The sequence below is a fragment of the Vibrio sp. WZ-1 genome, assembly GCF_052037695.1.
Classification (GTDB): Bacteria; Pseudomonadota; Gammaproteobacteria; order Enterobacterales; family Vibrionaceae; genus Vibrio.
In genome coordinates this window covers 115,343-173,013 of sequence record NZ_JBQEQR010000075.1, presented here as the reverse complement: position 1 = coordinate 173,013, position 57,671 = coordinate 115,343, and the positions used below count along the sequence as shown (strand labels likewise).

Annotated in this window: 46 protein-coding genes, 2 tRNA genes and 1 riboswitch (1 of these 49 cut by a window edge); of the genes, 28 read left to right on the top strand and 20 right to left on the bottom strand. The window is 43.4% G+C overall.

Going from position 1 to position 57,671, the window contains the following annotated elements:
• From hrpA to tsgA, 5 genes are all read left to right on the top strand, one after another.
• A protein-coding gene (hrpA, locus tag ACTS60_RS11910) for an ATP-dependent RNA helicase HrpA (protein WP_440888409.1) crosses the window boundary here: on the top strand, positions 1-3,786 show its 3' portion. 252 nt of this gene lie to the left of the window's left edge; the window shows 3,786 of its 4,038 coding nt (coding positions 253-4,038); the start codon falls outside the window, past its left edge; it ends in the stop codon at positions 3,784-3,786.
• A 214-nt stretch (positions 3,787-4,000) separates the two neighbouring features.
• A complete protein-coding gene (locus ACTS60_RS11905; protein ID WP_010447800.1) occupies positions 4,001-4,480 on the top strand; it encodes a porin family protein in 480 nt (159 codons plus the stop codon).
• Between the two features lie 215 nt (positions 4,481-4,695).
• Positions 4,696-5,211, top strand: a complete 516-nt coding sequence (locus ACTS60_RS11900) for a porin family protein (RefSeq protein WP_440888408.1) — start codon at positions 4,696-4,698, stop codon at positions 5,209-5,211.
• A gap of 162 nt (positions 5,212-5,373) precedes the next feature.
• On the top strand, positions 5,374-6,084 hold the full coding sequence (gene deoD / locus ACTS60_RS11895; protein ID WP_440888515.1) for a purine-nucleoside phosphorylase: 711 nt from the start codon (positions 5,374-5,376) through the stop codon (positions 6,082-6,084).
• A gap of 87 nt (positions 6,085-6,171) precedes the next feature.
• Positions 6,172-7,338 (top strand): MFS transporter TsgA, encoded by a 1,167-nt coding sequence (gene tsgA, locus ACTS60_RS11890; protein ID WP_071235470.1) that lies wholly within the window; start codon positions 6,172-6,174, stop codon positions 7,336-7,338.
• A gap of 74 nt (positions 7,339-7,412) precedes the next feature.
• On the opposite strand, the gene ACTS60_RS11885 is transcribed toward tsgA, so the two are convergent.
• From ACTS60_RS11885 to ACTS60_RS11870, 4 genes are all read right to left on the bottom strand, one after another.
• Positions 7,413-8,087 (bottom strand): Crp/Fnr family transcriptional regulator, encoded by a 675-nt coding sequence (locus ACTS60_RS11885; RefSeq protein ID WP_440888407.1) that lies wholly within the window; start codon positions 8,085-8,087, stop codon positions 7,413-7,415.
• 9 nt (positions 8,088-8,096) lie between these two features.
• A complete protein-coding gene (locus tag ACTS60_RS11880; RefSeq protein ID WP_440888406.1) occupies positions 8,097-8,525 on the bottom strand; it encodes a hypothetical protein in 429 nt (142 codons plus the stop codon).
• A gap of 151 nt (positions 8,526-8,676) precedes the next feature.
• Positions 8,677-12,387 carry a M66 family metalloprotease gene (locus tag ACTS60_RS11875; RefSeq protein ID WP_440888405.1) on the bottom strand — a complete coding sequence of 1,237 codons (3,711 nt, stop codon included), beginning with the start codon at positions 12,385-12,387 and terminating at the stop codon, positions 8,677-8,679.
• A gap of 553 nt (positions 12,388-12,940) precedes the next feature.
• Positions 12,941-14,047 (bottom strand): M20/M25/M40 family metallo-hydrolase, encoded by a 1,107-nt coding sequence (locus ACTS60_RS11870; RefSeq protein WP_440888404.1) that lies wholly within the window; start codon positions 14,045-14,047, stop codon positions 12,941-12,943.
• Between the two features lie 722 nt (positions 14,048-14,769).
• Between ACTS60_RS11870 and ACTS60_RS11865 the strand changes: the two genes are divergently transcribed.
• Complete coding sequence (locus ACTS60_RS11865; RefSeq protein WP_440888403.1) at positions 14,770-16,506, top strand: amidohydrolase; 1,737 nt, start codon at positions 14,770-14,772, stop codon at positions 16,504-16,506.
• 765 nt (positions 16,507-17,271) lie between these two features.
• Here ACTS60_RS11865 and ACTS60_RS11860 read toward each other — a convergent pair.
• The 4 genes from ACTS60_RS11860 to ACTS60_RS11845 form a co-directional block, all read right to left on the bottom strand.
• Entirely contained in the window at positions 17,272-18,936 is a 1,665-nt protein-coding gene (locus tag ACTS60_RS11860; RefSeq protein ID WP_440888402.1) for an MFS transporter, read from the bottom strand.
• A gap of 68 nt (positions 18,937-19,004) precedes the next feature.
• On the bottom strand, positions 19,005-20,624 hold the full coding sequence (locus ACTS60_RS11855) for an MFS transporter (protein ID WP_440888401.1): 1,620 nt from the start codon (positions 20,622-20,624) through the stop codon (positions 19,005-19,007).
• 171 nt (positions 20,625-20,795) lie between these two features.
• Positions 20,796-21,278, bottom strand: coding sequence for a hypothetical protein (locus ACTS60_RS11850; protein WP_440888400.1), 483 nt, complete (start codon positions 21,276-21,278; stop codon positions 20,796-20,798).
• On the bottom strand, positions 21,257-21,943 hold the full coding sequence (locus ACTS60_RS11845) for a winged helix-turn-helix domain-containing protein (protein WP_440888399.1): 687 nt from the start codon (positions 21,941-21,943) through the stop codon (positions 21,257-21,259). Before ACTS60_RS11845 ends, ACTS60_RS11850 begins: the two co-directional genes overlap by 22 nt.
• A 405-nt stretch (positions 21,944-22,348) precedes the next feature.
• On the opposite strand from ACTS60_RS11845, the gene ACTS60_RS11840 reads away from it, so the two are divergent.
• The 4 genes from ACTS60_RS11840 to ACTS60_RS11825 all read left to right on the top strand — a co-directional run bounded on the left by ACTS60_RS11840 (position 22,349) and on the right by ACTS60_RS11825 (position 28,304).
• The gene (locus ACTS60_RS11840; RefSeq protein WP_038887145.1) at positions 22,349-23,167 is read left to right on the top strand and encodes a hypothetical protein; all 819 of its coding nucleotides are present in this window, start codon (positions 22,349-22,351) and stop codon (positions 23,165-23,167) included.
• A 270-nt stretch (positions 23,168-23,437) separates the two neighbouring features.
• Positions 23,438-24,208, top strand: a complete 771-nt coding sequence (locus ACTS60_RS11835; RefSeq protein ID WP_440888398.1) for an efflux RND transporter periplasmic adaptor subunit — start codon at positions 23,438-23,440, stop codon at positions 24,206-24,208.
• A complete protein-coding gene (locus tag ACTS60_RS11830) occupies positions 24,205-27,252 on the top strand; it encodes an efflux RND transporter permease subunit (protein ID WP_440888397.1) in 3,048 nt (1,015 codons plus the stop codon). Before ACTS60_RS11835 ends, ACTS60_RS11830 begins: the two co-directional genes overlap by 4 nt.
• A gap of 230 nt (positions 27,253-27,482) precedes the next feature.
• The gene (locus tag ACTS60_RS11825; protein WP_440888396.1) at positions 27,483-28,304 is read left to right on the top strand and encodes a hypothetical protein; all 822 of its coding nucleotides are present in this window, start codon (positions 27,483-27,485) and stop codon (positions 28,302-28,304) included.
• 90 nt (positions 28,305-28,394) lie between these two features.
• Here ACTS60_RS11825 and ACTS60_RS11820 read toward each other — a convergent pair whose 3' ends face one another.
• Entirely contained in the window at positions 28,395-29,825 is a 1,431-nt protein-coding gene (locus ACTS60_RS11820) for a hypothetical protein (RefSeq protein ID WP_440888395.1), read from the bottom strand.
• A 462-nt stretch (positions 29,826-30,287) separates the two neighbouring features.
• Between ACTS60_RS11820 and ACTS60_RS11815 the strand changes: the two genes are divergently transcribed.
• The 5 genes from ACTS60_RS11815 (at position 30,288) to ACTS60_RS11795 (ending at position 36,005) form a co-directional block, all read left to right on the top strand.
• Complete coding sequence (locus ACTS60_RS11815; protein WP_440888394.1) at positions 30,288-30,590, top strand: hypothetical protein; 303 nt, start codon at positions 30,288-30,290, stop codon at positions 30,588-30,590.
• Positions 30,591-31,134: 544 nt separating this feature from the next.
• Positions 31,135-32,073, top strand: coding sequence for a hypothetical protein (locus tag ACTS60_RS11810; RefSeq protein ID WP_440888393.1), 939 nt, complete (start codon positions 31,135-31,137; stop codon positions 32,071-32,073).
• Positions 32,067-32,897, top strand: coding sequence for a histidinol-phosphatase (locus ACTS60_RS11805; RefSeq protein ID WP_440888392.1), 831 nt, complete (start codon positions 32,067-32,069; stop codon positions 32,895-32,897). The genes ACTS60_RS11810 and ACTS60_RS11805 overlap by 7 nt, the downstream gene beginning before the upstream one ends.
• A gap of 14 nt (positions 32,898-32,911) precedes the next feature.
• Positions 32,912-33,946: a phosphoribosyltransferase family protein gene (locus tag ACTS60_RS11800; RefSeq protein ID WP_440888391.1), complete on the top strand. Its 1,035-nt coding sequence runs from the start codon at positions 32,912-32,914 to the stop codon at positions 33,944-33,946.
• The gene (locus ACTS60_RS11795; protein WP_440888514.1) at positions 33,936-36,005 is read left to right on the top strand and encodes a capsular polysaccharide synthesis protein; all 2,070 of its coding nucleotides are present in this window, start codon (positions 33,936-33,938) and stop codon (positions 36,003-36,005) included. Before ACTS60_RS11800 ends, ACTS60_RS11795 begins: the two co-directional genes overlap by 11 nt.
• Before the next feature lie 201 nt (positions 36,006-36,206).
• Here ACTS60_RS11795 and ACTS60_RS11790 read toward each other — a convergent pair whose 3' ends face one another.
• The 8 genes from ACTS60_RS11790 to ACTS60_RS11755 all read right to left on the bottom strand — a co-directional run bounded on the left by ACTS60_RS11790 (position 36,207) and on the right by ACTS60_RS11755 (position 44,583).
• Positions 36,207-37,679 (bottom strand): carboxypeptidase M32, encoded by a 1,473-nt coding sequence (locus ACTS60_RS11790; protein WP_440888390.1) that lies wholly within the window; start codon positions 37,677-37,679, stop codon positions 36,207-36,209.
• 246 nt (positions 37,680-37,925) lie between these two features.
• Positions 37,926-38,591 carry a LuxR C-terminal-related transcriptional regulator gene (locus ACTS60_RS11785; protein ID WP_440888389.1) on the bottom strand — a complete coding sequence of 222 codons (666 nt, stop codon included), beginning with the start codon at positions 38,589-38,591 and terminating at the stop codon, positions 37,926-37,928.
• Positions 38,592-38,699: 108 nt separating this feature from the next.
• Complete coding sequence (locus ACTS60_RS11780) at positions 38,700-39,578, bottom strand: hypothetical protein (RefSeq protein WP_440888388.1); 879 nt, start codon at positions 39,576-39,578, stop codon at positions 38,700-38,702.
• Positions 39,568-41,952, bottom strand: a complete 2,385-nt coding sequence (locus ACTS60_RS11775) for a fimbria/pilus outer membrane usher protein (RefSeq protein WP_440888513.1) — start codon at positions 41,950-41,952, stop codon at positions 39,568-39,570. The genes ACTS60_RS11780 and ACTS60_RS11775 overlap by 11 nt, the downstream gene beginning before the upstream one ends.
• A 79-nt stretch (positions 41,953-42,031) precedes the next feature.
• Positions 42,032-42,715, bottom strand: coding sequence for a fimbria/pilus periplasmic chaperone (locus ACTS60_RS11770; protein ID WP_440888387.1), 684 nt, complete (start codon positions 42,713-42,715; stop codon positions 42,032-42,034).
• A 2-nt stretch (positions 42,716-42,717) separates the two neighbouring features.
• Positions 42,718-43,422, bottom strand: a complete 705-nt coding sequence (locus ACTS60_RS11765) for a molecular chaperone (RefSeq protein WP_440888386.1) — start codon at positions 43,420-43,422, stop codon at positions 42,718-42,720.
• Between the two features lie 87 nt (positions 43,423-43,509).
• Positions 43,510-44,004, bottom strand: a complete 495-nt coding sequence (locus tag ACTS60_RS11760) for a hypothetical protein (RefSeq protein ID WP_440888385.1) — start codon at positions 44,002-44,004, stop codon at positions 43,510-43,512.
• An 84-nt stretch (positions 44,005-44,088) separates the two neighbouring features.
• Positions 44,089-44,583, bottom strand: coding sequence for a hypothetical protein (locus tag ACTS60_RS11755; protein WP_440888384.1), 495 nt, complete (start codon positions 44,581-44,583; stop codon positions 44,089-44,091).
• A gap of 309 nt (positions 44,584-44,892) precedes the next feature.
• On the opposite strand from ACTS60_RS11755, the gene ACTS60_RS11750 reads away from it, so the two are divergent.
• Both ACTS60_RS11750 and ACTS60_RS11745 read left to right on the top strand, forming a co-directional pair.
• Positions 44,893-45,528 carry a LysE family translocator gene (locus ACTS60_RS11750; protein WP_440888383.1) on the top strand — a complete coding sequence of 212 codons (636 nt, stop codon included), beginning with the start codon at positions 44,893-44,895 and terminating at the stop codon, positions 45,526-45,528.
• Complete coding sequence (locus tag ACTS60_RS11745) at positions 45,528-46,094, top strand: threonine transporter RhtB (RefSeq protein WP_440888382.1); 567 nt, start codon at positions 45,528-45,530, stop codon at positions 46,092-46,094. Before ACTS60_RS11750 ends, ACTS60_RS11745 begins: the two co-directional genes overlap by 1 nt.
• Before the next feature lie 51 nt (positions 46,095-46,145).
• Here ACTS60_RS11745 and ACTS60_RS11740 read toward each other — a convergent pair whose 3' ends face one another.
• Positions 46,146-47,522 (bottom strand): alanine/glycine:cation symporter family protein, encoded by a 1,377-nt coding sequence (locus ACTS60_RS11740; protein WP_010447826.1) that lies wholly within the window; start codon positions 47,520-47,522, stop codon positions 46,146-46,148.
• A gap of 117 nt (positions 47,523-47,639) precedes the next feature.
• A riboswitch (glycine riboswitch) is annotated at positions 47,640-47,741 on the bottom strand.
• A gap of 529 nt (positions 47,742-48,270) precedes the next feature.
• On the opposite strand from ACTS60_RS11740, the gene ACTS60_RS11735 reads away from it, so the two are divergent.
• Together ACTS60_RS11735 and ACTS60_RS11730 are read left to right on the top strand one after the other, a co-directional pair.
• Positions 48,271-48,429, top strand: coding sequence for a hypothetical protein (locus ACTS60_RS11735; protein WP_010447828.1), 159 nt, complete (start codon positions 48,271-48,273; stop codon positions 48,427-48,429).
• A gap of 31 nt (positions 48,430-48,460) precedes the next feature.
• A complete protein-coding gene (locus tag ACTS60_RS11730) occupies positions 48,461-49,195 on the top strand; it encodes a chromosome partitioning protein ParA (protein WP_440888381.1) in 735 nt (244 codons plus the stop codon).
• Between the two features lie 168 nt (positions 49,196-49,363).
• Here ACTS60_RS11730 and ACTS60_RS11725 read toward each other — a convergent pair whose 3' ends face one another.
• Positions 49,364-49,825 carry a TetR family transcriptional regulator gene (locus ACTS60_RS11725; RefSeq protein WP_138941110.1) on the bottom strand — a complete coding sequence of 154 codons (462 nt, stop codon included), beginning with the start codon at positions 49,823-49,825 and terminating at the stop codon, positions 49,364-49,366.
• Positions 49,826-50,213: 388 nt separating this feature from the next.
• On the opposite strand from ACTS60_RS11725, the gene hppD reads away from it, so the two are divergent.
• The 9 genes from hppD (at position 50,214) to ACTS60_RS11680 (ending at position 56,764) form a co-directional block, all read left to right on the top strand.
• Positions 50,214-51,287, top strand: coding sequence for a 4-hydroxyphenylpyruvate dioxygenase (gene hppD / locus ACTS60_RS11720; RefSeq protein WP_440888380.1), 1,074 nt, complete (start codon positions 50,214-50,216; stop codon positions 51,285-51,287).
• Positions 51,280-52,410, top strand: a complete 1,131-nt coding sequence (locus ACTS60_RS11715; protein ID WP_088880889.1) for a homogentisate 1,2-dioxygenase — start codon at positions 51,280-51,282, stop codon at positions 52,408-52,410. Before hppD ends, ACTS60_RS11715 begins: the two co-directional genes overlap by 8 nt.
• 9 nt (positions 52,411-52,419) lie before the next feature.
• Positions 52,420-53,457 (top strand): fumarylacetoacetate hydrolase family protein, encoded by a 1,038-nt coding sequence (locus tag ACTS60_RS11710; RefSeq protein ID WP_440888379.1) that lies wholly within the window; start codon positions 52,420-52,422, stop codon positions 53,455-53,457.
• Between the two features lie 21 nt (positions 53,458-53,478).
• Complete coding sequence (maiA, locus tag ACTS60_RS11705; protein ID WP_440888378.1) at positions 53,479-54,147, top strand: maleylacetoacetate isomerase; 669 nt, start codon at positions 53,479-53,481, stop codon at positions 54,145-54,147.
• A gap of 152 nt (positions 54,148-54,299) precedes the next feature.
• Complete coding sequence (locus ACTS60_RS11700; RefSeq protein WP_440888377.1) at positions 54,300-55,001, top strand: SDR family NAD(P)-dependent oxidoreductase; 702 nt, start codon at positions 54,300-54,302, stop codon at positions 54,999-55,001.
• Between the two features lie 231 nt (positions 55,002-55,232).
• Positions 55,233-55,895, top strand: coding sequence for a DUF2726 domain-containing protein (locus ACTS60_RS11695; protein ID WP_010447841.1), 663 nt, complete (start codon positions 55,233-55,235; stop codon positions 55,893-55,895).
• Positions 55,896-56,046: 151 nt separating this feature from the next.
• Positions 56,047-56,385, top strand: coding sequence for a hypothetical protein (locus ACTS60_RS11690; RefSeq protein WP_440888376.1), 339 nt, complete (start codon positions 56,047-56,049; stop codon positions 56,383-56,385).
• A 179-nt stretch (positions 56,386-56,564) separates the two neighbouring features.
• A tRNA-Val gene (locus ACTS60_RS11685) sits at positions 56,565-56,641 on the top strand.
• A gap of 46 nt (positions 56,642-56,687) precedes the next feature.
• A tRNA-Val gene (locus tag ACTS60_RS11680) sits at positions 56,688-56,764 on the top strand.
• Between the two features lie 187 nt (positions 56,765-56,951).
• Here ACTS60_RS11680 and ACTS60_RS11675 read toward each other — a convergent pair.
• Positions 56,952-57,278 (bottom strand): hypothetical protein, encoded by a 327-nt coding sequence (locus ACTS60_RS11675; RefSeq protein WP_440888375.1) that lies wholly within the window; start codon positions 57,276-57,278, stop codon positions 56,952-56,954.
• Between the last annotated feature and the right edge of the window lie 393 nt (positions 57,279-57,671).

Here is a 57,671-nt window from a genome sequence, read left to right as displayed (position 1 = left end):
ATCAAAAAAGACGCGGCACGTAACGCTGTGTTTGATGAAATCGCATTAGACATCGCCAAATCCATGATGGTTGTGGAGCAACGTGGTAGCTACAAGCCAACGATTGAATACCCAGAAATCCTGCCTGTTAGCCAAAAACGCGACGACATTGCGAAAGCAATCGAAGAAAACCAAGTGGTTATCGTTGCGGGTGAAACCGGTTCAGGTAAAACCACTCAGCTACCAAAAATTTGTGCTGAGCTTGGTCGCGGTAAGTTTGGTCTGATCGGTCACACTCAGCCTCGTCGTCTTGCGGCGCGTTCGGTTGCGAACCGTATTGCCGAAGAGATGGAAACCAAGCTTGGTGAGTTTGTTGGTTACAAGGTTCGATTCAACGATCAGATCTCTGAAAACACCCAAATCAAATTGATGACAGACGGTATCTTGCTGGCTGAAATTCAGCATGACCGTTTCTTGAATCAATACGACACCATCATTATCGATGAAGCACACGAGCGCAGCCTTAACATCGATTTCATCTTGGGCTATTTGAAAGAGTTGCTACCACGTCGTCCTGATTTGAAAGTGATCATTACGTCGGCAACCATCGACCCTGAGCGTTTTTCAAAACACTTCAACAACGCTCCAATCATTGAGGTGTCAGGTCGTACTTACCCAGTAGAGACGCGTTACCGCCCACTAAGTGGTGATGATGACAACGATCGTGACCAACTTGAGGGCATTTTCGAAGCGGTAGATGAACTGTGCGATGAAGGCTTAGGTGACATCCTGATCTTCATGAACGGTGAGCGTGAAATCCGTGATACCGCTGATGCACTGTCTAAACGTAACCTGAAGAGCACGGAGATTGTGCCGCTTTACGCACGTTTGTCCGCGGGTGAACAGAACAAGATCTTCCAACCTCATGCAGGTCGTCGCATTGTACTGGCAACCAACGTAGCAGAAACCTCGTTGACGGTTCCGGGCATCAAGTACGTTATCGATCCGGGTACGGCTCGTATCAGCCGATACAGTTACCGTACTAAGGTTCAGCGTCTTCCAATCGAGCCTGTTTCTCAGGCGAGTGCGAACCAGCGTAAAGGTCGTTGTGGTCGTGTGGAAGAGGGTATCTGTATCCGTCTGTACTCAGAGGAAGATTTTGAGTCACGTCCGGAATTTACTGATCCTGAGATCCTGCGTACCAACCTAGCATCGGTTATCTTGCAGATGACGGCACTTGGTTTGGGTGACATTCAAGCCTTCCCATTTGTAGAAGCGCCTGACAAACGTAACATCCAAGACGGTGTTCGCTTGTTGGAAGAGCTTGGTGCGATTAACGCCGAAGCGAAGGACGCGAAAAAACGCCTAACCAGCATTGGTCGTCAACTTGCACGCCTTCCAATCGACCCACGTCTAGCACGTATGGTATTGGAATCACCAAAGCAAGGCGCACTGAAAGAAGTGATGATCATCGCGGCGGCATTGTCGATTCAAGACCCGCGTGAGCGTCCAAGTGACAAGCAGCAATCTTCCGATGACAAGCACAAACGTTTCTTCCATGAAGACTCAGATTTTCTGACGTTTGTGAACCTGTGGGATTACATCCAGAAGCAGCAAAAAGCGCTGACGGGTAACCAGTTCCGCAAGCAATGTAAACAAGATTACTTGAACTACTTACGTGTACGTGAGTGGCAAGATGTGTACTTCCAAATTCACCAGTCGATGCGTGAAATGGAATTCAAACTTAACGATGAGCCTGCGTCTTACCATGGCGTACACAGCTCAATCCTCGTTGGTTTGCTGTCGCACATCGGTATGAAAGACCAAGAGAAGAATGAATACCAAGGCGCGCGTAACGCTCGTTTCCATATCTTCCCTGCATCGGGTCTATTCAAGAAACAACCTAAGTGGATCATGTCTGCTGAATTGGTGGAAACCTCAAAACTTTGGGGTCGTATCATCGCCAAGATTCAACCAGAGTGGATTGAACCGTTAGCGAAGCACCTAATTAAGCGCAGCTACAGCGAGCCGCATTGGTCGAAGAAACGTGCAGCAGTCTTGGCGCACGAGAAAGTGATGCTTTACGGTGTGCCAATTGTACCGAAGCGTTTGGTGAACTACGGCAGTATTGATCCAACCGTCAGTCGTGAGCTATTCATTCGTAGCGCGCTGGTGGAAGGCGAGTGGGAAACCAAACACGCGTTCTTCAAGCAAAATCGTAAGCTTCTTCAAGAAGTGGAAGAGCTTGAACACAAATCTCGTCGCCGTGACATCTTGGTGGATGACGATGAGTTGTTCGATTTCTACGACCAACGTGTTGGTACTGAAGTCGTTTCTGGCAAACACTTCGATACGTGGTGGAAGAAAGCATCGAAAGACAACAAAGAACTGCTGAACTTCGAGAAAGAGATGTTGTTCAAGGGCGATGCTAGCCATGTTACCGATTTGGATTATCCGAATTTCTGGTATCAAAATAACTTGAAACTAAAGCTGAGCTATCAGTTTGAGCCGGGCGATGACAGTGACGGTGTCACGGTTCATTTGCCGTTGCCGATTTTAAACCAAGTGGAAACAGCTGGTTTTGATTGGCAGATCCCTGGGTTGCGTCATGAACTTATTGTGAGTTTGATTAAATCGCTACCGAAGACAATTCGTAAGAACTTTGTTCCTGCGCCAAACTACGCTGATGCATTTTTAGCACGTTCTACACCAATGGAAGCGCCATTACTTGACTCGTTAGAGAAAGAGTTACGACGCATGACCGGTGTGGAAGTTCTGCGCGAAGATTGGAATATGGATCAAATTCCGGAACACTTAAAGGTGACTTTCCGCGCGGTTGACCATAGAAATCGCAAGTTGAAGGAAAATAAAGACCTTCATGAATTGAAAGAGAGCTTGAAAGATAAAGTTCAAGAAACGCTTTCAAAAGTAGCGGATGACGACATCGAGCAACAAGGTTTGCACACGTGGAGCTTTGGTGAGCTGCCGAAGGTGTACCAACAAAAACGTGGCGGTTACGACGTTAAAGCGTACCCGGCGATTGTGGATTCCAAAGACAGTGTTGAAATCAAGCTGTACGAAACTGAGTATGAACAGGTTACAGCCATGCAAGCAGGTCAGCGTCGTTTGATCTTGTTGAATGTGCCGTCACCAATCAAATACCTGCACTCCAACTTACCAAACAAGTCGAAGTTGGGTCTGTACTTTAACCCTTACGGCAAGGTGCTGGATCTGATTGATGACTGTATCGCGTGTGGTGTCGATAAGCTTATCGAAGAGCAGGGTGGTTTGGTTTGGGAGCCTGAGAAATTTGATGCCTTGAAAGAACACGTTCGTGCTGAGCTTGGTGATACGGTGGTGGAAATTGCGCAGCAAGTAGAAACCATTCTAACGACCGCCTTCAACATCAATAAGAAGTTGAAAGGTAAGATCGACTTCACCATGGCGTTTGCTCTATCGGACATCAAAGCCCAAGTTGAAGGGTTGATCTTCAAAGGCTTCGCGACAGAGTGTGGCTGGAAACGTCTACCAGACATTCTGCGTTACATGCGCGCAATTGAGCGTCGTATGGAGAAGCTGCCGATCGATCCAAACAAAGACCGTTTACATATGCTGAAAGTTGAGTCTGTTACTAGCGACTACAAAGAGTTGCTTAACAAGATCCCGAAAGGCATGGTGATTCCGGAGAACGTAAAAGAGATCCGTTGGATGCTCGAAGAGCTTCGAGTGAGCTTCTTTGCTCAACAATTAGGCACTCCGTATCCGGTTTCTGATAAACGTGTCAAAAATGCGATTGATGCTTGCTAATCGTTCAGTAAAATAGTGGCAGTTTTTTCTTGTGGGGATTGCTGAGTAATCAATGGTTTGTCCAGTGACAGGCCCTATTGGTACAGTAATTGCAGATTTTTACCCACAAGTGATTTTTAGTAATAAAAGAGGCAAAGCTTCGCCTCTTTTATGTTTGCAGTACCAACCTCTGCCCAAAGCAGAAGTGGGTAATAATAAAGAGTAAAGGTTGATGATGAAGAAAACTCTATTGGCAGTAGCACTTCTTGGTGCTTCTTCTGCAGCAATGGCAGACTCGTGGATTTACGGCGGAGCGTCTGTAGGCCAGTCTGATTTTAAAGGCGAAAGTGACACTTCTTACTCAGTACACGTTGGTACAGGTATTCTACCTATCATCGGTATCGAAGCAGGTGTAACTCAGCACGGCGAATTCAAAGTAGATGGCAAAGATACTAAGCTGACTTCTTACTACGCAGCACTTAAGCCAAGTATCGATTTTGGTCCGCTACACGTGTACGCGAAAGGTGGTATTCACCAGTGGGATAAGAAAGTTTCTGGCGGCACAAACGACGATGATTTCGATCTAATGTACGGTGTGGGTGCGGAATACTTCATTTTCGGTCCTATGTCTGTTGGTGCTAGCTACATGAACTACACAGCGGGTAAAGACGACATCGGTACTTTCTCTCTAAACGCGACACTGCACTTCCTATAATCTTCGAGCTTTCGACGATTAATTTGATAAACACCGGTAATTTGCCGGTGTTTTTTTGTTTGTAAATCACACAAATAAATATTGCTTATAGATTATCCGCCCACTTTCCGAAAAACGAGCTAGCTTTCTCATATAGTCTGGCCAGAAAAGCATAGTAGACGCGAAAATACTCGTCTTATAGGCCAGTCTGGAATCCAATCAGGAAAGGTATCACTATGAAAACAAAACTCTCGTTATTGGCTTTGGTGCTTTGTTCAAGTTCAGCGTTTGCTGACTCTTGGATCTACGCTGGTGGTCAAATTGGTCAGTCTGATATCGACAGCGAAAATGACACCACTTACGGTATTCATGTAGGCACAGGGATCTTGCCATTGATTGGTATTGAAGTTGGCTACTTTAACCATGGACAAGTTGACCTATCTTTAGGTGGAAACTCCGGCAGTGTGGATTTTTCTTCGTTCTACTTAGCAGCAAAACCTAGCATTGATTTTGGCCCTATCCACGTATATGGAAAAGCGGGGATTAACGCATTTAACGTTGAATACAACGGATCATTAAGTTCTTTGGACAAGGATGATGGTGTGTCATATATGGTTGGATTCGGAGCCGAATATTTCGTTCTGGACAACATTTCAATTGGGGCAAGTTATCAAGCCTTTGGCGTCGATATTGATGGAGATAGCGATAGCTTAAGTAGTATCACCGGCAATGTAACATTCCACTTCTTATAATACTGATTTCGCATCATACCCAAAGCACCTTTCAAAGGTGCTTTTTTGCTTTTTCCGCCTTTCTTTCGTTCTGAGACCTTGTACTTTTAAACCGGACTTTTGTCCTGAAACTTTATCACGTTTCCTCATTATGATTGCGCCATCAGAACGAACGAGGAAAACATTATGACTGCTCATATCGCAGGTTCTGCAGAAGATTTTGCTTCAACCGTAATCATGCCGGGCGATCCGCTACGCGCAAAATACATTGCTGAAACTTACCTAGATGATGCCAAGCTGGTTACCGATATCCGTAACATGCTGGGTTACACCGGTTACTACAAAGGTCAGCGCATTTCAGTGATGGGACATGGCATGGGCATTCCATCAATGGTGCTTTACGGTCATGAGCTGATTAATGACTTTGGTGTTAAGCGCATCATCCGAATCGGTAGTATTGGTGCGACGCAAAAAGACGTCCACATGCGTGATGTGATCTTAGCACAAGCGGCAGGTACGGATTCTCCGACTAATGTTAAGCGCAGCAGCGGCTACCACATGGCAACGTCTGCGACATTTGAACTGCTGCACAATGCCTATATGTCTGCGAAAGAGAAAGGTATTGATGTCAAAGTGGGTAACATCTTCACAGGCGATCTTTACTACGATCCTGATGAAGATATGATCCCTGCACTTGAGCGTTTTGGCGTACTAGGTGTGGATATGGAAGTGGCGGGTTTGTACGGCTTGGCGCACCAATTTGGCATTGAATCGCTGGCGATTTTGACAGTGTCTGATCACTGTATTACTGGCGAAGAAACCACAGCAGAAGAGCGTCAGCTTTCTTTCAACAACATGATTGAAATTGCGCTAGAAACTGCCTTTAAAGCTTAACCCTACGATTAAGTTTGTTTTGAGAGCTGGCTCGCTGGCTCTCAATCATGATAAGAACATCTATCCAATGAGCCCTTGGAGTGAACTATGAAAAATAAAATAACACTCACCGCAATTAGCTTTCTCGCCAACTTCATCATGGCGGGTTTTGCGACCCAATTTGGTATGTTGGTCGAACCGCTTGCCAACACCTTTGATGCGAACGTTAACGAAGTCGCGTCGATTTTCTCGCTATTAAACGGCGGCGCACTTGCCGGCACTATCGCCGCTTTCTTTTTGATTGAGAAAGTCGGCATCAAACGCATAACCGTGGTGTGTTACGGCGCTATTGCTGCTTCTGCATTGAGCCTATACGTTGCGCCATCTCTGTTTATCGTGATGCTTGGCATGACAGTCATCGGTTTTTGTGGCGGTGTCGGTCTTTGTATTGCGGGAACTATCGTGGTATCTGTGTGGAAAGACAAAATTCAAAGTACCATGCTGGTAGTGCAAGATGCGACCTTTAATGTTGCGGGCGTTGTTTTTCCTTTGATTACTACTTATGCACTAACGAATGCAATGAACTGGAGTATCAGTTATCTGAGTGTGGGCGTGGTAGCGTTGGCAACCATGTTTGTTGCAATACTAACTAACTTTAACCAGTGTGATGGCGAAAGTGGCTCTGAGCAAGAAGCAAAATCAGAGTGGAACTTCGGTATCATCAGTGGCGGTGTGGGTTTGTTCCTAGGCATGCTTGCGCTATACACTTTCCTAACTTGGGCACCAATGTTTGTGAAAGAGAAGTTTGATATCCCATTTGAGCAAGCGGGTAACATCATCACACAATACTGGTCAGCGGCTTTGGTTGGTGCGTTGGTTTCTACCGTGATTGTGTCACGTATGAAAATCCAGACTTTCTTGTTTACTATCATCACTGTTGCGATGGTGATCACCAGCGTTATCGTTACGACAGATAAACTAGAATGGTTGTCATACCTGACTTACGGTTACGGTTTTGCATGTGCTGCGCTTTACAATGCCTTTATTGCTTACGGTGTATCGTTCGTGCGCAATGCAACCAGTAAGAACGTGTCATACATTTTGATCAGCGGCAGCGCGGGTGCGATGTTCAGCCCTGCAATCAGCTCGGTACTGGAGAGCGTGGTTGGTCTGCAAACCGTGATGTACGCAATCCCAGTTATCTACGCTGTGGTTGTCGCAATGCTAGTGGTTTCAATGAAGTTTAAAACGGTAGAGCAAACGCAAACCGCTTAAGTGAAATTAGGTAAGAGAACAAAAAGGTCTGCACTGTGCAGACCTTTTCTTATTTAGGAGGGGGAAGAGCTCAGCTACTCTTCAACAAAATTACGCAGCCCTTCTAAGTCGAGAATACGTAATCCTTTCTTTTCTTTGGCAATGAAGCCTTTGTTTTCAAGCTCTTTCACTGCGCGGCGATAAACACGATCGGAGGTGGCAAATCGCTCCGCTTCCAGATAGTTCTTTTGGAAACCATCAACCGGCAGATCATTTAAATACTGATGGTAAATATCGTACGCCACGTTATAGGTGATCGGGTAGAGTAATCGGCGCGAGAGAATTTCAACCGTATCTTGGTAGTCAATTGCGATGGCACTGGCAAAGTAAAGCGATAGGCGAGGCTGTTCTAACAAGCATCGTTGCAGTTTCTGCGCATCAATAATGGCAACTTCAACTGGTTCAACTGGGATAATGTCCATCTGGCAGCGATAGCCGGTGAAGAATTCCATTTCACCAAAGACTTGCTGCTCACATTCAAGCGTGCCAAGCAGAAAGGTCTTGCCGTTTCTTGCGGTCACACCCATGGAGATGCGACCGGAATCGACCAGATACAAGTTCTCGACATGCTCACCTTGGGTGAGGAGCTTTTCGTTTTCATCAAAAATTCGGCGCGTACAGATGCAATCTCGGATCGTCTGTTCGATGAGATGTTTATCTTCACTCCATTGCGCCTCAAAGCGTCCTTTACCTAGGGTCTGTAATTGCATCGACGTACCTTAAATGACAATACCTACGAGCTCAAAACGTGCCATTAATGGCTTGCTCTCTTGCTGATACCAGCTTGCTGGCATGTTGGGTTTAAGCTGCGCTTTTTCTTGTTTGCTGATCACAACATAGCGCAAAAACGTGTTGAGTGTACTCGTCATCATTTCAAAGCTCATATCGCCATCTTTACTGATGGTTTTTAATAGTCCAACGACCGTCTCTTCTGGTACCAATGGTTCAATAACGGCGTGTTTACGATCGCCAATAGACGTCGAGCACGGCAGTGAAGAGCGGGCGGTTTCCCAGCACACTTTATTAGTCTTGGTCACAAAGTTGTGCTTGTAGCAGTAATAGCTAAACAGAAAGCGTGACAGGTTTTGCCAGCGTTCGGCTTGGACTTCTAACCAAAGGTGTTGCAGCTCGATATCAGCGTCGGTCATAGGTGTGATGTAGAAAAGAAAAAGAGGGGGTAGTGTAACTCGGTTTTAGGTTAACACCAAAAAGAGCGAATGATAAAAAAACGCCCCATACACGTTTTAAATGGAATAGGGCGTTGTTGTTTAATTATGACCTTATTTGTGTTCTAGATGCTTAGAACTGACCTAGATAGTGCCAATCTGCGTTATTTGGATTTTCCTCAGTTGGCCAAGGGAAGTACCAGTATTTACCGTCAATTAGGCGATAGTAATGGTAGCCACCACGGAAGTGATAAACGTATATGTCGTTAATCGTTCCCGTTTTGTTGTTTTCACCCCAAATACCCATACGCTCTTGCTTATGCCAAGTCAGGATCTCCGCTTCAAACTTGGCTAGGTCACTGTTAAGTTCCGTAACGTATTGCTCAATATCAGTATCGCTACCAATAAAGCGCCAATCAGCGTCAGAGATGTTTTGGGCCGGCAGAGCACTGTTTACGCCTGGGCGTTTTTGCATAAAGTAGCGGCGTTCACCGTCTGCATCGGTATCGATGAAAATGGCGTTTTCCGATGCACCCCATGCCGTTGTGCCTGCTTGTTCCCATGTCAGTAACTTAGACAGATTAAAGTAGTTCGCTACTCGCTGTGCATTGTCGATGCTGCTACGATCAATCATCAGTGGGTTAAAACCAAACTGAACATGGTTTTCCGCTGAGCCTAAATACTTCCAGCCTTCATTGTCTGCTTGATTGTTTGGGAAGTCCGCGGCAAAAATGTCACGCATTAGGAAGTAATCGCGAGTGCCAGTGACTGGGTTAGGGTACACGTAAAGTGCACCAGCGCGGCGTTCTGCGCTTGTCTCACCATTGTTCAGCACACCCGCGCCGTAGTTGTCTGCTACGAACTTGTCGAAGTCAGCCACAAAGCCAAAGTCGATGCGGTTTAACGCTGCGTTGTCGGCAAACATGACTTGTTCATCAACGTATTGTTTGTAACCGTGCTCCTGACCAACAAAGATAGGACCAACAAGTTTATCGAGCGCTGGATTTTGATCAGGGATCAAGCTATCTAGTACTTGTTCACCATTCACGTCAGTACAACTTAAGGTGACGCGAGTCGGCAGTGGCAACTGCTCTAGGTTAAAGTGGAACTTATTGCTTTGTGAGTCGTTTAATCGGCTACTTGCAACCGCAATGTTTTGTACTGAGCCATCCTGGCGCTCCACCGTAACTGCGCAGCTACGTTGAGAGATCATACTTGGCTGATACATTCCACCTTGATGTCGCGCGTAACGCCAATCTGCACCGTTGTTGTGTTTTACGCCACTAAACTGCTGGCAGTGGGAAGAGGTAAAGTAGCCCGCACCATCATGGCTCGTGCCAGATTTATCAAGCACACAAAGTGGCACTTCGCCAATTTCGGCGTTCGGCATGTAAGTCACTGCACCTTCACCGTATTTAGACAGCAACGAGTAGTCATGATCTTGAGATATCATGCGTTCACGCTGACCATTGATGTTCCAGTACATGTCTTCGCTGCTTTCACAACGAGCCATATCCACACTGACTGTTCCGACGAAGTTTGCACTCTCGCCGTTGCTTGCCGTGTAGCTGAACTGACAAATGCGAGCCTGCTGATTGTTGACCTTCATCGTCTGCCACAAATCTTGCTGAATTTGCTCGTCAGATAAAGAAGACACCGCTTGCCAACCTTCCAGATGATAAGTTACGTCTTGTGCAGAAGGCAGATCAAACACGTTGCCGTAGTTGGAGTAGATCAGCGGGTAAACTTGGCTTGCAAGTTCTTTACGCGGATCGTAGATACCCAATATGGTGACAACAGGCACACCTGCAGCAGTAGGTACTGGCGTGTCGGTTTGTGCCTCTTCATAACTTTGGCTTTCTTGATTCCAACGAACATAGCCAGTCGAGCTGTTTAAATCGACGTTAAAGCCGTTATTGAGCCACGTTTGCACACGGCGAGACTGAGAAGGGTGCTCCAGCGTGTAGTGGCTAATGGTGCCCAGCAGTGCTGCTTCACCACCAGCTTGCGCATCACGCATAAAGCGGAATTCGTCCGCGAATGGCGGGATAACTTCACCACCAACATCATTGGTCGTTGCTTTTCCTGTCCAGTGTAAGTTACCGATAAAGCGGCGATGCAGAGCATCCCAACCCCAGCCAGATTCCAAATCGTGAGTTGATGCATGCCAAGGGTAGTGACCCAAACCAAAGTTATGACCAAGCTCGTGCGACCACTCGTTACCGGTTGTCGCTGTTAATGTCACGATGCCACCACCGCCACTGCCGCCGTGATCAATGATGCCATTGGTATACACGCCGCGGTTGGTGTGTGCTGTGATGTGGTTGAAGCGTTTATTGTAAGCTTGCGAATAACCCGCGCTATCGGTGATGCCGACGTTTGCGTTATTCACACCAGTAGAGACCAGTGCTTTACCTATCGCTTCACGCATGTCACCGCCGTGCCAGCCACCTTCACCGTCGGAGCTTGTCGTATAAACCTTGCCATTTGGTAATGTAACTTTCGGGAAGTAAGCGGCAGTGTAATCCGCCATCACCAGTTTAGATGCTGGGATTTTCTGGAAGTAATCGGCGCTGAGTTTTGCCATGTTTTTGATCATGGTGTTGCCATCACGTGGCGCCGTGAGCATACCCATGTCGATGTTTTGAATGATAAGCTCCGGTGCGCCGCCAAACACAAGTTCATTGGCAGTTAAGTCTCCTTGGCGATCGGTGTTATCGGTTAAGCGCAGCGATAAGCCTGGCTTCATCCAATCCCATTGCAGCGGCAGCGACCAAGCGTGATGGGAGAACACCACTTTAGAACGTCCATTATCTGGCTGATCAGAAGCCGCAAGCGCGCTTGGTGGCAGCATTGGGAGGCGAGTGATTACAGTGCCTTCAAAGCTCACTTCAACCCAAACTTGCTGAACGGTCTTGTCTTCTGGCGTGAATAAGAGCAGAGCTTCACGGTCGATCACCAAGTCAGGGAACAGGTTCACATCGTTTTGATTCGGAGCGGTGGTAGTATGGGTTTGAGCAAAATGGATAGAACCAGTCAAATCGCCATTCAAGTGATTTACTAGTGGCAATTCGTCTGCGTAACCAAGGCGTGCGGCACTTGTCGTAAACTCAACCTTCTGTGGCTCGATACAATCAATCGTATTGCATGAAGAAAGCTCTGCGGTGTAGCGAGTATCTGGTTTTAGGTTGCCAATGAATAAACCAGATTGAACGTTGTCATAACGAACGGGCTCTGCACCTGATTCAGTCAATGTCAGAACCACATTGTCATTCACGTTTTGCGCAGCCCATTTTAGCTGAACACCTTGATCTGAAATGCTGGCGGCGGTCAGTGTATTGATGCTTGGCGCAGATAGATCACCACAATCGGAAGTCTCGATATTTTGAATCATATCTGACTGCCAAACGTATTCGCCATTTGGCCCTTTAGAGCCACGAGCTGCAGGGATATATTCGACGTAGCAACCCGTGTCATCTGGGTTCATCACGCCAAACTCTTTATGGAGCAGGTAGAAGCCACCGTCATACCAAATAAACTCCCATTCAGGGCCAACAAAGTCGATTACGCTTCGGTAGGCTTCGTCTTGATCTCCGAATAAGAAAGGAAACTTCGGATATCCATCGAAGTTGACCCAGTATTCATGCCCTTGGAAACTAAGGTAAGTTTTGCCATCACGCTGGAAAGTATTTTCATCTTTCTCTGCTAGCCGCTTGAGCATTTCAATGCGTTCGAAGGTTTGGTTTCCGACTTCGACTAGCGTCAGGTCGTGGTTCGCATACGCGAATGTAGTTGTGCTTCCAAGCAAGGAGGAAACCAACCAAGCGAGCGTATTTTTCTTCATATTAGACTCTACTCTTGACAATTTAATGGACATCAATGAGCCACAATAAACTTGGACTCTTGGGGGGATTTACATAACTCGCTTCAATGTGAATGAGTTATGAATGGGATTATCTGATGGGAATTTAGTTTGAAATAGGTGGGTTGGGCTCGGCTTGTGAACTTGCTTCCAGCCCCAGCTTGATGGTGGAATCAGATTGGAACCTTATGTCCAAATTTGTCGTTATCTATCTATTCAAGGTGTTGATTTTTATGTAGTTGGCATCTTAATTGAGCGAAATCTATAAGTGTTTAGGCTTTTTATTAAAATGTGTTGGTAGAAGGAGAGTAAATAGCCAATGTTCAGGGCAAAAACTGATATTGTGGCTATCTATTTTGGGGCTTTTAGTGACGGTGTCACAAAGTTATGGGTGGATTTATGGCACTAGATTATTATTTACAGTGGGCACAATCTAGTAAGTGAAGTAAGCAAAAGTCTCTAATAAAAAATCCCCTTCAAGCATAGGGCCGGAAGGGGAGCAAAGTGATTATCTGAATTTAGGTTTGCAGTGAGCTTATTTTACTAGGAAGTGTTTTACGAACTCTGTGATTTTCACCATGTCGTCCACTGCAATGAATTCTTCAGTGGTATGTACTTTTGCCATACCTGTAGAAAGGTTTACGGTTGTTAGCCCTTTCTTATTGAAGTTGTTCGCGTCGCTACCGCCACCTGTGCCTTTTGTGAACGCATCGATGCCCATGTCAGCGAATGCCGCTTTGATTGCTGATACGTGTGCGTTGTCTTCTTCGATAACAAACGCGTCGTATGCGCGGCTTGATTCGATTTCAACTTCTGCACCATGTTTTTCGCACACAGACTCAAATGTAGAGATCATGTGGTTTACTTGCGCTTCTAGCTTTTCGCCATTTAGAGAGCGAGCTTCGGCAACGATTTTTAGCTCTGGCATTACGATGTTAGTCGCTTGACCACCATTTACCATACCGATGTTTGCTGTTGTTTCTTCGTCGATGCGAAGCAGGTTCATCTGGTTAATGGCATCTGCCGCTACCATGATTGCACTGATGCCTTCTTCAGGTGCTAGCCCCGCATGTGCTGGACGGCCTTTGATTGTCGCAACGATTTTTTGCTGACCAGGTGCTGCTGTCACGATAGTGCCGATAGGACCGCCTGTGTCTAGTACGATCGCTTCTTTAGACGTTACGTGCGTCATGTCGAAGTACTCAGAGCCGAACAGACCGCCTTCTTCATGCACAGTGAATGCAAGTTCTAGTGTTTTGTGCTCAAGGTTTTCTGCTTGGATGGAGCGAACCGCTTCCATGATTGCCGCAATACCAGACTTGTCATCACCGCCAAGAATTGTATTGCCTTTAGAGCGAATGATGCCGTCTTCGATGACAGGCTCGATGCCAATGCCAGGTGTTACGGTATCCATGTGGCAGCTCATTAGGATAGAGCCTTCTTTCTTACCTTCTAGACGCGCGTATACGTTAAAACCGTTAGAAATATGTTCTGGTACAGCTAGTTTTTGAACGGTAAAGCCTAACTCGCCCAGTTGCTCAGCTAGAGTTTCTGCGATTTGTTTTTCATTCATTGATTCGCTATCGATGCGAACCAGTTGGCAGAAGTGTTCAACTAGACGTTCTTGATTGATTTGTGTCATTTGGGTGTCTCTTTCTTTCTGGGTCGAGACCGCATCCGTATCGTGCGGGCCCGAAAGGGAACAGAACACTTCTTATTACACACCTTAAACCCTTTAAAACTGTCTTGAATCAAAAAACACAGCTGCCTGACATTGTTCTGACCTTTGAAATACCGGATCTGATGCGGTGGTCACGAAATCCGTTATTTCAACCGTTGTGAGATGATTCGCTCTAGTTCGTGAAATAAAAAATAAAAATGACAATAGATAAGAAATTGTTTTAAAGACTAGGTTGTCAATAAATGAGGAAAAAATAAGCACTATAAATAGACCACTACGGCTAATAAATAAGGTGTGCAGTGATGAGTTTTTACTTTCGACTATTCGTTCTAATTATTATAAGTGTCCTAATTAGCTTTTTTCTTTTCCTAGAGTTGTCGTCAGCTTCTTTTGACAGTGAACACGGTACTGAGTATCCAGTTGGTAGCTTTGAAGTCCATATGTTCTTTGAACGACATCAGAATCACTTGTGATAATAAATATCCTTTAAAATCAGAGTCTTTAGTTTTTTTTATGTCTGGATTTTATTTCATCATTTTATTTCATTTTTAAATTCTCGAAACAACACTCTGGTTAAGGCAAGTTGAAGAGGAACAAAAATACCCAAGTAGCTTTGTATCCTGCACTTTGAAGTCATTTGGGTAACCATATAACGATGAATCCTACATATTTGGAGTTTTACCATGACAACAAAAACAACTCTTAAACCTGGCCTTGAATATAGCAACGAAACAGTTTTATACATTGGCAACATCATTACGATGAATACAGAACAGCCGAAAGCAGGCGCTGTCATTGTAAAGGAAGGTAAGATACTGTTCACTGGTACCAAAGACCAAGCTGAAACTTACCTAAATAGTGAGAGGTTAGACTATCGCTGCGACGAACAATTTGAAGGAAAAACAATTGTTCCAGGCTTTATTGAAGCCCACATGCACCCATTAATCGCTGCGCTGTTTACGGGGATGTTTGAATATGGTGGCCAGTATGACAGGCTTGGTGTGGGTGGAAAACTATTGCAGGGTAGTTCCACTGGGGCATCGCTGAAAGCTCGAATCTTAGAACTAAAAAAAGAGCACGATGATGCAGGAAAAACGGGGGAATGGCTGAATCTTTGGGGGCTAGATCCATTGTTGATTACTGATGGAACGATCGTAAATCGTGATTTCTTAGACTCGGTCATTGATGACTCTCCGGTATTTTTTATGCATGCTAGCTGCCACTTAGCGAGTATGAATACTGTAGCGATCGAAAAGGTAGGCTACAGCTTAGATGATGATCCTGAGTTTGTACTGCGTGAGAATGGCCGTCTAACCGGTGATATTGCGGAAATGAAGGACATTTATCGCGCACTCAATGTCGGCGCTTTCAACTACGGCAGCGATCCAGCAGTTATCGGTAAGACGTTGATCGACTATGCGAATATTGCTCATTCACTCGGTGTCACTACCGTGTCTGATTGCGGAATGGGATTGCCTTCAAATCCATACCCGCTGTATCAAGCTCTGAGCACTAACCCAGCATTTAAGCTGCGTGTTACGGCTTACCCACTGGTTGGCGTCTTTGATTTAGACAGTGTCGAAAAGATGAAGCAAGACAACAATGATCGTTTGAGTATTGGTAGCGTGAAGTATGTAAATACGGATGGTTCTATTCAAGGCTTTACTGCAAATCTACTGGATGGTCACAGCTATTACAATGGCAAGCCAAGTACGTCACTTACCCGTGATATTGAGGATATCTACCAAGCGTCGTTGCCTTTCCATAAAGCTGGCTACAATATTTCTTTCCATTGTAATGGCAATGGGACTACAGAGAAGCTATTAGACCTTATTGAGCGTATGCAAAAAGATACGCCAATGCCAAATGCTCGCCACTGTTTAGAGCACAACCAAATGGTGACAGATGAGCAGATGGACCGAATGAAAGAGATGGGTATTTGCCACAACCTGTTTGGTACTCATATTCCAGTATGGGGTGACGTGCACGCGACTCAAACCGTTGGGCCAGAGCTTGTTAAGCGCCTGAATCCATTTCAAACTTCTGCGAAAAAAGGCATTCCGTTCTCTATCCACTGTGATGATGGTGTGACTCAGGTAAACCCGCTATTTATGATGTGGGGGGCGATGAACCGCCAGTGTATCTTCTCTGGGAATGTATATGGAGAAGAAGAGTGCCTAACTGCAGAGCAAGCTCTACATGCGGTAACGCTAGGCGCAGCGTACCTAATGGGCCATGAGGAGAGCAAGGGTTCAATTTGTGCTGGTAAGCTTGCAGACTTTGCAGTTTTGGATGCAAACCCTCTCGAGACACCTAAACAACAAATTAAAGATATTCGTGTGCACGCAACAGTGTTGGGTGGCGATGTCACAGTGCACCAAACGGTTACAACGTCAGTGAAAGAACCAGAAATGGCTTAATATAAATCTCACACTTTCACTTCAAGTCAAAGAGCACCTAATCCGTGCTCTTTTTTTGTATTTTATGTCGGTATACCCAAGTGACTTCAAGATGCAGGATTCAGAGCGTTGTCATTGATTCGAGTTCAAGGAAAACAACGCAGCGTAATAGCCAGCTCTTTCCAAGTTGTTTGACGCAGCCATTGGTTTAATAAAAAACCGAGTCAATGACACGCTCCCAAAGGGCACTCTTTACAAATAGTAAGGGCCTTGGCTTGTATACTTTGTTGCCGATTCTTGATTTAGAACCACTAGACCTTTAAATCGCCGCCGCGTCTACAAACCAAGTCATTCTCGCTGAACCTAGCATCTCGAGGTTACTTGGGTATATATCAGTTGGACGCATAGGCTTGTTTTAGCCTCACTCTTCAGCGTCGTATTACTGAAGTGTTACATGGTGGATAGCTAGCAAAGAGAACGCGGTGCAGTCACGCTTTAGATTCGCTTAGAAGAACGGTTTCGCGTTGAGTTCTCCGCTATATCTGTAAGTGGAAGGTTTACCAATGTCGAGCTCTTAATATAGAAGCATGATGGTAAGTTTGGTTGGGGTTCTTAATTGACCTCTGAATCAACGACATAAGGCAAACTAGATGCATCCAGTTCAGTCAGGCTTTGAGTGGCGCAAGGAATGGTAGGGTAACGTTTAAAAGGGAGCTGCATCCACTATTGAGTTAAGTTGATGCAGCGTAGATAAAGATAGGAAAATGGGAATGGACGGTCAGAACCTTAATGCTGACCTTTCATCAGAGGCTTTGGGGCCTGCGATATCTTCGTTGGTTTAGTCTTACACTTGGTGTTTTGACGGAGGATTTGAGAGCTCACATAACCACCGATAAGTGCGATAGTGGCAAGAATTCCCATTGCAAGGTTGAACCCCAATGCGCGAGCCTTAGCATTTTCGTTCAATAGATAGGAGGTTTGGTGAGAATCAAGTTGATAGCGTTCGAGTAGCACTTCAACTCGACTATCGTCGATATAGGGCACATGAGATATTTGATTTAAATCGGAGACAAAAGAGCGAGGGTAGTAGGTAGTTATCTCATGATTCGAACGAATACTGTGATCCATTGCCCATTGATTCAAACCACCAAATAGGCTGATTCCCAGCACTAATCCGATGTTTCTTACCGTCGCTTGTAAGCCGCCAGATTGCTCTGCCTCTCGCTCTCCTAATGCGCTAGTAATGATGACAGGGCATTGTGATGCCAAAATACCCATAGAAGCACCAAGTATGCCCATTCCGACATAGAAGGGGGGCAGTATGTACAGGCTTTGGCTTGAAAATATTAGGGTAGCGCTAGCGGTTAACATCCCGATGAAAGCAGTTTGACATAGCCTCTTTGGGGACTGCTTTTTGAATACGATTGGCGTCGCGATGGATAAACCAATCATACATGCAGAGAAAAGAAGAATGATCGCCCCAGAATGTGCAGATGAAAGGGATATTGCGACTTGTAGATAAGTGACGATAACAAAACTGCTGCCACCGAGCGCGATGTACATTAAAGCGAGAACAATGAAACCTGTTCGTGATGCACGGTTTTTAAACCAACTGAACGGCAGCAAAGCAAAGCCGTGACGTTTCTCAAATCGTATTTGCTGGATGACGAACAGCGTAAAGAGCATGGCTCCAAAGCAGAGCAAAAATAGAGCCGGGCTGAAAGGAAAAACAAAGCTCAGCCATATTGGCACATTTGCACCGTTTAATACGGTAACTGCTCCCCAATAAGGTATTTTTACTAATCCGAAAAAGATAGTTACGGTACTCGCCGCACCCAATATCGCCCCAACCGTATCGAACTTAGTTGGTTGATTGGTATGTATAGGGCGAATCCCAAAAATGGCGGCAATAAGACAGGAAAAATAGCAGACCGCTATGAGAATGAATGCCCAAAACCAACTGGTATTATCGTGTAGCCAGCCACTAAGTAAAGGGATGAGAGCTGCTGCTAGCCCCGTCGAAGCCGCCATGAGTCCAAAGCCGATAGCACGATCTTTTCCTGGGAAATGGGCAACAACAAGTGCGAGGACTGCTGGAAGAATCAGTGCGGATGCAATGCCAGCAAGCGGGCGAATCAAGAGCGAAATTGTGTTGATGTTATCAATGGTCATGAAACCAAGCGTAGAGATGAACCCTACTGATGTCCCAAGGATCAGGAGTCGTCGCCAGCCGATGATCAAGCCTAATATGCTAGCAGGGAGCATGAAAGCAGCGCCAACGAGAGGTTGGACAATTCCCAAAAACTGAATGTTGGAAATGTCTGTTTGAAAGACATTAACGAGCGCTGAGGTTGAGATCGACAGGTTTGCTACGTCCGCGGAGAGGGTGAATTGCGCCAAACACAGTGCAATGAGCAACCAAGTCGTTTTTTTATCTTTAGTTTTATCCATAGAATCTCACTAGGTTTGCTGAGGTAAACGAATAAAGCCCCGGCATTGCCGAGGCTTTAATGTCACCGTTAATTCTTCATTAATGAGCGTTGGGGTAGTTTTGAACAAAGCGCTAACCCGCCAAGCATTAATCCAATCAACGCAAACAGTGCGTAATGAACAGATTGCAGACGTGATTCAGCCATTACTTCGATCACTATACGTTGTTCTTCCTTATCAACGATTAAGTGCTCCATGAGATCAATTGCCATTGCGTTTGATACGAATGGTAGAGAAGGTTGTTCAATAATGATTTGCTTAGTTTCTGCAGATAATGCTTCATGCTCCGCGACATTAGACTTGATTGCTCCAGTCAGAGAAAACAGCATTACAGAACCTAGAATCGCAACGCCAAATGCTTGACCAACGTTACGTGATGTAGCCTGGATACCGCCAGATTGCTGTGCTTCACGCTCACTCAGAGCTGATGTCACGACAATCGATGCCTGAGAAGCAAGTAGGCCAGCACCTGTACCAAAGATAGTCAGTGAAACATATTGCCAGAAGGTGATGCCATCAGCGGTGAAGCCAAAGAACATTAAACCAGTACCTGCAGCTGCAATGATAAAGCCTAGCTGACAGACTCTTTGGCAAGTTAGGTGAGCCAGTTTAGCTGGTGCACCGAGTGAACCGATCATCATGCCTAATGCGAAAGCACACAGTGCCATGCCTGATGAGAATGCGCTCATACCCGCAACAAGCTGCATGTAAGATACGTTAATAAAGCCAGTTGCGCCAAATAGCAGGAAGATAGTTGCACATAGCACAAGGCCGACTACAACTTGAGGATTCTTACTGTATGAAGACGGCAGTAGTGGTGTGCCACCTTGTGCCTCGAATCGACGTTCCCATACCATCAACGCTTTTAGAATTGCAGCGCCAAGTAGTACTGTTGGGATTGCTGGAGAGATGCCAAGGATGGTGAAGTCTGTTAGTGGTGCCACTAGGCCCCATTCAGAAATCTTCAGTAGACCTGTAACAAAGCAAAGTAAACCAATACCAGCGAGTGCAATACCAACCGTATCTAGCTTTCCTTTGAAAGGGCTAGAATCAAGCGTTGGAAGTTTCATACTGCCAAACATAACTAGCAAGCAGTAGATGCCTAAGCCAATAAACGCAACTCGGAAGCTCGCGACATCAAGAATAAAGCCAAACAGAAGCGGGGTTACAGCACTTGCAAGTCCGACCAAGGCAGCAATGGCCGAAAATGCAATGGCTTGGTCTTTGCCTTTATAAATGCCAGCAACGTTTGCGAGAACCGCAGGGATGAGCAAACAAGCGCCCAAGCCAGCGCCAACACGCGCACCATAGTTTAGAACTTCCATATTCGGAGCAAAAGCAGCACCGAACGAAGCTACAGCAAGCATGCCGGCGCCAATAATCATTTGGCGTTTCCAGCCAATAATAAGGCCGATTAAGCCACCAGCAATCATACCTGCACCTGCAATAAGAGGATACATAGCGTTTGCCATTTGAATTTGTGGCATGGATGCGCCGTGCAAGGCGATTAGAGCATCGGTAGAGATAGCAAGGCCAGAGTTGTCAGCCATGGTAGAGAATTGTGCGGCGAGAAGAACAATTAAAGGAAACCATTTGGCTAGCCCTGTTTTCTCCTCAGGAGTAGGAATAGTAGAAGCGGATACCGTCATTGTAGATACCTTTTAGTTGAAGAGCCAAAAGCTCAAGTCGTTATAGTTATGAAATAATCTTCATCGCTATTTAACCTTGTGAGCCTATTTGCTCTCCAACCAAAAAAAGTATCTTTAGAACAAAAAAAATTGTATTTCTAAAATCAGAAATAAAAAAAACATAAAACCAAATTAACTATCTGATTTTCTAGTTAAAATGTAAGATACGTCCAAGCCGTTACTTTGTTCAACTTCGACAAATATTCTGCCTTCATCTAAATGCCAAGCGTTCAAGCGCAATAGGTTTCCACCCAGAGGAACATCTATTTTGGTGTTTTCAATAAATGCTTCTAATCCACGTACATGTCGGTTTTCAATATCGAAATGCGCACTCACGTGTTCTCGTTGTTGCAGCACCAAATTACCATCATATGTGTAGCTAAAGTCTTGGTATTTGTTATTAATCGAAAGCCGAATATCATTATTATTGACGAGCATAAAAGCGCTGCTATCGATCTTTTTATCTCCAACATATATTGCACCTTCTCCTTGCCACCCTCCTTCATAAAGGCGGAAAGGGTCATTCAAATAGTGGTAGACCTGAGTTCCTAGAAAGCTTGATAGTCCGCCAATTACTGTAAGTAGAAACAGTGCTAAAAGTCGATTTTTTGGCATTCCAGAACCCCTGTTGTTTCAGAGCAAACTCTATAGAATGACTCATGTTTAGTTATGTATTTAGTGGACCCATTTTGTTTCACAGGCAAAGATGCGAGTTCTTGTTCTGTTGCATTAAAGAGTATCCAGTGTTTGCCGTGTTGTTGACTGATACGGTTGGGCTTAGAAACAAAAACGCCTGACGCAGAAAGTGCAAAAGAAGCAATAGCGACAATAAGTATTGTGGCGACAGACTGTACTACGTTGGATCTTGGCTTGAGCGTATCCTCTTGTTGGTTATCATTTAGGACTCGTTCAGTTTGCTTTGGTTCTTCAACAATTGGTTTACCGTAAGAATCTTCAATCTGTGGCGCAGCGGAAAGCACATAACCTTGCTTTGGAATGGTCCTGATGAGTGTTCTGTCTGCGTCTTGAAGTGAAAACCTTAGTGCTTTAACCGTTTGATTGATTGTTGCATTTGTCGCGTAAGAATCTTTCCAGAGCGTTTGTTCTATTGAACTGCGAGATAGCACATCAGGAAAGGTTTTGATTAACTCATAGAATAAGCTCGCTTCACGTGCTCGCAAGCGACTCAACTCTCCCTGATTATCAACCACAGCGGATGTTGGTGAGTAGTAGAGATCGCCCACCTTATAAATTGGTGGCTCAAGGCATAGTTTGGCCATTTAGTATTCTCAATGTCATTACGTCGATAAATATGCTAACTGGGTGCCGAGGTTTTTGATTTTGATCTACCGCAATAAATGAGCCGCATCGAAAATTGAAAGCTCAAAAATGAGATTTTAAACAGTAGTCGAGCATAAATAAGTGACAATAAATGAGAATTCTATTTGATGTATAAATGTGTTGCGCGGAAAGATATTTACTGTCTATTTTATGTTTGTCTGAATTCTCAGCGTGGTGCCTTCGTAATTAGGCTCTAGGGCAGGGCATCATTAAGAAACTATTTTTTTTTACTTATTGTTTTTTTATTTTGTTATCTAGCAAGGTGCAATTTATCTAGAGTGATTTGGAATTTGGTTTATGTCGACAATGACCATTATCCAATAACGCGCAATAGGTTTTTGACCATGACTAACTATAAGAAAATAACGCTAAGTAGTGCCCTGATCCTTTTTTCGTCTTATGCTCTGGCTGAGGAGCATATTACTCCGGAAGATGCACCAGATCCTGGTGACCATACAAAAGTATCCTCAGTGATTAATATCACTTATGGTAAGCAAAGCTTTAGGGAGCAGGATAATGACTTTGCCCAAATCCAAGGGCAAATGTCAGGAAAAAAAAGCAACGACAATCTCTTTCTGGGACAGCTAACCATTCAAGGACAAGATAGAGGCAAGGTGGGCAGCGAAGACTTTAACTTGTCCCAAGTTCGGGCTCGTTACTTCGAGGTTAGCCATACTGACTGGCAGCATGCGCCTATGGTTGGTGTGTCTCTAGACTACATCGAAACCAGTTTTACTGACGCAATTTCGGATCGCTTGTTTGCTGTTGGTGGCTTGATTCGAGTTAACACCCCATTTAAAAACTGGCTGTCTTTCCCAATACTAGCTGGCGCTATCGGACAAAATAACAGTACTTATAGCCGATTAGGTATTACAGATGATTATACTTATGGGTTTCAGTTCAATTACTTAAACTCTATTTACCTACATGAAAATGGCACGCATGTTCAGGTAAACCCGCAGTTTAGTTCACTTAATTTTGGCGGCAGTGTAGGGACGGTTAATCAGCTCCAGCTTGATCTCGCATTCCAAACTCCTTTTACAGAAAACCGTAAGCACTGGGGAAAGGTTACCTACACTGAGTTTTTTGATGATACCGAACAGAGCTTTGGCCACAACAGACAGGGTACAGAACTCAAGTTTACCTATAGCTACTATTTCTAATAGAACTAATTCAATAGTTATCTAAGCGGCTCAATCTAGCCGCTTTCTCCCGTCTCACACCTTCCTATTCCAAACTCACTTTTTTTCCACAATTACACTGATAATTTATAGGAAGCATCAATAAATTATTGCACTAATGGTTAACCATACTTTTGGTTAACGTCTTGATAAACACCAAGGGCTTGTGCGTTTGTATCAGTGGTTTCTTGTTCTATTAAATAGAACAACGTGCACAGGTCTTTTTTGGTTCATCGGATTTGAGATAACTAAATGAATAAAAAATCTGCACTAATACCGTTGTTTTTCCTATCAAGTATTGTCCATGCTTCGAATGACTATGTTGTTGGCCAATTGATTCCGGAAAAGAGTGTCATTGTAAAAAGTGAGGTAGTTGGAGTCGTCGATTCTTACGCCTATGACAATGGAGACTCGGTGACTAAAGGGCAAGAGCTGCTGTCTTTGTCGTCGCAAGACTATGCGTTGAACCTAGAATTAGCGAGAAATGAGCTGGAGGTCAGCCAAGCTGAACTTGATATTCAAGAGAAACAACTGAAGCGTTATCAGTCTCTATTGAAGAGTAAAGGTGTATCGGTGAGCGATGTGGATAATCAAATCCGCGTAACCAATATCGGCCGAGCCCAATTTAATGTCAGCAATACAAAATACAGAATCGCAGCGAGGACGCTAGATAAAGCGACACCAGATGCGCCTTTTGATGGTGTCATCATTAACCGTTCTGTGGAACTCGGGCAGTATGTTTCCGTGGGTGACCCTCTATTTGTCGTCGCAGATATGGACATGCTCAAGGTGCGTTTTCACCTGTTAGAGTTGGATTTTAATAAATTTACCAAAGGCGAAGCAGTTAAAGTTGAAGTCCCTTCGGTGAATAAGACGTTAGATGGAACGATTACCTTGCTCTCACCCGCTTTTCAAAACAGTGAGCCGGGCTTTCTCGTCGAAGTTACAGTTAAAAATGCCGATGGCACCCTAAATCCTGGCATGGAATCTTATGTGTATTTCAATGATGAGGAGGCGATGTGAATTTCTTCCTAGACCTGCTTTCTCATCGCAAGTTTGCATCCAAAATGCTGACGATTTTGATCATCAGTATAGGGGCGTTAACTGCGTATAACCTGCCGTTAGCCGAAAAGCCTCGGTTTGATCTGGGAAAAGGTAACATTGTTACGGTCTATCCCGGAGCAAGTGCTAAAGATATTGAGAGTAATATTACCAGTAAGATTGAAAAAGAGTTGCTTTCCATTTCAGGCCTAAAAGAGTTTACGTCTGCCTCTGAAACTGGCATTTCAAACATCAGTGTGGTGCTGGATAGTAATGTTTCTGACCCCAATGCGGTTTACCAAGACATTCGAGATGCATTGGCACGCGTATCTGACTTGCCTTCGGGAGTGACTGAAGCGCCAACACTTTCGATCAAAAAATCGTACAGCTTAGATTTCATGGTAGTGGGTATCTCAGGTGATGTTGGCTACAAAGCACTGCGACAGAAAGCCAAAGATCTTGAGCTCGCGTTGCGCCGCGTTGAGGGGATAGGTGAGGTTTATACCGTTGATTTACGCGCTCCTGAGTTCTTAATTCAGCTCGAACCGATCTCATTGCGCCGGTATGGTCTGACACTCGACCAAGTTGCAGCACTGATTGCCGAGCGTAACACTTTGATCAGTGGAGGACGTCTAGAGACGCTCAAGAACAACCCTGAATTAATGACATCGGCAGAGTTGGACAGTCTTGATGAGCTGAGAAACATGTTCATTTCATTCAGTCCCAATATACAGCTAAAAGATGTCTCAGGTGTCATTGAGGATGGTTTTGAAAAAGGTGATGTTTACGGCTCGATAAACGGTAATAAGAGTATCCTATTTGATCTCAGGACCAATGAAACAGCCGATGTCATTAGTACTTCCAATGCGGTTAAAGCGTTGATTGATAGCCAGCAAAGTTTACTAGGGGATAAGTACACAATCGCAATCGGTTCTGATTTGTCTGGAGATATTCAAGAAAAAGCGCGGATTGTGAAAGACAACGGTTTGGTAGGACTTGGTTTAGTGCTGATTACTCTGGCGCTGTTCCTAGACCGAAGAATCGCGTTTTGGGTTGCGGTTTCCATTCCAGTTTGTATTTTTGGCACCTTAGCTTTACTTCCACCTTTTGGCCAAATCCTCGATGTGTTTACCATGTCGGCATTGATTTTAATCGTTGGCATCATTGTGGATGATGCTGTCGTTGTCAGTGATAAAATCGTCGCGTTAGTCGAAGAGGGATACCCTGTTGAAACTGCTGTAACTCAGGGGGTGAAGAGCGTATTTCCTGCTGTATTAGCAAGTATTCTTTCAACCATGATCGCGTTTGTGCCGTTGCTCTTTTTACCTGGTAACAGTGGTAAGCTCGTTTATGTTATTCCGCTTACCGTGATTGTGGCTCTGTGTTTCTCATTCGTTGATGCACTGTTCTTTATTCCTGCTCACCTAAAAGGCATTTTAACCAAGCGAAACCAACTCAAAAAGAAAGCCTTCTTAGATTTAACGATCCTTAATAGATTGATTGAGTTTGTTATTCGCAATAGCAAGTTGGCGTTACCATGTATCACTGTTGTAATCCTGAGTTTAGGTGCAATTTCTTATAAGAGCTTGAGTTTTTTGTTCTTCCCTACGGATGGCGCGTATCTGATCGAGATAAGTGCTGAGTCCAATCCAGAACTGGATTTGGATGATGTTTGGCAAGAAACTCAGAAATTAGAGTCACTGATTAAAAATACGGAAGAGGTAAACTACTGGTACGGAGAGGTGAGTTCACCAAATAGCTATTGGGTTATCTCACTAACACCACCTAATAGTCGAACCCGTACTGCAGAACAAATCGTTGAAGAGTGGGAAGAGAAAGCCACACAAATTACCGGTCTCGCGCAGATCGAATTTGACATTGATGGTGGTGGGCCACCAGTTGGGCGCCCAGTTGATTTACGTGTTGTTGGCGGAACGGACGAAGGTCGCGAGAACTTAGCCAATGACTTAACGGCATATATTGATTCTCTGGACGGAACCAGTCGTGTGCGTCGTGATTTGAACGCACCTGCACCGCAGATCCAAGCAGAACTACAGCACCATTGGTTAAAATACTATGGTATTAGCGCGAACCAAGTAGGTGACATTATCAAGTTCGCGATTGATGGTCAGCGAGTGACTCGCATCTTTAACGGTGAGGAAGAAGTGTACTTCCGAGTTGCGTTAGAAGAGGATGACAAGTCACTTGAGGAGCTCAATAACCTGTTAGTTCGTGCAAGTGATAACAAGCTTGTGCCTTTGAGCGAGTCGGTTCGATGGAAAAATGCAGACTCAGAAGCGCAGATCAAGCACTTTAACGGTGAACGAGTTATTCGCGTGTCTTCAGGGGTAGATGCTACAGTTACAGACCCAGTGGCGGTGTTTGCTTTGGTACAACAAGAGTTTGCCAATAAAGAGTACGGCGGTGCATCGATCATCGCTACTGGCCAAATCCTTGAAACCCAGGAAGCACAACAAGGCTTTATCATTGCAATCAGCGTGGCGTTTATTGGCATCGCTCTGCTTCTCATCTTGTTGTTCGATAGGATGAGAGAGACGTTAATTGTCTTAACGGTGATTCCTTTTGGTATTGCGGGTGCGTTGTTCATTTTGTTCTTACACAATCAAGTTTTAAGTTTCTTCTCGATTATCGGGATGATCGCCTTGATTGGTATCATGGTGAATAACAGCTTAGTGTTGATCTGGCACTTTAAAGAACACGAATCGGATTGTAATAAAAGCAACCTATTAGAGTTTGTCATTCAAGGGACTCAAAGTCGCGTTCGACCAATAACATTAACGACCATCACGACGGTTGCTGGTCTAATTCCTTTGGCGTATGGGTTTGGTGGTTATGACAATTACATGTCTCCAATGGCGTTAGTAGTAGGATGGGGCTGTGTTATCTCGATGATAGTGACCCTTACGGTTATTCCATCCATCTACCTTTGGACTCATCGTAATAACGGCGTGCAATCGCCTAATGAAATCGATGATAAGACAAATGATGCGATACTGGTTAAGTAACCATTAAAAACAAGAAGCCGAGCAATATGCTCGGCTTTTTTCGATTTGACTGTTACAAATAACGACCAATCAAATGATCTTTAAAGTGCTTAGCGTTTAAGACTTCAGAGCAACTTGATTTTTTTGAAATTCCCTTTTTGGTACATATAAATTATCCCTTTTTAAGATTATTTTTTTCTCCATATACTTACTCCTAAAGCCACTTAATGGAATAAAAGGAGAAAATTCAGATGAACGGTATTCACGAAACTACAATTTTTCATAAAGACCTTATTAACCACATAATGGAAATAGCTCAATCGTCAACGTACGGTAAAAGTAGTATCTGTAACGCTATCGACATTGTAAGAGCACTATGTAGTGACGTTCCCATATTCACGCTTAAAAGAGTATCTGGTCGTCGACCAAACAAAAAATTCCAGTCGTTCAGAACAGATAATGAATTCTTCGAAGGCTGGATAGTATTTGATGGTCATCCGAATGACTTTAGTTTTATAGCTGTACCGAGTATTCCTTGCCAGTGTGGCACGTATTTTCCAACGCTTACTAGCGTCGACGGTCAACCGAAGACTAAATACCCACTACCTGTCAATATGTGGGTAAACTACCAAACCTTAAGTGCTATGTTTCAAGGCGCACAGTTTACTTATAGCAACGGAAGAGTTTCTTTAAACAACAAAGAGCAAATGCGAAAACAGATCCAATTTTGGGAGGAACAGCTCAATCAGATTGACGGATGCATTATGTCGTATGTATTGGAGCTGCATTATAGTGTCAGTGAATTACGTTCCCTATATCATACACCCCACTCCCAAATGGAGCAGTGGATTGACGAATTGGAAGCATTATTGAAGGTCGGGAAAAAGTTTGAAAGACCAAACTTCAAGTTACCTTTTCTGGCTAAAGGATTAACGGGAAATCACCGCGCAATACGTTTGTGTGTGCGTGCTAGGGTTGCGTTCTGGAGAGAGTGGAACCTGCATCGAGATGATATCCTTATCAGAGCGGAAACCTATCGACCAGCCAGTGGGGTATTTCTAAAAGCAGCATAGTTAATTCTCCTCAATACTCAGGCGCATAGTGGCATTCCGTGCAATGGTTGATGCCACTGTCAAACTGAAAGAGTTTGTTCCGGGCTTTACCTACACTTTAACCTTGGTAGTTATAGTGGGGGCTCTATCAAGTGCAAGGTCTAGATGAGCTGCAAAGCACTGATACATGTACCAAAGACAAGGTGCGATGTAATATGTTAGCCCTCCTTCAAATTTTTCCCATTGTTGCCAAAGCTCTTCGAAACTAGTAATACCTTTACCTGACATTCGTTCGAGATAGGAGTTATAAAGTGTTTTTGAGGCAACTTTAATACCATAGTGATCTAGCAGATATGTTGACCAGTCAAGAACTATAGAGGGCGATTCTTTATCCTCGTAATTATTTAAACAATAAAATGGTTTTTTATTATCGTCACTCTCATTGAACTTTTTTAGAAACCCCAACTGGACTGAGCACAGAGATGAAAGCACTTTGCCCAAAGAGAAATGGGTGCCCGCTTTTTCACCCGTATAGGTCAATACTCTAAGGTCATACGCTTCTGTAATGTACTCAAGTAGCACAGAAATATTTTCATCTGTTATGGCGCGTTCTGGTAAAGGGAATCCATGTATTTTAAAGTCCTCGGAAAGTAAAGATTTCATAACCTTAGTTCCTGACTTTGATTTCAAGAGTTTTAGGTCAATGGTGAGAACTTCAGAAGATGTTATATACGCAAGGGAGCCAGAGTAAACTTCAACGCCATTGTTCTCAATTTTGACTTTTAGGCCATTTTCGTATTCAGATGGTTCTCTCTCTACACAGTAGTTTAGAGTTTGGCACCAGACATGCTCCGCTATCGCGCAAAATTCGCGATGCAGTCCAAGCCATATTAAAGCCTCTCTACAGGCTCTTTTTTGAACAATATCTTTAGTCTTGTATGTCTCCTTACCTGTCTCTTTTTCTTTCAATTTTGTCGAGTCCACAAGCCCAGTTAGCTGAGCGTAGCAATACAAATCAAGCGCGCAAAATGGGTTCGCTTGCACATAAACAGAAAAAGCCAGATCAATAAAAAATGCTAGTGGTTTGGTACTGATGGACAGCTCTTCATCGGCCTGTAGTTCTGCCTCTATTGATAAAACAGTGTCTTTGTTAATTTTTTTATCGGTTAGGTATGCTGAAATAAGAGCAAGCCCTAAGGTTAAGTTAACATTACCTATTTTTTTTAGGGATTGTGTTAGTTCTTTCGTTGATTCATGCTCATCGGGCACGAAAGGTGTTATCGCTCCGGCATAATTTGGATGGGAACATAATGACCTCACTTGCAGTAAGCAAAGGACATAGTGCTTAACATATATTCTGTCGTCGCATGAAACATCGTACCAGTCTAGTTTCTGATTAATCTTGTTTTCCAATGTAAGGTACCAAGAGCTACGTCCTCTTTCTTCTTCATTTTTCACCCAACCCAAGGCTCGGATTTGGCCCCAAAGCAGTAAGTCAAAGACCTTATAGAGCATTTTCGTTTCTTTTTTAACTCGTGGCATATTTGTTCCCTTTTTGGTGCATCTTAATTGTACCTTAGACGGAATTTTCTATTCAACATAAACTTACATACGAAAAATGATGGAGTACAAAAGAGCGAGAATTAATAGCTTTTGTGCTTAAAAACGAACAATGATAGTTGAGGAGTCTATGACCAAGAAAATGGAAAGAGGAAGAAGAGTTAGGGAAAGAGGAAACAGTAATCTAGGGTATTCGGGTTACTGTCACGCAATCATTTTCGATGGTGAAAAGTGGAGAAAGTTTAAATTGAGTGAGTTAGCCCCCTATAGAGACCGTTCGTATGAATATGCCAGTCAGCGCAGAGATGTTCTAGAAGGCTTGCAATCCGTAGTCTCCCGATTTAGAGGAAGACTGGCATATTACGACTCGAGCACTAGATGCTTTCGAATAAAGAGCCGTATTTAACTTATTGATATATTCTGCTGAGAGAGAGGTTAAGGTATATGATTGAAACACTAAGTCATTGTTTAGATTGGAATGAAGCTTCCCTGGATACTCGCCCCATGAAACTTCCTGAAAGTGGTGAGAGGGTACTAGCTTATCTGCCAGAGTACCCGTGGTTTACAATGGTAACTTTTTTCCGTGATGAGACAGGACCGTTTTTTGTGGTTCACTGTATCGTCGATTACGATTTTGGGATGCCTTCTGGTGGAAGTATTATTGATGTAGGAGAAAAAAAACTGTTTTGGACTCGATTATCTCCTGAGCTTCCTTTCGCTAAATGGGGGACTGAGATTCAGGGTTAGTTGATAGTTATCAACTAATAAAGGAAGCCTTCAGAAACAATAATCCTCTTACTAAGGTCTGGCTCGCTTCATCGCTCAATATGATGTTCATCAAAATATATAATGTCACAGGAAATATTATTAAACTATAGCAAAATATGGATCAATATTGGTGTCAACTTTAATATGAGCATACTTTCCACTCCATGGTTATTCTCTGTGATGTGACAAAGCTCATTCAGAATATAAGTATTTCGGTGATTGCGATAGCTTGTCTCGAAAGTAGATGATCGGAATTCTCAAAAATATGCACTTGACTACAATAATTTAAGTGTTTGAAAATTATTTGTATTCTAGAGGTCGACTTCCTAACAGATAGTTCTCATGCTCAACAGGTGAGCTTTGCGAGAGCGGTAGAGAGACTAAAACGGATTAGTGAGTATTGCGAAAGCAATTTGGGCGAACAAAAACTATAAATAAGTACATTTGAGTTAATATGAAGTTAAAAAACCATCTGCTATACATCGATATTACACAATTTTGTGGTATCGGCTGCGACTTTTGCATGTACACAGAAAAGCACGCAAAGAGTCACTTAAAGCTATCTTCTAAAGCTGTAACTAACCTGTCTAGGTTAATAAATGATCCGGAAGTAAAAAGAATATCCGTCAGTGGAGAAGGGGAGCCGCTTAACAATATCCACGTTTTTTATCAGATTCTTGCGCTCTCGAAAGGAAATAGAAAGTTTGAGTTCATAACTAGCGGCTACCTAGAATATGAAAAACTAAAAAATGCTTTAAGAGAGATAGATCGAATAGTTGAATCCAATGGTGATGAATGCAACATTAGGCTTAGCTCTGATTCTCATCACATACCCAAGCTTAAGCACCTTCCACACGGTAAATGTATCCATGACTTCAAAGAAGGCACATACAACAATCTGACGCTGTCCTTTCGTTCGATTGACCCTGACAGAAAATTCACAAGACGATATCTAATTGACCAAGCCAAAGCTATTGGCTTCAACGCTCAAGTTAGAGCAACTGGTGCTCTTGAGGATGTAGTCATGGTAGACGGCACTGAATTCCGAATTGATTATAAGAATCTCGTTAAGCCACATGGTATGTATGCACAATACATGAGTATGTGGCAGTACATAGACAGCATAGAACAGAAAATGGGTAAGCCGTTCACACTGGGTAGTATCAACAAACAAGAGAATGGCTTAGATGTGACGATTAAGCCTAACGGTGATGTGTACTTGTACGGTCTTGAAATGAGATGTCTGGGAAACATCCATGAAGACCAAATATCCTATGAATTCATAACGGAAGTGTTGCTCTCAAATGAAGTTATGCGAAAGCTGTATGAGGAGCCGTTTAGGGACGTTATCTTTTCTTTTGGTGATAGAGAAGTTATTAGTAAAGCCATTGAAACCGTAAATAACCCCTATTGGTTGATGAAGGAAATCTACGAAGAAATTAGGTTGGACTTGGTATGCTAGATCTCCACACTCATAGCCAATATTCAAAGCATGCTAAAGGTGAAATTGAGGATGTTGTAAAGTCAGCTATCGCTAAAGACATCAAAATTTTATGCTTAACAGATCACGCTCCGTACCTCGTAGATAGCAAAAATCGAATTTTAGCCTCTGAATTAGTGAGTTATGTCGAGGAAGTTAGGTTCATAGCAGCCAAGTACTCTAAAAATATTAAAGTTCTTGTCGGCTTGGAGGTTGATTATCATCCTGCACATGAAGATTACATCGCCAATCTCATACAATCTGTAGAAGTGGATTATGTTATCGGAGCAATACACTATGTGTATGTTGATGGCGTGAAAATTAATGTATGGGATATTGAGAACTTATCGACCAAGGAATTTCTCGATAACTATTTTTGTTATCTGCACAAAATGATTCTAAGTGGTTTTTTTGATTCTATTGCTCACCCCGATACGATCATGCGCGGAGGCATAGAGGCCCGAGAGTTCTATGAGCGTTTTGTTTTTCTTTTGCAAGACATGAAAGTTCATGATGTTGCTTATGAAATTAACTGTTCTTCACTTACAAAATCGAACTACAACCCTGAATCAAAGAGCAAGACTAAGGGTGAAGCTGTTTATCCAAATTATGACCTTGTTACCACAATGGTAGAGCAAGGTCTGAGTTTTACTATCGGCTCAGATGCCCACTCTCCATCAAATGTTGGCTTTGGAGTTCGTGAAAATCTAGAACTATGCGTAAAAGCTGGAATGGATTCTATAACCTATTACGAAGCTAGGAAACCTGTTGTTTTGCCAATAAATCAATTGTTGAGTGTGGAGTGATCATGAGACTAAATATGAAAAAGGACCGATCAGAGTTTTCGTTTGAGTTCTTTAAAGAATTGAGAAAAAAATTATGTGTCGAAATGCGCTCCAATGAGATGTCTGTTAGAGACTATAACCAACAGTTCAACACTATTGCTTCGGTCGTCATTTCTCATGATAACTCTGGCTTTCATCACATGCTTCACAAGGAGGATGCGAATGATTTTGCTAAGACTTATAGCAGAGCAAAGCACGGGAGCATGAAAGACATTGTTACTTTGTCTGAAATGGTTGTTTCGACTTTTATAGCTCAGTTTGATGATACGCAAAGCTCAATATTTCAGTTGTTTCAAGGACTCGATGTAGACTCTGACACGCTGGTGTTGATGGTCCCCGGATCTAGGAATATAGAATCTTCATCGAATGTAATGTTTGATATTGCCCTTAGAAAGATAAACGTGTTTTTGGCGCGAAACAATTACCCGACAATCGTAAATGTAAAACTGCCTCGGCTAGATCCGCCTGTTGAAAACTATGCGGCATTATCTCAGGCGGAAAGGGAAGAGATCTCAAAGGTAAGAGATCATATATTGCCCGGAAAAGAATTCTATAAGAACAGGAATGTTCACTTGTTCTTTGGGGACGATGTTCTGATTACGGGCGCAACAGCAGACAAAGTGGTGAGTTCTGCACTGCAACAAGGTGCTAAGTCATTCCATTCGATATATGCAGCTGTCGTCGATCCTGTTCTTGTTGAACGTATGCCAGAAATCGAGAACATGTTGAATACGAGTTGTCTTAAGGGAGGGTTTTGTCAGACCTTTATCGAGAGTGTTTGTAACGAGCAGCTAGTTCCTGTGATGAAAACCTACAACATACTTTTAGATCCTAGTAATTATGATGCGTTGACTCAGAAAATCGCATACATTCCAAGTAAAGTTCTAGAAACGCTATATGTTTACGCGATGAATAATGGATATAATAGTCATTCAAAATACAGAGACTCCGTTCTGTACGTAGAAGAGTATTTAAGTCAAAAAGGTAACTCAATTGTACATGTTGAATGAGTGCCTGATACGACTTCTCGACTGGTTATTTGTATTCATCAAGCGGTTTTCGAAGAAAAGCAGCGATGTTAGGCATGTGGTTTTCGTTAACTGGAATGGTAAATACGGCGATGCTATCGCGTCCACTCCGATCATCAAGTTCCTAACATCCCGCTGCGGCATAAGAGTAAGTGTTATTGCCAACGAACCATTGCGAACTCTTTACTGCTCGGTGATACAAGTAGATTCTTTTCACGCAATTGAAAAGAATTTCGGCTGGCTTGACCTATTTAAGATTGCATTCAACGTGAAGAGGTGTGATGCAGTTGTTCCCCTATTTGGTAAGCTCGGCGTTAAGGATATCCTGTTTGTTTTGCTCTTGAACCCTAAAGTTATTTTCAGTACGGATAGTACGTTAAAAATTTCAAGTAAGGAGTTTATTGATCAATCGAAACACAATGATATCTACGGAATGTACCAGTTGGTTACTCGTATGGTTACCGGTGGGGGCAATACCTTGGATGAAGCTTCTTTGTGTGAAGAGAATAGTAGCTGTGCCAAAAGCTATGATTATCTGATCAATGCTTACGGTAGTCGGAAAGATAAGTCCCTTTCTGTTGATAAAACTAAGTCTCTTATAATGCATTTAGCTTTGCATCACTGCGATAGTCACTTTGGTGTTATGCACTCTCCTAGTTCTATGCAGTCAGCGTCACAGCTGGTTGAGGACTTGAGTTTATCTAATGTTGAGTTAGTAAAAGGAATAACCAGTTTTGAGAGCGTTATTCCGATCATTCGTAATTCAGGGGTATTGATCTCAGTAGACACATCTCTTGTCCATGTTTCTAAAGTGTTAAATAAAAATGTTGTCGCGATCTACCCAGAGACAAAGTATTTTAATATTTGGCAACCGCCAATAAGTAGAAATTTTGAAGTTGTTTATAGTAAGGGCTTAGTCGACTTTGGCCAAACGAAAGATATGAATCAATTTGAAAACACAGATGTCGACTATGCATTAAACCGAATTAATAACATTAATAGGTTGGCAAACAAAAAAGTCGTGTTCTTGTACTGGCATTCTCCCAAAGACGTTATGCCTATCGGTCATGCGATGAACATAAGAAACTTAGAGTCTAGATTAAGTGGTAGTGATTGGGTTGTTATTGTCACTACGTTAGACAAGCGTTCACCTGATTACATTGAAAACTACATACCCTTACCACCGTACTTTCACCAACTGATAGAGAAGACTGGTGATCCTAGTATTAAGCATGGAAACCATAGCGATATTATTCGGCTTAGGCTTTTGGAAAAGTATGGCGGTGTTTATCTAGATACAAGCACAATCTTTCTCAAATCTGATTTTAAAGATGTGTCTCTATATCAGAGGCTTAATAAATCTTCCGTTGCTTCTTTCGCTGGCTATACAAACGTTACTTTTACTCGCAAGGGTGAAGATGGTCGGAATTACTTTGAAGAGGCTAAGGACGGAATCGAATTATGCATCCTATACGCTAATAAATCGTCTAGAGTTTTGCAGGCTCTCAATGAGGAAATCGACAAATACTGGCAATGGAAGAGTGTAGATAAAGATTACCGAGACTATCCTCCATTTAAAGAGTTTGGGTTGAAAGAAATTAGCTTCTTGAACGAGTACCATATTCACTATTCAATTTACCATCTCATTATTACTAGACAGCCAGAGTTACTCTCGGAAATACTTGTGGAAAGTATGCACATGACTGGTAAGGAAGAGTCAAAAGCACATGGTCCCTACGCCTTAACAGACCTTTTTTGTCGAGGAGACAGTGCCTATGAGCCTGCTTCAACTGATTCGTTATTGCAGTGTTTTCTTGAAGGTGAGCTAGAGAGTTGTCATGGAGTGCCCACTTCGTTAGGTGACCGTATTAACATAAGTAAAGAGATGGACCTAATAAAGATACCAGGCTATTTGAGAATGTCTTTGGAGAGAGAGTTTTGCTGTATGGAAGACTTCTTTAGTAGAGTTAGCCTCTATCAGGAGTTCTATAGCTTTTGTTCCCTCGACCACGTTTCGCAAAGTGCAAGCACTACAGCTTGAAGCCTGGCATAAGACAGTGGCCCACTACGCGGAAGTGTAGTGGACCAGCTTATTTTGTATAGTTTTTGTGTGAGCCAAAGAACTCTTCATTGTTTATCTGATGGTTTTCTCCAATATCTTCAACGCGAGACTTAACTGCACGCGCTCTTCTTCTGCTATATCTAATTCATTGCAGCCTAACGGACAGCTCTTTGGTCACAATTACAAGTAACGACCAATCAAATGATCTTTAAAGTGCTTAGCGTTTAAGACTTCACCAGTCGCTTGTGTGACCAAGTCATCAGTAGATAGCAGGCTTCCTTGGCTCCAAATGTTGTCAGATAACCATGTGAAGATTGGTGACAGATCACCGGAGTGAATCGCGCCATCTACATCCACGGTTTTCTTCATGGCCGCCATAAACTGCGCTGCGTACATTGCGCCTAGTGTGTATGAAGGGAAATAGCCAAATGAACCATCGGTCCAGTGGATGTCTTGCATACAACCGTTTTTGAAGTTCCCTTCTGTTGATAGACCAAGATAAGACTTCATCTTTTCATTCCACAACTCTGGCACGTCGGTATGTTTGATCACGCCATTCATCAGGTCGCGCTCAATCTCGTAACGTAGGATGACGTGAGCAGGGTAGGTCAACTCGTCAGCGTCAACTCGGATAAAGCCTTTCTCTACGTGAGTGTAGATTTTTGATAAGTTATCTTGTGCAAACTCAGGTCCTTCAAAGTGGTTCGAAGCCAGACGTGCTAGGTGTTCTACAAATCCTTGGCTACGACCGACTTGCATCTCAAAGAACAGAGATTGAGACTCATGGATTCCCATTGAGCGCGCTTGACCTGCTATGGTGCCCGCTAGCGATTTAGGTAAGCCTTGCTCGTAACGTGCGTGTCCTGTTTCGTGCACGATGCCCATTAGGGACTGAACGAACTCGCTCTCGTCATAACGAGTAGTAATTCGCACATCAGTTGGTACACCACCACAGAAAGGGTGAACACTTTCATCGAGACGGCCATGCTCAAAGTCGAACTGCAAAAGCTTCATGACTTCTAGACCCAATGCCTTTTGCTTTTCAGCAGGGTAGTGGCCGTTAGGCAGTAGAATATTGTTCGACTTTTGTTTTTCGATGGCGTCATCGATTAGGGTCGGTAGCCACGTTTTAACGTCTGCAAATAGAGCATCAAGTGAAGCGGAAGTTGTGCCAGGCTCATAAATATCTAGCATTGCATCGTAAGGCGTCGTGCAGTTGGCTTCAGCTCGGATTTGCGCTTCTTCTTGAGACAGTTTGACCACTTCAGCCCAGTTCTTTTCGAACCCAGCCCAGTCATTGTTACCACGTTGAGTACGCCAAGCGTGTTCGCACTTTGAGCCCGCTAGAGACTGAGCTTGAACCAATGACTCTGGTAATAAATTAGCCTGCTGCCAATCGCGTTTCATTTCGCGAAGTACGGCTTGCTCTTTAGCAGATAGTGACTCTTCTTCTGCTTGAGCAAACAGGTCACCAAGGTGTGGTTGAGTCATTAAAGAGTGGATGTGGACTTCTAATTCTGCCACTGCATTAGATCGAGCTTCTGCACCGCCTGCGGGCATAACTGCTGCCTGATCCCAACCAACAATGGATGCTAAATGACCGAAGTTGAAGACTTTATTTGAATGTTCGACGAGTTTTTGAAATGCGTTCATGTGACTACTCTTTTGTATTTTCTTTCCTTAAACGCCCCAAAGGGGTCCTTGAACCTAGGGTTCCTTCTTTTGATGCTGGATGCAGAACAAGATAAAGCATCAACAAATCACCGATAGCGAGATTATTTGAATTTACTATTTTTTAACAAATGATCCAGGTCTATTGTGCACAATTTCAGTAACTTGTATAGAGGTAGGATGCCTTTAGAAGGGGGGCAGTGTGTGCGGTAAAGTACGACTAATACGTTAGTGTGGCTTAAATTCGTAATGAAACGGTTGGCTTGCTTTCTGAACAGCTTCTTTTCGGTTACTTACATTCAGTTTTTTGTACAGTTTATAAACGTGGGTCTTTACTGTGCTTTCAGCAACAAATAACTCTTCCGCGATTTGCAGGTTTGAGTGACCTTGGACTAGTCGGTCAAGAATTTGTTTTTCGCGTTTGGTTAATGCTGAGCTGATATCTTGCGAGTTCATTGCGTAGGGGCGAATATCGCTGAGCATTTTCGCCATGACTTTTCTAGGTAGCCATAACTCTTGGTTTTCCACGGCTTGTATACATCGGGTTAGATGTTCAATAGGAGCATCTTCATATAGCATCCCTTTGAGGTTCAAACACGAGGCGAGCTTTAGCTCAACGATACTATGAGGTACGTCGTAAACAATAAGGTCTGCCTCAGTAGTACAGGCAGAGATAAAGCCATGATAATCATACTTTTCTAATTGTGCGTAAGATACCAGCACAATGTCGAATGTGCCTTGAATGGTTAAGTGACTGAAATCATAGATACTTTTCCTTGTAAACTTGTACTTATTACTTTTCTCTATTTCGCGGCGTAAAAATTGATTCTGTATACAATGATCTCCAACCAGAAGAATACTGAGTCTGCCGCTATTGTTTGCCCTACCGTGCATGACTGACCCCAAAGTAATAATTTTGTCTTAGCACTTATTGTTAACAATATCACCATAGTTCAGTGCTATTGCCCTTGCCATTCTTTACTGTCTCATCATTGGGAATGCCTATGGTTGTTGTGAAAGAAGTGGCTCAATAGATATATCCAGAGTGTCACTATACTTCCCTCCTGGTTTGTTAAAGGTGTCACCAATCACAAAGTTGAGAGCTATAGGAAGTCCCGACGTTGTTTCGCTATTGTTCACTTGAGCCTCTAGAAGGGCTAAGTCAATCACTTGATTATCAAACGATAGCTGGTAGCCGATGTCCCATTGAGAGTCATTGGATTGATGTCTTAATTTACCTTGGTGAGTGGAGGTTACGGTTATTTGATAAGGGCTATTACTTTGTACCCATAAGTTCGGAGCGTTACTGATCACTTTGTTTGAGTACAAGTTGCCCAAATCTAAGTCGTATTGCCGTTGAGTTAAGCCATAGAACTGTATTTTTGCGATCGGGCTAACGGCAACGTCCACAGTCGTCAGCGCAGGTGACAATGGTGTTTGATTAAACTCTGAGGCATAAGCTAATGCAAGTTGTAATGTTCCACTATAACTACCAGCAGGGAGCCACTGTTTTGCAGGGTAACGCATTTGTATGATGGCAGAGGGTGATTGTTCAGTTAGTACAAATTGCCACTGATTTGCAACGGAAGTACCGTTACCGCCTGCCCATATAAATGCTAATGATTGCTGGTTGTTATTCGTTAAAGTTGTTGTTGTGTCCTCCATTTGCAGTGACACCTCAACATGACAATTTTCGCCTACAACATCTGCGGAAGCTTTATAAGAGTTGGTCGTCGCATAAGGTCCGTGAGCAAAGACATCATAGCTAGAAGGTGTTGCGATAGGCTCAAGGCTCAGTGAGTTAATTTGGCAGCCTAACACCGAATTGGGCTGAAAGGCGGTAATGAATAAAATCAGGTAGAAGGATGATCTAATCAACATAGAGCTCTCCTAGTCTTATAAGGACTTCTTTTTGTTCACTTAAATCAATGGTGATGGTTTGCTTTTCTTTGGTATCGAGTTCGAGTTTATAGCGCTCAGGCTTTAGTCCAGATATCGCAAATAAACCATTCCTGTTTGTAAAGAATTCAATTGGCTGCTGTACATCAGTACCTAAGTAGCTTGCAGTTCCTGCGACAAGAGGGATGGGTTCTCCACTCGCTCTATCTATAAGAGTACCAATGACCGTCAACACAGCATCAGAACCAATCTGAAGTTCGTAACCTTGTTTATTTCCGGGATTAAGCCAAAAGGCACCCTCGCCAAGATCATAACCTGGAGGAAGGTCTTCTACTTCATAGCTAATAAGTTGTGTGTTGTAGGCGACCAGATCCGGGATTAATACATTATGTTGATTGGTACTATAAACACGAGCGTAGTCACCATCTTTGGTTGGGTCTACCGCGATAGCATTGTCTTCTAAGCTTGAATGCTTGCTCACAACTGCAAATGCTTCGCGGACAGGGCGGCCAATAGTAACCGAGGTTCCTGCAAAGGCGAGGGCGCTACCGATTTCTATTCTTGTGGAATGGTTTCGTCTGTCCTCATTCAGGTCTTCAAGACGGGATGAATGGTCTGCAATAAACTGGTATCGATTCGCCGCATAGTTAATGCCGAGATCGATGCTGGAGTCTGTCTCTCTGTCAGTAACGACGGATGCAAAACCAGATACCCCACCAGTGTTACCCACGTTGTTCTGGTAGGTGTAGTCGAGCGAAGCTTGATCAATTTCGCTAGAGTATCGTCCGACGACGCGAGACTGTTTGCTAAACGGCCAGCTTAGCGTAACCGTAGTGTTAACTTCATCAGAGTCTACCTCGTTATTCTGGTAGTATACGCGCGCACTCCAAGTGGCTGGCGTACCAAAAAAAGGACCAGATAAGCTAGGGCTGACTGACCAATAATCGTTATTTTCATCAAGGCCAGAGCGATAGTTGAATGTCACTGCGGCTCTTAAACTGTCATAAATGTAAACAGCAGCAAAAGCTGACGCGTAATGTGTGGTTAAATTTAAAGGTGATTGGGTTGATTCAAGGTCACTGACGCCAGAAAAATCCTCGGATTGATATTCGTAAACCAGACTAAGTTGAGGTTGCCATGAATTGGAGTCGGAAAACTCAGCATCAAATGCAACTTTATAGGCGTGTCCATTGCCCTGTTCAGGGTGGTGGCTTTGCGAACCAGAAAGCTCCGTAATGCCAAGAGAGTTCGCAAACAGAGCAGAAAAACCATATTGATATAGCTGTTCTCTTGTCTGACCGTTAACACCGAGAGTTAACCAAGGTGTTACTCCAAGATCTAGGTAACCATGAGCAAGCCTTTGATCTGACAAATAATCTATGGCGCCATTGTCAAAAAATGAAGGAGCGCCGTACATCAGGCTATATTCAAACTCTCCGCTGTCTAGTAGATCATTACCTGTCGCGATCGAAAACTGGATGCGCTCCTGTTGGCCAGATGAATCAGTAATTACGAGTTCGACATCGTTTGTCCCTTGAGCCAAAGGGATGTCACTTAAGTTGTAACTGCCTGCACCAAGAGTTAAACGTTGCACGACAATACCGTCGATCACCACGTCTACACTTGAGGTTCTTTGCAGCGTAAAGGATTGATTTGCCTTTGGCCGAACATTTCGGGTCGGAATAAGCGTAAAGTCACGCGTAACACCTAGCCCAAGTATATCCGCACCATCTTGAAAACTAGTGCCCGAGTTGTACATATCACCAAGGACTAGTCTGGTCCCTTGGATTGGGAAGTCGACGTCGAGGCGCGTGCCTTCTCTATTATATGTTGATTCTTTTTCAGAGCCATTTTCAAAGATGGACTCGTACTCTATGTTCAGTGAGCCAATATTCAGGCCAGAATCTAGTCGAGAACTGTATAGACTGGTTCTTGAGTTTCGATCATCAAAGGATTGGGTTTCATTTGCATTTAATGACACATTCAAATACCCGCTGTAAAAGCTCGGCTCTGTGTAATTAAAGTGATCATTGTTTTCAGAGAGTGAGATTTGCCGCGTGAGACTAAGCTCATTTGGAACGGTTAAAATGCATTCTAAGGTCGAAAGATCGAACTGCAAACCGAGTCCGACCTTTTCAAAGTCAGCTTGAGTGAGCGTTTCGAGGTCGTTTACTTCGCGAAGACCCTGGATGGCGCGTTGTGAGACGGAAGAAGATAACAGTGCTAGTGTACTTTCTTTGGGTAATACGATGGAGTCATCGGCGGTGATGGTAATAGAAGCCTCACCGAGCACGGTGTCACTTATTCTAACTAGAGAAACCAGTTCGATATCTCTACCAGTCGGGTTCAAAACGATTTCTTGGCTGAAGGAAACACTGCTTGTGAAAACCAGTGAGACCAAACTCAGTAAGAAAAATTTTAATAACGAACTCAATTCATTGCTCTTTTCCATGATATCGACCGGCAGGTAAGGTTGAAGTTGACGGTAACTTTATTGATGAATGAGGAGGTAAAAAGTGCTGTCCTATCTTACTTTGCAGCAAAGTATTAGCCTCTGAATTTAACTCACTAAAACGAATAAGAGAGGAAAACGTATATCGGTCTCCCTTATTTTGAAGCGTGATCGTGCCAAGTTGATCAATATTGGCGTATACGCGAGGTCTCAACGTTTGATCGAACACGTGAACTAGCGCGTTGTAATGTATATTTAAGTCAACATCAGTGGTTACATTATCGCGATGTAGGTTTTCTTCATTAGGTTTTACTTTAGCTTCGCTAAAACGAATAAAGTAGCTTTCTGATGGACTTATAGGTTTCCTATTTAACCACTGAACTCTAAACGTCTGATTTTTCCCCGGCATCAACATTGCTGCTGGTGGAAAAACTAAAATGTCATCCGTTAAGATATGACGAGTAGTGTATTTACCATCAGAAGTAAATACGAGCTGTTTAACTGTCACTTCAAGTGGTAGCTTGTTATTTGAATTGTTTGTGACAACCAACTGAGCATTGTTAGTCTTACTTGTATTTAGCTCTAAAACTGTAGGGGAGATAATAATAGCTGACGATGGGTAGCTAATTATTATTAGAATAAATACAAGTAGATTTATTAATCTCATTGTTACTCATCCTGATCAATTTCAATTGATAACTTAGAAGCATCAAATCCTTTAAGAGGCTGCATATCAAAATAACGTGTCGAGTGTGGTAACACTAATGTGCCCGCAATCAGTTTACTGATGTCGATGCCTTTAAGGTACTTTGAGTGATTGCCATCAGAAACTCGCCAGTTAGTTTTTGTCAGCCTTCCATAACTATTGCCCGTGTTTTCGACTTCAACGATCCATTTGCTTTTTACTTCTCTCACACTTTTGATGTCTAGAGCTGGTGCCGTGTTCTTCGGTCTTACATTTACCAGTGTATTGAACTGTAGAAGCAACCCTACTTGAGCGTTGTTGCTGTCACCTCGTTCAACTTTTACTTGCTTAACAGCAATACGGTATGATTTTGATTCAGTAATCGATGGGTCGCCTAAGTAACGGATCATGACAGATTGAGAACGACCAGGTTCAATAATGGCGGTTACGGGTATGACAAGTAGTTCGTCATCAGCAGCACGGATGGTTTCTTTACCATGCTCATCCATTGTCATCGAAAAAGGATAGAGCTCAACGGTGAGGGGCGCTCGGGAGGTGTTGTCTATACGCATGGACATCTGTGCTCGTTTGCCGAGAGGCTCCATTTCTGCAACCATAGGCTCGACTTTATAAGCGTGTGCATAAGAACAAACTAAAGATAGTAGTACTAAATTTATCCAACGAGACATGTTGAGCTCCATCAAGTTCATCGGTGTTGCTGTTGTTATAGGGAGGCCGTGCCTAAGCCTCCCGTTGGGGGGGGGAAAGAATATCGATTAATTTGATGTGATATTCACTGTTAACGTATCAGAGTAGCCGCCTGCCCATGCCGCGGTTTCGGTAGTGGCTACCGTTAAGGTTGCGCCAATACCACCGGCCAACGTTGATGAGCCAGGGTAAGCAACATCTACAGATACATCATTAAGACCAGGACCACCAGGCGCGTTCAGAACCAGTGGAGACAAACCAGTAGGAGTAAATGTCGCTGTATATTCAAGTGCAAAGTCCTCACTATCATCAGATTCTAAACCACCTTCAGAACTGGTTAGAGAAACGGTAGCACCATCAACATCATTACATTTCATTCCTAGATTGAGTGATACAGTTTGGATATTTGTTACATCACCAAAATCAAGAAGTTGAGTAGCAAGCCCTGTCACTTCACAAACAGGTGAAACATAACCAACTAATTGAACATCGCCCGGTGCAGCATTGACTTGAGTACCAAATAAAGCAGTAATTGCCGCTGCGCAAATCGTTAGTTTTTTCATAATAAGATTCCTTTAACTCAAGAGATAACATTCATGTTTAGCTCTAATCCTACCGAGCTAGCTTCCTGCAAAATTGCAGATTTCCTACTTTGTGACGTTATTAATTGATGGGTAAATATCAATTTCTATGACGTCTTTGTAATAGCCTGCGTATAACAAGCTATGCTCAAGTGTTACTCCTAGTTGCCCAATGCTGGAAAAAGGAATAGCACCAAAACTGTCTATTTTTACTGGTGTGGTAATATCCTCACTGTTTAGTTCTTTGGATATATTTATCGAGCTAACATCCAAGTTAACGGAATAACGAGTGAGGTTTACAAGTTCATTGTCTTCATGTTTAAGTCCGCCATTCTTTGAACTGATAGCAAGTATGACGGGTTGGTTGCAATATATTTCAAAAGGTAATGTTTTCGACACTTCTTCAGAAAAGTCCATAGTGTTATTCGCACCAAAATTTAACTCACATCGATCGTCGATATAGCCCGAAATATTCATTGATAAGCTGTCGGCTTGAACATGTCCCAATATCAAAAACTGGGATATCGTCAAACAAAACAAATTCGCAATGAGTCTGCACATCTGACGTCCTTAGTTAATTAATACGTTTGAACTAACAAAACTATAAGCCTCCCTATGAATAATGAAGTAGTAAACAAGTTGGAAGCTATACATAAAAGTTGTAGATATAGTTGTAGTTTTATATTTTGATGGTGAATTGGCCTAGAGTTGAGATTGGGCGTAAGAAGCTGATAATGAGATATTTAAACTGAAAAGTGGGCATTTCTATTGATGATGTAGCGCATTTACATGCTCATTTATAAAAATACACTTGCAGAACACACTGATTGGCGGTATTGATGGGTAATTCTCAATAACTCAATCAACGATATGGATATTTTAAATTTTGAGGCCTTTTTGGTTGCCATTACCATTTTGACCTTAACGCCTGGTTTGGATACTGCTTTGGTGATCCGTAATACCAGTCGGGCCGGGCTTAAAGATGGTTGCACAACCAGTCTAGGGATTTGTTTTGGGTTGTTTGTGCACGCTTTTTTCTCAGCGGTTGGCATCTCTGCCATTCTTGCGCAATCTGCGGAGCTGTTCCAACTTGTAAAAATGGTGGGTGCCGCGTATTTAATATGGCTTGGTCTAAGTAGTTTAAAAGCATTGATGAAGGCTAATGGCGGTATTGCAGTCTCAGAGCAAGTTCATCAAGCCTATAATGGAAAACGCTCTTTTAGAGAGGGTTTTCTTTCTAACGTATTGAATCCGAAAACAGCCGTGTTTTATCTTGCGTTCTTGCCACAGTTTGTGAATCCAGAAGGTTCACCGCTGTTACAGTCGATGACGATGGCGATGATACACTTTATGATTGCGATGGTTTGGCAATGTGGTTTGGCCGGCGCACTTAACTCGGCGAAAAGCTTGCTGAAAAATGCTCGCTTTATGAAATGGATGGAAGGGGCGACAGGTGCCGTATTAGTTGCCCTTGGTGTGAAGTTACTAGTAGAAAAGCCAGTCTAATGCGTGTTCTTATTCAACTGATATTAATTCTTCTCCTATTCATTGCTGCAATGGTTGGTATTGTCGCGTGGAAAGCGGTGCCGCAGCTTCAATTTGAACAGAGAGACATGGATTGGCAGTGGCATTGGTCATACTTCCATCCGTTTTCAAATGGTATCCAACAAGCTAGAACACAAGACACAAAGCAGCTTTTACTAAGACGCGTCTATCTAGAAGAGGCATTAGCTGTTTATGTTATGACGACGCTAGATAATAAGTTTGAGATAGACATCGTCAAAGAGGAACGTTGTAAGCCTGACTCTAGTATTTGGGCCATGGTATCGATTAACAACGAACCCGCATCCCATGTTCCTATGGTGTGTGACACTAGCGGGGAAACCTACTTTCATCGTCATGTCAGACCTAAGCTTGTCTCGCTTGAGTTTGGGGTAGAAAAAGCAGTTATCAATGAAGACTTTAAACAGTGGCCTATTGATGACATTAAAGTCGATCAGTTTAAACAACAGCATTCGTCGTTTTTTGAAAAGCAAGGGCAAGAAGTCGAACACCAATGGCTGAGAGATTAGCAAAATAAAAAAGCCCGCTGAAATCAGCGGGCTTAAAGTTTCTAACTCGGTTTATGCTTTTACTGCATCAAAATCATCAGATTGAGACGAGGATTTGAAGAATAGCTTCGTCTCTTCCAACACAACATGGCGTAGAGCAATCAAACCAATCAGGTTAGGGATTGCCATCAAACCATTCACAATATCAGCCAGAAGCCAAATCATGTCTAAGTGAAGGAAAGCTCCTGAAGCTACCAAACCAACGAAAATCAGTTTGTATGGCAGCACAGCTTTAGTACCGAACAGGAATACCACACAACGCTCACCGTAGTAGTTCCAACCAAGAATGGTGGTAAACGCGAAGAACATCAGGCCGATAGACACCAGCATTGGACCGAATGTCTCAGCATTCAAGCCTACAGCAAATGCGTGTGTTGTCATCGCTGCACCAGAGAAGTCACTTTGCCAAGCGCCAGTAAGGATCAAGGCTAGACCAGTCATAGTACAAATGATGATGGTATCGAAGAAGGTACCCGTCATTGAAATCAGGCCTTGTTTTACACAAGAGTCCGTTTTCGCTGCAGCCGCTGCCATCGGTGCACTACCCAAACCAGATTCGTTTGAGAATACGCCGCGAGCGATACCTGACTGGATTGCTAGCATAATGCTTGCACCCAAGAAGCCACCTGTCGCTGCGGTTGAAGTGAAGGCAGACACCAACACCAACTCAACAGCGTTTAGCAGTTGGTCAGCGTTCATGATGATCACACTCAAACAAGCCAGTACGTAAAATACTGCCATTGCTGGAACCACTTTACCTGCAACACTCGCGATGGATTTAATGCCACCCAAAGTGACAAACGCAACCAATAGAGTCAGGATGAAAGCAGCAAGTTCACGGTTTACACCGAGAGAAATTTCGCTGGCATCAAGAATCGCGTTCACTTGAGGGAAGGTACCGATACCAAAACACGCTACACCCAGTGCAAATACCGCAAACATGATCGCAAGCGCTTTCGAGCCAACACCATATTGTAGGTAGTACATAGGGCCGCCAATCATTTGGCCTTTGTCGTCAACGCGACGGTATTTCACCGCAAGAAGACACTCAGCGTATTTGGTTGCCATTCCGAATAGAGCCGCAAGCCACATCCAGAATAGGGCACCAGGGCCACCAAGTTTGATTGCGGTAGCAACACCAACGATGTTACCTGTACCAATTGTTGCAGACAGCGCAGTACACAGCGCAGCAAAGCTAGAAACGTCACCCTGTTTATCAGATGACTTATCTTTACGAAATACCATCGCTAACGCAGTTGGTAGGTGCTTAAACTGGATCAAGCCTAGGCTAAAAGTGAAGTAAACACCGGTTCCCACAAGCAAAAGTAGCAGTGGTGGACCCCAGACAAAGTTATCAATGGTTTGAAGTAAAGATTGTAGGTCGTTCATGATTTCCCCTTAATAAAACAACTAATAAGGAGAAGAGGGAAAGGACGAGATCAAAGATCTCTAATAGAGCCAAGCTATTTAAAGTAGGCGGGAACGCCAAATAGTTAGGTTGTTACTTTCCACTCCTCTGTCCTTTTGCCTGAGAGTTTCACCCTACACAAATGTGTAGGACTTGCTCCTTCGGCGACCGATTTAACGGTTCTCTCCAGAGGTTCCTCCAACTACAGTCCCCGCTACCTAAGTAGCACCTGAAATAGTTAATTCTTCGGCGAGTTACCTTAACTAAATGTTAAAATTTAGTTAATAACCACTCTCCTGCAGTCTTCATCGGAACATTTACTCAATCAAATGAGTAAAGGTTAGTTAATGATGCTGGTCACCATTAACGTGTGAACTCTATCATGTTTTGTTACCATTTCAACACCAAATGAAGATTTATTTTCAATACATTATGCGGATGTTGTGGCTTTGATTTCATAGGTTTGTTGATTAATTAAACAAATTACGTGCAATTGGGTTTATTCTTGGTGTGTATGGAAGGTCGGGGAAGGATTCTAGGGCGCGATGGGATTTCGATTGGCTGATGATATGTTGTTCAAATTAGAACATTAATTTGATCAAAACGGGAGCAATCGCTTTAAATTCTACGCTATGTTGACCGTATGCTCCGTAGAAATAGGTTACAATGAGTTTTTGCGAGACTGTCTATGGAGTCAGATAGGTTCTCAGAGTTGGACAAGGAGGCAGTATGACCAGATTGTTAGCCATTGCAGTATTGGTGGCGTTAGCGTTTGTGTTATTTCGTTATCGAACCAATGAAAAAGTCCAAAAAGCGACCGTCATTACCTTGATTGGCGCATTCTTAATTTATACCGCATCAATCATGATTGCGGAACTCACTCGCTAGCAAATCAGTAGATCCCTTGGAGTAAGATACGGTGACTTCTCAGAACAATATTGAAGATCAAGACGAAGTAGTTGTCATTGAGGAGCGCGATAAGCGTACTCATATTTATATTGCGATTGCGGCAGTGTTGGGTCTGGCATTTGGTGGTTTAGCTGGCTCGGCAATGACAGCGAGCAAGTGGGAGTCCACGTATCAAGTGTTGGAAGAAAAGTACCAAGCACTGACACAAGACAAAACTGACTTGGTCTCTCAAGTAAAAACACGTGAAGCGAGCCTAGATCAAGAAGTTGATGCAAAAGTAGCGACACTGTTGGCAGAGAAAGAAGAAGCTCATAAAGCCGAATTAAAAGCACTTCAAGAACAGTTAACCGAAGTCGAAAAAGTGAATCTTGCACTTGAATCACAAGTGAAAGAGCAGAAAAACAAATTAAGCAGCACCAAGAATGAAAACGACAAGTTGAATCGCCAAGCCGATATGCAAGCGACGATGTTCGAGCGTTCTCGAGAGGTGTTCCGCAAAGAATTACAAATATCGCAAGAGCTTGAGTCTCTTGAGAAAGAGCGCGAAGCACTATTGCCTAAAATTGAGAAGCTAAAGAAAGAGTGTGATGTTTTCTTAGAAGGCAAATCTTGGGATGTGAAATCTGACGCCTGTGATATGCACGATGAAGCAAACTCTCGTTTAAGCCAAGTTGACCAGCTTATTGAAGTCAATAAAATGGACTTAAAGCAGATTAAAGATATTACTGAAGACATGGGTTTATAGCACCATCGCTTCGGTAGTGAACCACATATTAAAAAGGAGCTCACTGAGCTCCTTTGTTGTATCTAATACCGTCTTAGTAAATAATCACTAATCAAAAATGTTAGCCTTGTTTTCTGACGTTTTTCCTGCGCTAACTCCAGTCACTTACTTACTGTGATTGGTATAATTTTACACTTTTCCTATTTTCATAAGCGTTAACCCTATCAGCCATTCGATAGTCTTATAACATGGTTGGCTGAGCTTATAAGCGACTAAGCTCTCTACCTGAGAGGTTAGCTCATAAACGTAAGGTTGATGATGTCTGCCTATCGTCATTTGGAAAGCAAGGCGCCATATCGCCAAGAACTGACCGTCTTCGAGAGCTTTCTGCCAACTCGCTATAAATACAGCCTCATTTTTTGAGAGATCTAACTTTTCAACCATTAGCTTGAGTAGGCGACCTTGCAGCGCACATGGAATATCTACTTTCTTTGCAAAGTGGTGGCTGATCCCCGTCCTCGATATCCCTGTCTGCTCACTCAACGTTGTGTAAGACATTTTCTCGTAACCAAGCGTTATCAATTGCTCTGTTGCAACATCGAGAATGGTGTTGATGGTGATTTGGGTATCTTCTTGTGTTCGGCGCGCCATAACTATTGCCAGTGTTGTGATTAAAAAAAGATACTACCACTTATCGTCCGCCATTCCATATCGGAAACCTAATATTGACGTTGTTCGCATGAGAAATGCGCATAACTGGCCATAAAAATAGCCAAGGTAACAACTTGTTTACATTTGCTTGTGGTGTGTAAATTGCTGATGGATATGATAATGCATTGATATAGCTCGCTTTCCGTATAATTGTCGTAAACGTTTGCTATTGCAAAATTATGTGTAACATAAATTTTACAATTGCCGTTTAAAACTGCGTAAAGCCAGATTTCCACTCATGTATTCCAATTTTTCTCCTCCTGCGCCAAGTTAGAAATATCGAACGAGAACGCATGTTCAAATACAGCAATGACATAAGGAGAAAGTCATGGTGGACACCTACAACCCATTAGGAACGGATGGATTCGAATTTGTGGAATACACAGCGGCGAATAGCGAAGGCATTGAACAATTAAAAGCGCTGTTTGTATCGTTGGGTTTTGCAGAGATCGCAAAACACCGTTCTAAAGAGGCTTGGCTGTACCGACAAGGTGACATCAGCTTTATCGTTAACGCCCAGCCGCACAGTCAAGCAGAAGGCTTTGCTAAAGTTCACGGCCCATCGGTTTGTGGCATGGCATTTCGTGTGAAAGACGCGAACGTTGCATTAAAGCAAGCGCTGGATAACGGTGGCGTTGAGTACAAAACTGAAATTGGTCCAATGGAGCTGAGCATTCCAGCGATATACGGTATTGGTGAAAGCCTTCTGCACTTCGTGGATCGTTACGGCAAGCAGAGTATTTACGATGTCGACTTCCGTTTCTATGACGATGCCGACGAGCGTTTAGCGAAAGCCGACGTTGGTATGTATGAAATTGACCATCTGACCCACAACGTGAAGCAAGGCAATATGGATGTGTGGTCAGGATTCTACGAGCGCATTGGTAACTTCCGCGAGATCCGCTATTTCGATATCGAAGGCAAACTGACTGGCCTCGTTAGCCGCGCAATGACCGCACCTTGTGGCAAGATCCGCATTCCAATCAATGAATCTTCTGATGACAAGTCACAGATTGAAGAGTTCATTCGTGAATACAACGGTGAAGGTATTCAGCACATCGCGCTGACCACCGATGATATTTATCAAACCGTTCAAACGCTCCGTGATCGCGGAATGGAGTTTATGCCGACGCCAGACACCTACTATGAGAAAGTGGACGAGCGTGTGAAAGGGCACGGTGAAGACGTCAACAAACTACGTGATTTACGAGTTTTAATAGACGGCGCGCCGACCAAAGACGGTATTTTGCTGCAAATTTTCACTCAGACTGTAATTGGCCCGGTGTTCTTTGAAATCATTCAACGCAAAGGCAACGAGGGCTTTGGTGAAGGCAACTTCAAAGCCTTGTTTGAATCGATTGAAGAAGACCAAATCCGCCGAGGAGTACTAAGCGATGCATAAATGGATCACATTCCCTCATCGGGAGGGAGTGTGCTCCAAGCAAGCACATGCTGATTTCCCGGAAGAGGCAATTTACGAACGTGAAGCAGGTCGAAGTGGATTCTTCGGCCCAGCAGCACACTTTCATCATCAACACGCACCGACAGGTTGGTCTGAGTGGGAGGGGGACTTACGTCCGCGCGCTTTCGATTTCAACCTAGTAGAAACGGCGAGCCAGATTTCGCCTTGGGCAGTGCCACACCTTCTACACAACGCAAACTGTAAGGTTCGCGTGTGGCGTATGGACGAGAAGATGGATTTCTTGGTGCGTAATGCTGATGGTGATGAGCTGCTATTCATCCATCACGGAACGGCCGACCTTTATTGCGACTACGGTCATTTAAAGGTGAGTGAAGGGGATTACGTGATGATCCCGCGCTCGACCAGTTGGCGTTTAGATCCAAGTGAACCGATGTTCGTTCTGATGATTGAAAACACCGATGCCGCTTATTCTTTGCCAGAAAAAGGCATGGTGGGCAATCATGCGGTGTTCGACCCAGCAGTACTGGAAACGCCTTCGATTAACGACGAATTTCGCGCGCAATACTCAGAAGAGCAAACACAGGTACAGGTGAAGCGTCACGATCAAGTCAGCGTCATTACTTATCCATTCAATCCACTTGATGCCATTGGTTGGCATGGTGACTTAGCGGTGGTGAAAGTGAACTGGCGTGATATTCGACCGTTGATGTCGCATCGTTATCACTTACCGCCTTCCGCACATACCACATTTGTTGGTGCTGGATTTGTGGTGTGTACGTTTGTACCTCGTCCGATCGAAAGCGACCCTGGCGCATTGAAGGTGCCGTTCTATCATAATAATGACGATTATGATGAAGTCTTGTTCTACCACGCGGGGGACTTTTTCAGCCGTGACAACATTGAAGCTGGTATGGTGACTTTCCATCCGGCGGGCTTCACACACGGCCCTCACCCGAAAGCGTTCAAAGCTGGTCAGGAATACAAGAAGAAGTTTACCGATGAAGTGGCAGTGATGATTGATACACGCCACGCGCTCGAGTTCTCTGATGAACTCGATAAGGTTGAAAACAAAGAATACGTCTATAGCTGGCAAGAGAAGTAAGGGGCAAGGATGAAATTAGCAACCAAGAAAAATGGCACTCGCGATGGTCTGTTGATGGTCGTGAGCAAAGACTTAACACTATGCGCACCTGCAACCGAAATTTTCCATGCAATGCACTTCGCGCCAACCATGCAAGTGGCATTGGATAATTGGGACAGAGTTGCGCCACAACTTGAAGAGCTTTATAGCGCATTAAATAGCGGTGACGTATCGGGATGCGAAGAGTTTGAATCCCACTATCTAGAGTCGCCACTACCTCGTGCATATCAATGGGCAGACGGCAGTGCGTATGTCAATCATGTGGAGCTGGTACGCAAAGCGCGCGGTGCAGAAATGCCGGAAAGCTTTTGGGCTGATCCTCTTATGTATCAAGGCGGTTCAGATGCGTTTATTGGCCCTTGCGACAACATTGAATTTGCCAGCGATGAGTGGGGCATCGATTTCGAAGGTGAAGTGGCGGTTATCACCGGTGACGTGCCGATGGGAGCAAGCATTGCCGAAGCGCAAGAATCGATTCGCCTCATCATGTTGGTCAATGATGTCTCACTACGCGGTTTGATTCCTGCGGAGCTCGCTAAAGGCTTTGGCTTCTTCCAGTCAAAACCGTCATCGGCGTTCTCTCCCGTCGCGGTAACACCAGATGAACTTGGTGAAGCATGGTACGAGAATAAAGTGCATCTGCCGCTCGTCTCAACCTACAATCACAAGCCGTTTGGATGCCCGAACGCTGGCGTTGATATGACGTTTGATTTCGCCGATTTAATTGTTCACGCCAGTAAAACCCGCCCGCTTTCTGCTGGGGCTATCATTGGCTCAGGTACGGTATCGAACAAGCAGGGCACCGAACATGGTACCTCTATCGAAGAAGGTGGCGTGGGGTATTCCTGTATTGCGGAAGTTCGCATGATTGAAACCATTCGTGATGGTAAGCCATCGACCAGCTTTATGTCGTTTGGTGACTCAATCAAGCTAGAGATGTTTGATGCAGATGGCAACTCGATTTTTGGTGCGATTGATCAGCAAGTCAGCCAATACCTTAAACACTAAGAATGAGAGGCAAGAGTAACGATGAGTGATAACATCACCCTCTATGGCTATTGGCGTTCTTCAGCAGCTTATCGCGTACGTATCTGTTTGAACTTAAAAGAGCTGGACTACGAATCTAAATCTGTCCATCTAGTACGTAATGGTGGCGAACAGCACAGTACTGAGTACCATGATTTGAATGCTTCTGAACTTGTACCAGTGCTGTTGGATGGTGATGTGCGCCTAAATCAGTCTCTTGCCATCATTCAGTATCTCGATGAGCGGTACCCATCAGTAGCGCTCATTCCTGAGCAATCACCACTGCGTTATCAAGCATTAGCGATGGCCCAAGATATCGCGATGGAAATTCACCCTCTTAATAACTTGCGCGTGTTGCAGTATCTAGAAGGGGAACTGTCTTGTGACCAAGAGACAAAAATCGAATGGATTCATCATTGGGTAAACCAAGGCTTTATGGCATTAGAAGAGAAGCTAAACCAGCATCGACAACAACACGGAAACTGTATCTACAGTGTGACTGACTCTCCCTCTGTTGTAGATATTTGCTTAGTGCCGCAAGTATACAATGCGTTGCGATTTGGCGTGGATATGACGCCTTATCCAGTGATCAAGTCGATTGTAGAAGCGTGTAATCAACTGCCCGTGTTTATTGATGCCATGCCAGAGAATCAACCTGACAACAATGGCTAGGCGACTTTAAGTGATCTCAGTATTTAGTTGTTTTTTGTTATTTTTAGTCCGTCTTTAGGGGGGCTACTTTTTTTCACTAAATTATCTTTGATGTGGCGTGTTAAGTAGACCAATAATTAGTCATAAGTCAGTCACAAAGCTAAGGCTCACAAATGAATAAAACGGTTTTAATAACAGGTGCTTCGGGTGGTATTGGTAACGAAATTTGTAGACAATTTTTAGCTGAGAGTTACGAGATAGTCGCTCTTGCAAGAACATTTCATGATTTTGAATTTCTAGACGACGAAAGAGTTAACTGTATTGAGTTTGATCTCACTAATCTATCCTCAATTCCAAGTTTGATAGCAGACTTACCCGTGATTGACGTTTTAGTAAATAATGCTGGAGTAATGGTTTCGGCACCATACGATGATTATCCTGCCACGATGCGAGAACTAACTCTTAAAGTGAACCTTGAAGCGCCTATTATTCTGATGACTGAAGTGGCTAAAAAGATGAAAGAACAAGGCTACGGCCGTATTATTAATAACACTTCTATTGCTGGTCAAGTAGGACACCCAGATGTTTGGTATGGTGTAACTAAATCAGGTTTACTTAATGCAACGAAAAGCTTTGCTAAATTACTAGGTTCATATGGAATTACGGTTAATGCTATTGCGAGTGGACCAGTGATAACTTCAATGATGGAGTCAATTGACCAAGATCGCCTTGACCATATAAAAGCATCAACATTAACAGGGCGCTTTGCTTATCCGACAGAGGTAGCGAAGACAATTTGCTGGTTAGGTTTACATAGTCCTGATTATATTAACGGAAGTTGCATCGATCTCAACGATGGCGTGTTAATGAGATAAGTTAGTTAAGCGGCAGAAGTCGAACACCGTCATAGATATGAGTTCAATAGTTATATGAGGCCCAAATACAAAATCGTTAGAGTCAGAAACAGAGTATGTGGTTCAACCCATCTCGCTCCTAAAGTGCCACGGATGGTTAGCTTTCTCCCGCAAAATTCATCGGTTTTGTTGCTCTGGTGTAGTTTTCCCATTAGGCTTTGAGCAACTAGTTGTTTTGGGCGCATTTTATCTATGACCAACATCTTTATCATTGTTGTTCTGTTAGTTGTTTTTTTCTTCATTATTCAAAAGTATGTCGTTAAACAGGATGATACGAAAGATTACCCATATCGTTCTAAAGGACCAGTATTGAAAGGGCCAGAAAGTGCGTTTTTCAATGCATTGCGAGCTGCGGTCGGTGAGCACGGAGTCGTACTTGCCAAAGTTAATATGTCCAACGTCGTTGTTCCAAAGGACATTAAAAACAAGAAACAGTTTTTCGTTGCAAGCAATCGCATCTCACGTAGTTACTTCGACTATGTTATTTGTGATCCAAGAACGCTGGAACCTCGAGTTATTATTGAACTTGATAACGGTCAGCAGCTGCATAAAGGTAAAGTTGAACGCCAAAAGCTATTGATGCACGTATGTAAATCGGCGAATTTACCTTTGATTGGTGCGTCAGTAAAACACAGCTACCAAGTCGGCCGTTTACGCCGCTTATTGGCCGCGCATATTGATTTGATTGAGCCTGATAAAGAAATACGTTTTTGTAAGAAGTGCGGCAGCCCGATGATCATTAGAACGGCAAGCCAGGGAGATTTTAAAGGGAGACGATTCTTTACTTGTAGCCGTCAACCTAACTGTACTTACACCGAGAACTACAATGTGGTGTTCGATACAGAAAGTGAATAGATTCTGTTTGCTAGCATAGTTGTTTTAAGAGAGGCTTTGGCTCACTAGTCGAAGCCTTTTTCGTTTCTATAAGTTTACAAGACTTGTACTTCACAGCAGTAGCGCCAAGAACTCCTATACTTTGATAAAGAAAGAAGAATAGGGAAGTACTATGCGATATGGATGGATTCTTTCAGCTCTGCTACTTGCATTCAGTAGCAATGCTCAGCAGTCACTCAAACCACTTGAATGCCAACTGATAGACACACCGCAAGACCATTTCTTATTTTATCGTGAGCAGATGGTTTATCACAGCGAGCAGTTTGTGATTTTCCAAAACTTTAAGGGGCGGGTAAGCACACAAGTTGACCTTAAAACTGGCGAACTGATCCGCACGACGTACATTGGTGAACCGTTTGAACCTAAATATCAAATTCTGTTTGGCTACTGCCCAAATGTGTCCCAAGTGCTACAGATTTGGATGCTCAATGAAGTGCCCTATGATAATTAACCCAAAACATAAAAGTTAAGTAGATCACACTTTTAAGCCCAGTCTAGCCTGGCTTTGACGATAAAATCGTCTGAAAACGGGCGTTGAGTTTAGATTTTCACCAAACGATTCAAAGTTAGTGAATTTATACTTGCACCCCTCATAGGATATAGCTAATATCCTTCTCGTTCTTAAGGAATGGGTCCGTAGCTCAGTTGGTTAGAGTACTACCTTGACATGGTAGGGGTCGGCGATTCGAGTTCGCCCGGACCCACCACTCCTTAAAGTCATACTAAAACCAAAGTATGCTGAACATTAAATTTGGGTCCGTAGCTCAGTTGGTTAGAGTACTACCTTGACATGGTAGGGGTCGGCGATTCGAGTTCGCCCGGACCCACCAAATTTAGTTCTTCGTGAACAAACGCAAAGCCCGCTAACTTAGCGGGCTTTGTTGTATCTGGCGTTTAAATATTTCTTGTCTAACTGTAGCCTGTCATCGTAAGCGAGTGATTTCGCTTCATCGCTGAAGTGGTAACTGATCTAATGCTGCCCACAGAATTCATTAATGGTAAATAGTCTGCCACTTATCACTGGTCACTAGCAAAGCTAAGTAACAAAGAATAGAAAGTCCTTTCCTTCATCCAACCGTTTTTTACGCTCATTACTTCAATTTCATTGTGAATAAGTGGGTCGAAGTCAGCTTGATGTAATATTTCAAGATCTTTCTGGTTAAGTGTAAACACACGACCGAATCGTTCTGGAAAGTATTGTTTAAGTTGGTAAAGCGGCTTAATTACATGTTTAAATCCCCTGAAATCGTTTGGGTACTCAATATTATTCAAGGTAGTAGAAATACGGTAGAGTGCCTGAACACGCGGTAAGGTATTATTGGTTTCTGTTGTTGGTAATTCCATCGTAACTCCTTTCCTAAATATCACTTTACTGCTTGAGAGAAGTCTTGCGAAATCATCGACCGAGCAAGTTTGAGGAAGAGGGTGAGCCACTCTTTTGGTTGAAACATACTTTTGAGATCAGGGTCGGCTACAAACCAATGGTCTAAATAGTACTGGGTTTTACTAATATTACTGGTGAAGCACTTGGTAATAAGCGAGTTAGTCAGATCAAACGGAATAAGTTGCCGCGTGAACTCAGTAGAGTAGTCCTTTTTAGCAAAAAAGATAGGGATGGCAGCTTCTTGCTCAATCGTGTCATGATTTATAGCTTGATGAACATATTGTAGTGTAACAACTCCAGTTAGCCCCAATTTTTTTGCAAATCATAGGGCTGTGAAGCGCATATAAATTAAT

What these genes read in the sequence shown, in the direction of transcription:
- ACTS60_RS11905 (WP_010447800.1), top strand. Translation starts at nt 4,001, where the DNA reads ATGAAGAAAACTCTATTGGCAGTAGCACTTCTTGGTGCTTCTTCTGCA.
- ACTS60_RS11900 (WP_440888408.1), top strand. Translation starts at nt 4,696, where the DNA reads ATGAAAACAAAACTCTCGTTATTGGCTTTGGTGCTTTGTTCAAGTTCA.
- tsgA (WP_071235470.1), top strand. Translation starts at nt 6,172, where the DNA reads ATGAAAAATAAAATAACACTCACCGCAATTAGCTTTCTCGCCAACTTC.
- ACTS60_RS11885 (WP_440888407.1), bottom strand. Translation starts at nt 8,087, where the DNA reads ATGCAATTACAGACCCTAGGTAAAGGACGCTTTGAGGCGCAATGGAGT.
- ACTS60_RS11880 (WP_440888406.1), bottom strand. Translation starts at nt 8,525, where the DNA reads ATGACCGACGCTGATATCGAGCTGCAACACCTTTGGTTAGAAGTCCAA.
- ACTS60_RS11875 (WP_440888405.1), bottom strand. Translation starts at nt 12,387, where the DNA reads ATGAAGAAAAATACGCTCGCTTGGTTGGTTTCCTCCTTGCTTGGAAGC.
- ACTS60_RS11870 (WP_440888404.1), bottom strand. Translation starts at nt 14,047, where the DNA reads ATGACACAAATCAATCAAGAACGTCTAGTTGAACACTTCTGCCAACTG.
- ACTS60_RS11865 (WP_440888403.1), top strand. Translation starts at nt 14,770, where the DNA reads ATGACAACAAAAACAACTCTTAAACCTGGCCTTGAATATAGCAACGAA.
- ACTS60_RS11860 (WP_440888402.1), bottom strand. Translation starts at nt 18,936, where the DNA reads ATGGATAAAACTAAAGATAAAAAAACGACTTGGTTGCTCATTGCACTG.
- ACTS60_RS11855 (WP_440888401.1), bottom strand. Translation starts at nt 20,624, where the DNA reads ATGACGGTATCCGCTTCTACTATTCCTACTCCTGAGGAGAAAACAGGG.
- ACTS60_RS11850 (WP_440888400.1), bottom strand. Translation starts at nt 21,278, where the DNA reads ATGCCAAAAAATCGACTTTTAGCACTGTTTCTACTTACAGTAATTGGC.
- ACTS60_RS11845 (WP_440888399.1), bottom strand. Translation starts at nt 21,943, where the DNA reads ATGGCCAAACTATGCCTTGAGCCACCAATTTATAAGGTGGGCGATCTC.
- ACTS60_RS11840 (WP_038887145.1), top strand. Translation starts at nt 22,349, where the DNA reads ATGACTAACTATAAGAAAATAACGCTAAGTAGTGCCCTGATCCTTTTT.
- ACTS60_RS11835 (WP_440888398.1), top strand. Translation starts at nt 23,438, where the DNA reads ATGAATAAAAAATCTGCACTAATACCGTTGTTTTTCCTATCAAGTATT.
- ACTS60_RS11825 (WP_440888396.1), top strand. Translation starts at nt 27,483, where the DNA reads ATGAACGGTATTCACGAAACTACAATTTTTCATAAAGACCTTATTAAC.
- ACTS60_RS11820 (WP_440888395.1), bottom strand. Translation starts at nt 29,825, where the DNA reads ATGCCACGAGTTAAAAAAGAAACGAAAATGCTCTATAAGGTCTTTGAC.
- ACTS60_RS11815 (WP_440888394.1), top strand. Translation starts at nt 30,288, where the DNA reads ATGATTGAAACACTAAGTCATTGTTTAGATTGGAATGAAGCTTCCCTG.
- ACTS60_RS11810 (WP_440888393.1), top strand. Translation starts at nt 31,135, where the DNA reads ATGTACACAGAAAAGCACGCAAAGAGTCACTTAAAGCTATCTTCTAAA.
- ACTS60_RS11805 (WP_440888392.1), top strand. Translation starts at nt 32,067, where the DNA reads ATGCTAGATCTCCACACTCATAGCCAATATTCAAAGCATGCTAAAGGT.
- ACTS60_RS11800 (WP_440888391.1), top strand. Translation starts at nt 32,912, where the DNA reads ATGAAAAAGGACCGATCAGAGTTTTCGTTTGAGTTCTTTAAAGAATTG.
- ACTS60_RS11795 (WP_440888514.1), top strand. Translation starts at nt 33,936, where the DNA reads ATGTTGAATGAGTGCCTGATACGACTTCTCGACTGGTTATTTGTATTC.
- ACTS60_RS11790 (WP_440888390.1), bottom strand. Translation starts at nt 37,679, where the DNA reads ATGAACGCATTTCAAAAACTCGTCGAACATTCAAATAAAGTCTTCAAC.
- ACTS60_RS11785 (WP_440888389.1), bottom strand. Translation starts at nt 38,591, where the DNA reads ATGCACGGTAGGGCAAACAATAGCGGCAGACTCAGTATTCTTCTGGTT.
- ACTS60_RS11780 (WP_440888388.1), bottom strand. Translation starts at nt 39,578, where the DNA reads ATGTTGATTAGATCATCCTTCTACCTGATTTTATTCATTACCGCCTTT.
- ACTS60_RS11770 (WP_440888387.1), bottom strand. Translation starts at nt 42,715, where the DNA reads ATGAGATTAATAAATCTACTTGTATTTATTCTAATAATAATTAGCTAC.
- ACTS60_RS11765 (WP_440888386.1), bottom strand. Translation starts at nt 43,422, where the DNA reads ATGTCTCGTTGGATAAATTTAGTACTACTATCTTTAGTTTGTTCTTAT.
- ACTS60_RS11760 (WP_440888385.1), bottom strand. Translation starts at nt 44,004, where the DNA reads ATGAAAAAACTAACGATTTGCGCAGCGGCAATTACTGCTTTATTTGGT.
- ACTS60_RS11755 (WP_440888384.1), bottom strand. Translation starts at nt 44,583, where the DNA reads ATGTGCAGACTCATTGCGAATTTGTTTTGTTTGACGATATCCCAGTTT.
- ACTS60_RS11750 (WP_440888383.1), top strand. Translation starts at nt 44,893, where the DNA reads ATGGATATTTTAAATTTTGAGGCCTTTTTGGTTGCCATTACCATTTTG.
- ACTS60_RS11745 (WP_440888382.1), top strand. Translation starts at nt 45,528, where the DNA reads ATGCGTGTTCTTATTCAACTGATATTAATTCTTCTCCTATTCATTGCT.
- ACTS60_RS11740 (WP_010447826.1), bottom strand. Translation starts at nt 47,522, where the DNA reads ATGAACGACCTACAATCTTTACTTCAAACCATTGATAACTTTGTCTGG.
- ACTS60_RS11735 (WP_010447828.1), top strand. Translation starts at nt 48,271, where the DNA reads ATGACCAGATTGTTAGCCATTGCAGTATTGGTGGCGTTAGCGTTTGTG.
- ACTS60_RS11725 (WP_138941110.1), bottom strand. Translation starts at nt 49,825, where the DNA reads ATGGCGCGCCGAACACAAGAAGATACCCAAATCACCATCAACACCATT.
- hppD (WP_440888380.1), top strand. Translation starts at nt 50,214, where the DNA reads ATGGTGGACACCTACAACCCATTAGGAACGGATGGATTCGAATTTGTG.
- ACTS60_RS11715 (WP_088880889.1), top strand. Translation starts at nt 51,280, where the DNA reads ATGCATAAATGGATCACATTCCCTCATCGGGAGGGAGTGTGCTCCAAG.
- ACTS60_RS11710 (WP_440888379.1), top strand. Translation starts at nt 52,420, where the DNA reads ATGAAATTAGCAACCAAGAAAAATGGCACTCGCGATGGTCTGTTGATG.
- maiA (WP_440888378.1), top strand. Translation starts at nt 53,479, where the DNA reads ATGAGTGATAACATCACCCTCTATGGCTATTGGCGTTCTTCAGCAGCT.
- ACTS60_RS11700 (WP_440888377.1), top strand. Translation starts at nt 54,300, where the DNA reads ATGAATAAAACGGTTTTAATAACAGGTGCTTCGGGTGGTATTGGTAAC.
- ACTS60_RS11695 (WP_010447841.1), top strand. Translation starts at nt 55,233, where the DNA reads ATGACCAACATCTTTATCATTGTTGTTCTGTTAGTTGTTTTTTTCTTC.
- ACTS60_RS11690 (WP_440888376.1), top strand. Translation starts at nt 56,047, where the DNA reads ATGCGATATGGATGGATTCTTTCAGCTCTGCTACTTGCATTCAGTAGC.
- ACTS60_RS11675 (WP_440888375.1), bottom strand. Translation starts at nt 57,278, where the DNA reads ATGGAATTACCAACAACAGAAACCAATAATACCTTACCGCGTGTTCAG.